Origin of the sequence: Streptomyces sp. NPDC006872, assembly GCF_040635845.1 — a bacterium.
In the GTDB taxonomy this organism is placed as follows: domain Bacteria; phylum Actinomycetota; class Actinomycetes; order Streptomycetales; family Streptomycetaceae; genus Streptomyces.
Genome location: NZ_JBEYIL010000003.1, coordinates 593,930 through 650,177, shown reverse-complemented (window position 1 = coordinate 650,177; position 56,248 = coordinate 593,930). Strand labels below are relative to the sequence as shown.

Here is a 56,248-nt window from a genome sequence, read left to right as displayed (position 1 = left end):
GAACTCGTCACCGTCCGCCGCGACCCCCGCATCCGGCTCGTCACCGGTTCCGGCTCGGGCAACCGGGGCAAGGGCCACGCCCTGCGCCTGGGCGTCGCCGCCAGCCGGGGCCGCCACGTCCTGGTCATGGACGCCGATCTCGCCACCCCCGTCGAGGAGCTGGAGCACCTGGAGAAGGCGCTCGCCGACGGACACACGGCGGCGATCGGATCGCGGGCCGTGCCGGGCGCGACCCTCGGAAGCCGTCAGCACCGGATCCGCGAACTCCTCGGCACCGCAGGCAACTTACTGATACGCCGGACGACCCTGCGCGGGATACGCGACACCCAGTGCGGGTTCAAGCTGTTCGAAGGCGACAAGGCCCGCGCCGCGTTCGCCGCCTCCCGCCTCAACGGCTGGGCCATCGACGTCGAGGTGCTGCGCCACTTCCAGCGCGTCGGCTGGCCGGTCGCCGAGGTGCCCGTGCACTGGTCGCACCAGCCCGGCTCGAAGATCCGCCCGGGGGACTACCCACGGATGCTGCGCGACCTGGTCCGGCTGCGGATACCGGTGCCGAGACCCGCGGACGTCCTCGTCGTCGTCCTCTTCCTCGCGATGGCCGTGACCCTCTACTCCGGCCGCTTCTTCGACCCGGACCACCGCTATCTCACCGACTCCCTCCAGGACCAGAACCAGTGGGAGTGGTTCTTCGCGGTGACCGCCGACAACGTCGCCCATCTGCGCAATCCGCTGTTCACCGACCTCCAGGGCTTCCCCGACGGCGTGAACCTGATGGCCAACACGACGATGCTCGGCCTGTCGGTCCCGCTCACGCCGTTGACCCTGCTCCTCGGCCCGGCCCTCGTGCTCAGCCTGGTGATGACGCTCGGCCTGGCCGCCACGGCGGTCGCCTGGTACCGGCTGATCGTGCGGCGGCTGGTCCGGCAGCGCGGGGCCGCCTTCGCCGGGGCCGCGCTCGCCGCGTTCGCGCCGCCGATGGTCAGCCACGCCAACGCCCACCCGAACTTCGTCGTGCTGTTCATGATCCCGCCGATCATCGAGCGCGCCCTGCGGCTCACGACCGGCGCGCGGGTCACCCGGGACGCGGTCGTCCTCGGCCTGATGGCGGCCTACCAGTTCTTCCTCGGCGAGGAGCCGCTGCTGCTCGCCGCGATGGGCATGGTCCTGTTCGCCGTCGCCTACGCCGCCGTACGCCCCGACGTCGCACGCGCGGCGGCCCGCCCGCTGCTGAACGGATCGGCGATCGCCGCCGCCGTCTGTCTCCCGCTCATCGTCTACCCGCTGGCCTGGCAGTTCTCCGGCCCGCAGAGCTACACCGGCATCGACCACGGGACCGCGCCCGGCGTCGCCAACTCCCTGCGCGCGCTGTTCTCGTTCGCCGAGCGCTCGGCGATCGCGGGCGACGCCGACAGCGCCGACGCCCTCTCCCTCAACCCGACCGAACAGAACGCGTTCTACGGCTGGCCGCTGGCCCTGCTGGCCTTCGCGATCACGGTCCGGCTGTGGCGGCAGCCGGCGGTCAAGGCGCTGGCCTGCACGGTGGCGGCCGCGGCGGTGCTGTCCCTGGGCCCGCGCATCCCGCTGCCCCTCACCGACACGACCTTCCCCGGCCCCTGGTCCCTGCTCGCCGACCTCCCGCTCTTCGAGTCGGTCATCGAGAGCCGGATCGCGCTGGTCTGCGCCCCGCCCCTGGGCATGCTGCTGGCCCTGGCGATCGGCGGGCTGGCGCAGGCCCGCCGGCTCCTGACCCAGTACGCCGGCCTGCTGGCCGTCTGCCTGGGGCTCCTCCCCCTTCTCCCGGCCCCCCTGAAGTCCGAGCCGCGCGCCGCGACGCCCGCCTTCTTCACCGACGACGTCTGGAAGACGTATGTGCGCGACGGCGAGACCCTGGTCCCGGTGCCCCTGGCAGAACCCGAGGACGCCGCGGCCCTGCACTGGCAGACGGCGACCGGCCTCGGCTTCCGGATGCCCGGCGGCTACTTCAACGGCCCCCTGGGCGAGGGCGACCGCACCGGCGTCTACGGCGTCCCGCTGCGCTTCACGGCGAGTCTGCTGCGGGACGTGCGGCAGACGGGCGTCGTCCCGGTGATCGACGCCGCCGCCCGGGCCGAGGCCCGCGAGGACCTCGCGTACTGGCGGGCGGGCGTACTGGTACTGGCCCCGCAGCGGTACGAGGACCGGCTGCGTGAGACCGTGGACAAGCTCGTGGGCCTACCGGGTAGGCGGGTGGCCGGAGTATGGGTATGGGACCTGCACCAGGGAACGCAGGAGGGGAGCTGACGTGAGCCACACCGATTACCCTTCCCCTTACCCTGCCCCACGGGACCGAGCAACGCGCTGAGTGAGGAGCTCTCTTTGGCCTGTGACCTGTGGCTGGTGCCGCTCGTCGACGTGTTGTGCCACACCCCCGACAACCCCTTCGCCGACGAACTCGCCCAGTACAACAAGGTGCTGGCCGAGGCGGGGCTCCCGCCTGTGCCGGTGTACCAGTACATGCCGGGCCTGTCCGGCGAGGTCGCCCCGGTGGCGGGCTTCGACTACGACGCCCTGCACTTCCTGCGCCGCGCCTACCTGCTCCAGGTGTGCCAGCTGCCGGTGACTCCGGTGGACGAACTGGGCGGCGACTACGAGCAGCTCCTGGAGATGTTCGAGGCGACGGCCCAGCAGTCGCACCTGGTCTGGCACTACGACCACGCGGGCGCGTACGTCCCCGTGGACTTCCCGCAGCCGCTCTCCAACGACGATCTGCTGGCGGGCGGCGGACCTCTCGGCTCCTCCCAGTCCCTCCTGCGGGAACTGGAGTTCGTGGCCCCGTCCCTCGGCATCGATCCGGCCAATCCGCCGACGGCTCCGCAACCGCCCGCCGGTCCCACGGAGTTGGAGGAACCGGCCAATCCCGCGCCGTACGATCCCAGCCCCTTCGCACGGGAACGGCACGTCTGGCTCGGTCTGCACGCGGCGGCGACGCGGAGCCTGGCGCAGGGGTCGATGATCGTGTTCAGCTGAGCGGACGACAGGCGATCGACGATCGATAGTCGACGGTCGACGGTCGACGGTCGACGGTCGACGATCAACGGCCCAGCTGGGCGAGCCCCTTCTGTACGTCCTCCATGTTCATCACCGGCGTGTAGGTGATCTCCGCCCCGAGGTTGAGGAAGAACGGCTCGCTCAGCACGGGCATCTGCCAGCTGTCCGTCATGTCGAAGACCACGTAGGCGGTACGCCGACCGTGATCGGTGGTGAAGTAGGCGGCTTCGGGCTTGAACTGCTCCATCGACTCCTGGATCAGCTTCCCGAGCGTCCCGTTCCGGATGGCCTCGTTCGCCTTCTCCGTGTCCATGGACGCCTTCAGCATCATGCGCATCGCGGTCACCTTCTCTGCTTCTCGGGTCGACGCGCGCGGGTGGCGATTTCAGGATATGCCCGGGCGCAGGGGGGCGCCCCTGGTCGGGGGCGCCCCTGGGTCACCTCTGGTGCGGCAACCCGATCCTCCGCGTCTCCGCCGAGTCCTGGGCCGCCTTCGTGGACGAGTACCGCGCTCAGTAGGTGAGGTAGCAGCTCTTGACCGCGCCGTAGAGCGGGTCGACGCCGAACACCGCCGCCTTGCAGGTGGTGCCGCCGGAGAGGGTCTTGTAGACGTACCGGCCCTTCGCGCCGTAGGCGACGGTCCGCTTGCCGGTGAAGGCGCACGTGCCGCCCTGGGAGGCGCAGGCGGTCGCCTTGTAGCCGGCCGGGGCGGCAGGGGCCGTATAGCAGGACTTGGTCTGGTTGCTGATCGGGTCGCCGCCGAAGGACGCGCTGGTGCAGGCAGTGCTGCCGGTGGCGACCGCCGTGTTGAACGCGCCGTACGCGCCGTACATCACGGGCTGTCCGGCGACGGCCGCACAGGTGCCGCCCTCGGCCGCGCACTTGGTCCAGCCGGCCGGGGCGCCATTGGGGGCGATGTAGCAGGACTTGACGACGTTCGCCGCCGGGTCGCCGCCGAACTTGGCGCTGGTGCAGGCGACGCTGCCGCTGGTGACCAGGTGCTTGAAGTTGCCGTTGGTGCCGAAGACGACGTCACGGTTGTAGCCGGGGACCTTGCAGGTGCCGCCCTCGGCCGCGCACTTGGTGTATCCGTAGGGGCCGCCCGCGAGGGCGACGTAGCAGGTCTTGATGGTGTCGGCCGCCGGGTCGCCGCCGAAGGAGGCGCTGGTGCAAGGGGTGCTGCCGGTCGCCGTCTTGTAGGCGTACGCCCCGGAGCCGAAGGCGACCGCGCGGGTGCCGGTGAAGGTGCAGGTGCCGCCCTCGCTGGCGCACCGGGTCCAGCCGGCGGGCAGCGGGCCGCTGGTGCCGATCATGTACTTCACCAGGGACGCCACGGACTTCATACCGGCCTCGTTGGGGTGGTACGTGGCCCGCCCGGAGGCGGGCTTGTACTTCTCCACCCACGGCGTGGACGCGCACGCGTCATGGCCGTGGCTCGCGGCGGCGACATTGACCAGGGTCGCCCCGGTGACGGTCGCCGCGGCGGCGGTCGCGTCGGCCAGCCGGGAGGCGACGGTCCGCTCGTAGGCCAGCTGGCTCGCGGTGAGCGGCACACCGGTGCAGGCGGCGCCGTCGGGCAGGACGGACATGTAGTTCACCAGGAAGACCCGCGCCTGCGGGGAGATCTTGTGGACGGCCTTCACGACGTTCTGGATCCGCCCGCTCACCGCGCCGAGGGCCGTGTCGATCGCGGACGTGCTGACGGTCCCGCAGTTGGCCTCGCCCTTGTTCTGGCAGGAGTACGAGACCACGCTGCCCAGGTAGTTGACGTCGTTGCCGCCGATGGTGACCGTGACCAGCCGGGTCGTGCTCTTCACGGCGTTGGTCTGGGGCGGCTGCCCGGCCTGGCTCGCGGTGAGGATGTTCGCCGTCATGGCGCCGCTGCACGTGACGTCCGTCAGCTTCGCGCCCGTGTCGCGGGCCACGATGCTGGCGTAGTTGTTGTTCGACCGCATGCACGCGGCCGCGACACTGCCCTCCTTCACCGTCGGAATGCTCGGACCGGCTGCGAAGGAACTGCCCATCGCGACGTACTCGAGACCGGCCACCGAGGCGGCGGTGACGGCAGAGGAGAGGGACTCCTTGGCCCCCTTGTCCACGGGCGAGGGGGCCGCGGCGGGGCTCCCCCCGAGGTTCGCGCACCCGGTCGCGAACCCCAGGGACAGGACCAGTCCGAGCATGCCCGTACGCCGGCGATGCCGCAGTCTCATGTTCGCCATGCGTGGCTCCTCCGTGCTGCACTGTCGACACTTGGACCCGTCAATATGACGGGCCGCCTTCTAATACGGAGGAGTTGACCGGTCGGTTGCAGCAATGATCGACAATCTGTCGACAATAATTGGACAATGCGTAGGCATACGCGACCTTGGAATAAGTAGCGCTACTCAGGCGGCCGTTGACCGGTGAACGGCATCGTGGAGATCACACAGAGGCACCCGATCTCCAGGAGGCACCCCTCATGAACGGCTACCGCTCGCTCGTCTCGGCCCTGCGCACCCCCGCCGCCCTCGGCTATCTGCTCCTCGTGGGCGCGCTCGCGGCCTGGGTCGCGGTGGACACGCTGTTCATCTCGCACGCCGACGCCGGCTTCGCCGGGATGTGGCTGTTCTTCGCCACCGCCCCGACCTCGCTGCTGTTCCTGGCGGTGCCCAGCCAGTTCGCGCTGATCGGGGTGCCGATCGGGGCGGTGGTCCAGGCGGCCCTGCTCGGCGCCGCCTACCAGGGACTCACCCGGACCCGCCCCGTGACCGCCGGCTAGAACACGGCCGTACCGGCCTGCGTGAGCCTCCAGTTGGTGACGGCGAAGTCCGCCGGGTTCAGGGTGCCCTTGCCGACGACGTAGTCGATCATCAGCTGACGGATCTCGTTCGTCGAGCTGTACGCGATGTCGGCGGCGGCGATGTGCGGGTAGCCGCTGCCGCCGTTGGCGCGGTAGTTGTTCACCGCGACGACGAAGACCTGGTCGTCCGCCACCGCCGCGCCGCCGTAGGTGAGGTTCCTGATCCGGGACCCTTCCGCCTGCGCGATGTCGATCTCGTAGTCGACGCCCGCCGCCGTGTCGTACATGTAGTCCCAGAAGCTGTTGGCGTTGGTGAGCGTGGCGGTGTCGACGGCCGTCCCGCTCGGCACCTGGTGGTAGTACTTCGCCGCGTACTCCAGGTAGTCCTTGAGCTGGGCCCCGGTGAGCTTCTTGCCGTAGAGGGTGTTGTCGTAGATGTAGAGGCCGGCGATGTCCTTGATGGTGACGCTGCCCGCCGGGATGTCGGCGGTACGGCTGAAGGGCGCGGCGACCGAGATGAGCGGGAGCGCCGCGTCGGACGTCGACAGGCCCGCCTTGACCGTCTGCATCTGTACCTCGTGGATGAAGTCCATGACGGGGACGTCCTTCCAGCAGGACTCCGCCGCCGAGAGGTCGGCCGTGCAGGTGCCGACGGACGTGTTGACGTACTTCACGACGAGTTCGTGATCGGCCTCGAGGAGCTTCCTGATCTCCGGGTCCTCGGCGACGGTGTTGGGGTTGAGGGTCTGCGCGGTCTTGCCGACGACCTTCCAGCGCCCGTGCTCCAGCTCGACCTCGAAGTCGAAGACGCTGAGCCGGTAGCCCCAGCAGTAGGGCTCGGACAGCAGCACCTCCTCCCCCGTCTCGGCGTTCTTCACGGTGTACGACGCCACTTCCACATGCGTGTGGCCGACGAGGATCGCGTCGATGCCGGGGACCTGCTCGGCGACGAGGTTGGACGCGTTCTCGACGTACGGCAGCTCGTCGCCGTACGAGGACGAACCGTCCAGGCCGGAGTGGTCGGTGAGGAAGACGACGTCACAGCCCAGCGCGCGCAGCCGGGGCACGTACTTCTTCGCCTGCTCGACCAGGCCCGGGAAGACCATCTTCCCGCTGACGTTGTCCTTGTCCCAGAGCGCGATGCCGGGGTTGGTGAGGCCGAGGATGCCGACCTTGATGTCCGGGGCGCCGGGAACGCAGATCTTCTTCACGGTGTACGGCGGAAAGGCGGGCTTGAGCGTCTTCGCGTCCAGGGCGTTCGCGCCGAGCAGCGGAAAACGGCACTGCTGCTCGAACTTGCGCAGCACCTCGATGCCGTAGTTGAACTCGTGGTTGCCGAGGGCGGCGGCGTCGTAGCGCAGGTGGTTCATGGCGACGGCCATCGGATGCTTCACGCCGTCGGTGATGGGGTCGACCCGGGCGAAGTAGTAGGCCAGTGACGTGCCCTGGATGATGTCGCCGGCGTCGACGAGCAGGACGCGCTCCTCGCCCTTCGCCGCCCGCTGCTGCTTGATGAGCGTGGCGACCCGGGCGACCCCGACCGAGTTGCCCTTGCTGTCCTTGTAGGCGGCGTCGGTGTAGTAGTCCCAGTCGAAGACATGGCTGTGCAGGTCGGTGGTGCCGAGGATGGAGAACGACCAGGTGCGCGGCGTCTTCGCAGGCCTGCGGCCCGCGGCCTCGGCGGTACCGGAACCGACCGCTCCCGCGACGGCGACGGCCGCCCCGGTGACGGCCGAACGCTGCACGAAGTCACGGCGGTTCATGGGGTTGACGGGCATTCGGAACTCCCGGAACTGAGCGAACTGGCGAGGAAGGGGGAACGGCAACTACCCGCGTAGATGCTTGCCTTCGCCAGTTACGGGCGTAACCGGGAACAGCCCATGGGCCGGTCAAGGATGTCCAAGACCGGCCCAAGCCGACGTGCTGTCGGGCGACTTGCTCTGCCTGTGCGGCTCTGTGTACCTGTGCGGCTTGCTGTGTCCGTGCGACTTGCTGTGCCTGTGCGACTTGCTGTGCCTGTGCGGCTTACAGGAACGAGTTGATCTCGATCGTCTCGTCCCGGCCCGGGCCCACGCCGATCGCGGAGATCGGGGCGCCGGACATGTCCTCCAGGGCCTTCACATACGCCTGGGCGTTCTTCGGGAGGTCGGAGAACGACTTCGCCTTGGTGATGTCCTCGGACCAGCCGGGGAGCGTCTCGTAGATCGGCTTCGCGTGGTGGAAGTCCGACTGCGAGTACGGGAGTTCCTCGACGCGCTTGCCGTCGATCTCGTACGCCACGCAGACCGGGATCTCCTCCCAGCCGGTCAGCACGTCCAGCTTGGTGAGGAAGAAGTCCGTGAGGCCGTTGACCCTGGTCGCGTAGCGCGCGATGACCGCGTCGAACCAGCCGCAGCGACGGTCGCGGCCGGTGGTGACGCCCCGCTCGCCGCCGATGCGGCGCAGCGCCTCGCCGTCCGCGTCGAAGAGCTCGGTCGGGAAGGGGCCCGAGCCGACGCGGGTCGTGTAGGCCTTCAGGATGCCGATGACCCGGCTGATCTTCGTCGGGCCCACGCCCGCGCCCGTGCACGCGCCGCCCGCGGTCGGGTTCGAGGAGGTGACGAAGGGGTACGTGCCGTGGTCGATGTCGAGGAGGGTGCCCTGACCGCCCTCGAAGAGGACGACCTTGTCGTCCTCCAGGGCCTGGTTGAGGACCAGGACGGTGTCGGTGACGTACGGAGCGAGCTTCTCCGCGTAGCCGAGCAGTTCCTCGACGACCTGGTCGACCGCGATCGCGCGGCGGTTGTACAGCTTGGTGAGCAGCTGGTTCTTGGCGTCGAGCGCCGCCTCGACCTTCTGGGTGAGGATCGACTCGTCGTAGAGATCCTGGACGCGGATGCCGACGCGGTTGATCTTGTCCGCATATGTCGGACCGATGCCCCGGCCGGTGGTGCCGATCTTGCGCTTTCCGAGGAAGCGTTCCGTCACCTTGTCGACAGTGACGTTGTAGGGCGTGATGATGTGCGCGTTGCCGCTGATCAGCAGCTTCGACGTATCGACGCCGCGCTCGTTCAGACCGCTCAGCTCGGAGAGCAGGACCGACGGGTCGACGACGACACCGTTACCGATGACCGGCGTACAGCCGGGGGACAGGATTCCGGAAGGGAGCAGGTGGAGTGCGTACTTCTGGTCGCCCACGACGACCGTGTGACCGGCGTTGTTGCCGCCCTGATAGCGCACTACGTAGTCCACCGAGCCACCGAGCAGGTCGGTGGCCTTTCCCTTGCCTTCGTCACCCCACTGAGCACCGAGCAGCACAAGTGCGGGCACGCGCGTACACCCCTTCCGGGTGGGGCATGTCCAAGGTCAGGGGCGTACACGGTGGCTCTTTCCACCGCGTGCACCACCGCACGCACCGCGACCGCCGTTGGTCGCCGCTTGTCGGACCCGGATGCCCCGGAATAGACCAAGCCCCTGGCGCAATAGCGCAAGGGGCTCTTGCACAAAGATGCTACCCGAGGAAGCGAGGCAGGACCGAGGTGGCGACTTCTCCGGCGTCCGATCAGCTGCTGGTGATCATCGATCCGGTCGCCCTGCGCACGGACGGGGAGTCCGTACGAATCGCGAAAGACGTGCTCAGCGCGGGTGCGGCGAGTACCAAGGTGTGTCTGCCGCAGGACCCGGAGGAATTCGCCCGGGTCCTGGCCCGGCGGGGCTCCCGGCGGCCGGTGGTGATCGGCGACGACCGTGCGCTGACCCGGGCGGTGGCCCTGCTGCACCGGCAGCGGGCCCTGGCCGAATGTGTGCTGTCGGTGGTGCCGGTGGGCTCCATGCTGGGCGTCGCACAGACTCTGGGGGTGCCCACGGGGGCCGTGGCGGCGGCCCGTGCGGTCCTGGACGGCGCCGAGCGCCGGCTGGACGTCCTGGTGGACGACAGCGACGGGGTGGTGCTGGGCGCGCTCCGGATCCCGCCCGTGCCGCTCGCCCCGCAGGACGCGCGGGACGAGGCGAACGGGGTGGACGGGGCGGAGGCCGGCGGCCGGCTCTGGCTGCGGACGTGCCAGTCGCTGGTGCGGACCCTGGTGCCCGCACGGCCGTCCCGGATCTCCCCCGTCCCCGCCCCGACCGGGCCCGCCCGGCTGCGGATCGAGGTCGACGAGGTGACGCTGATCGATCTCGACCAGCCGGTGGAGGCGGTGTCGGTGATCCCGGGCACGGGCGCGTCCGGCACCGCGGTCGTCGAGGTGCGGCCGCTGTCCCTGGGCGCGGAGGCGGCTCCCCTTCAGGCCCGGGGGCGGACGGTGACCGTCTCGGGCGCGGACTTCCGCTACCGGTCGGACACGGTGATCGCGGGGCCGGTGCGGCGGCGGACGTGGACGGTGCGGGAGGGGGCGCTGGGGCTGATGCTGCCGGGGCGGTGAGCGGAAATTCCGGCGTGTCAGGGGCACGTCCGGCATAGGCTGCCCGGCCGGTGATCGTCGTTCGGGGAGGGGCCGTCATGAGCCAGTACTACGAGGTGGACGGGGAGTCGGTGTGGAATCCGGCGACGCGGGCGTCCGAGCTGTTCCTGGCGCATGTGCGCGTGTACGAGGAATGGGTGGGCGTTCCGTCGGGCTTCGGGCCGATGCGCAACGACGAGTGCCCGATCGACGTGCCCGCCTTCGAGGCGTTCGCGAACGCTCTGCTGGACCGGCACAACCACACCGGTCACGCGATCGTCGACGCGCTGGCCGACGGCTTCATCGCGACGGTCCTGGCGCTCGCCGCGCGGATCGGTCTCGATGTGCGCCTGCCGGAGCGGCCCGCCACGCTCGACGGGTTCATGGCCGTGCAGGTGCCGTCGTCCGTGGACCCGGGCCGGGCGGCCCGGCTGCGTGCACAGGTCCTGGAGCTGCAGCGCGCCATGCCGCGCTGAGCCGCAGCCGCAGCCGCTTCCGTAGCCATCGCCGTAGCCGTCGCCGCCGCCGTAGCCATCGCCGTCGCCCGGGTGTTCTAAAGGTCTGGTTGACAAATATTTAACCGGTCCGGCCCCTTGAACGACTCATTGGGGCTACAGCATCCTCCTGCATCAGGGCGTCGATCCGGCGCGCGCGGCGGCAACGGAAGGGGCCACCCGATGGCAGTGCAGGAGGACGTCGCCCCCGAGGCGAGGACCGGCGGCGACGAGACCGTTCACCGGCTCAAACCCAACGCCATCGGTTTGCTCGGCGTGGTCTTCATGGCCGTCGCGACGGCCGCGCCGATCACCGCGATGACGGGCAACGTGCCCTTCATGGTGTCGGCGGGCAACGGCATCGGGGCCCCGGCGAGCTACCTCGTCGCAATGGTCGTCCTGGCGATCTTTTCCGTCGGCTTCACCTCGATGGCGAAGCACATCACCTCGACGGGCGCCTTCTACGGCTTCATCTCCTACGGCCTCGGCCGGTCCGTCGGCCTCGCGTCGGGCCTGCTCGCGACCTTCGCGTACGTCGTGTTCGAGCCGGCGCTGATCGGCATCTTCTCGTCGTTCGCCACCACGACCCTCAAGGACCAGACGGGCCTGGACATCCCGTGGTGGGCGTTCGCGGTGCTGATGCTCGCCGTCAACGCGACGGGCACCTGGTTCGGCGTCTCCGTCGCCGAGAAGCTGCTGGTCGTGCTGCTCGCGACCGAGGTGACGGTCCTCGCGGCGATGGCGATCTCGGTCGCCTTCCACGGCGGCGGCCCGGACGGCTTCAGCCTCGACCCGGTCAACCCGGTCAACGCGTTCAAGGGGACCAGCGCCGGACTCGGGCTGTTCTTCGCCTTCTGGTCGTGGGTCGGCTTCGAGTCGACGGCGATGTACGGCGAGGAGTCCCGCAACCCCAAGAAGATCATCCCCAAGGCGACGATGATCTCGGTGCTGGGCGTCGGCGTCTTCTACGTGTTCGTCTCCTGGATGGCCATCTCGGGCACCGGCCAGTCGGACGCCGTGAAGGTCGCCACCGACAACCCGCTGGGCCTGTTCTTCGGCCCCACCGAGCGGTACGTCGGCCACTGGGCGGTCGACGTCATGCAGTGGCTGATGATCACCGGGTCGCTGGCCTGCGGCATGGCCTTCCACAACTGCGCCGCCCGCTACATGTACGCCCTGGGCCGCGAGGGCGTCCTGCCGTCCCTGAAGACCACCATCGGCCGCACCCACGCCCGGCACGGCTCCCCGCACATCGCGGGCCTGGTCCAGACGGTCGTCTCGGCCGTCCTGATCGGCGCGTTCTGGGCGGCCGGCAAGGACCCGTACACCGGGACCTACGTACTGCTGGCGATCCTCGGCACGATGGCGATCCTGGTCGTGCAGGCGGTGTGCTCGTTCGCGGTGCTGGTGTACTTCCGCTCCCACCACCCCGAGAGCCGGCACTGGTTCCGGACCTTCACCGCGCCGCTCCTGGGCGGGGTCGCGATGCTCGCCGTGGTGGCGCTGCTGGTGTCCAACATGGCCGTCGCGGCGGGTCCGGAGTCGGGCTCGCTGGTCCTGAAGGCCACACCGTGGCTCGTCGCACTGATCGCGGCGGCCGGCCTGGGCTACGCCCAGTACCTCAAGCGACGGTCTCCGCAGCGGTATCTGCTGCTGGGGCGGACCGTGCTGGAGGAGACGAAGGAGCGCTGACCGCGTCAGGGGCCGAAGGTCTTGTCGCGGTGCTCCCGCCAGCGTTCCATCAGCCGGGTCAGCTCGCCCTCGAGGTACTCGAAGAAGGCGAGCGTCTCGGCGATCCGTCGGCCGCCGGGAGTCTCCGTGCCAAGGCTTTCGACGCCCTCGCGCAGGGTCAGTCCCCACCGCTTCAGGATGGCGTCCCGGTTGGTCAGCGTCTCGTACCACTGATCGCTGTGCACCCGGTAGCGCTCGCGCCGCGAGCCGGGTTCACGCTCGCGCGAGACCATGTGCACCTGCGAGAGATAGCGCACCGCCCCGGAGACCGCGGCCGGGCTGACCCGGAGTTGTTCGCCGAGTTCGGCGGAGGTCATGGCCCCGGAGTCGGACGCGAGCAGCGCGGCGAACACCCGGGCCGCCATCCGCTGCATCCCTGCCTCGACGAGCTGCGCCGCGAACGCCTCGACAAACCTCGACAGGGCCTCGGCGTCCCGCCCTGCCTCCTCGGCGCCCTGGCCGACCTCGGGTGATTCCGTCATGCGTCCATCCTATCTGAGCTTCATACGCTTCCTTAACTTCACAATTTCCTGAAAGAAGCGTACGTTCTGAAACATGACGAAGGCCATCACGGTGTCCGGACTGCACAAGTCCTTCGGCCGCACCCAAGCACTCGACGGCCTCGACCTGGAGGTCGAGACCGGTGAGGTACACGGATTCCTCGGCCCCAACGGCGCCGGCAAGTCCACGACCATCCGCATCCTGCTCGGCCTGCAGCGCGCCGACTCGGGCGCCGCCCAGATCCTCGGCCGCGACCCGTGGACCGAAGCGGTCGAGGCCCACCGCCGCATCGCGTACGTACCGGGCGACGTGACCCTCTGGCGCAACCTCTCCGGCGGCGAGGTCATCGACCTGTACGGGCGACTGCGCGGCGGTCTGGACAAGGCCCGCCGCGCCGCGCTCATCGACCGCTTCGAGCTGGACCCGACGAAAAAGGGCCGCACCTACTCCAAGGGCAACCGGCAGAAGGTCGCCCTGGTCGCCGCGTTCGCCTCCGACGTCGACCTCCTCATCCTCGACGAGCCGACCTCGGGCCTGGACCCCCTGATGGAGGAGGTCTTCCAGACCTGCGTGGCGGAGGAACGCGACAGGGGCCGGACGATCCTGCTGTCCTCCCACATCCTCAGCGAGGTCGAGGAGCTGTGCGACCGCGTCAGCATCGTCCGCAACGGCCGCACCGTGGAGACGGGCTCGCTGGCCGACCTGCGCCATCTGACCCGGACCAGCGTCACGGCCGAACTGGCGAGCGCCCCCAACGGGTTGGCGCAGCTGCCGGGCGTCCACGACCTCGACGTACGGGGCCGGCGCGTCCGGCTCCAGGTCGACACGGACAAACTCGACGCCGTGCTGCGGTCGTTGACCGGGTCGGGGGTGCGGTCGCTGACCTCGACGCCGCCGACGCTGGAGGAGCTGTTCCTGCGCCACTACCAGGAGGCGTGATGACGTCCCTCGTGGGCACGGGAGTGCTGCTGCGCTTCAACCTCCGCCGCGACCGGATCGCGACCCCGGTGTGGGTGGCGGTCACCGCCCTCATGGTGATCTCCATGCCGGGCACCCTCAAAGGCCTGTACAGCACCGAGGCCGAGCGCGCCGACCTGCTGCACCAGGTCGCTGCCAACTCCTCCTTCCGCGCCCTGATCGGGCCCGTCTTCGACGATTCCCTCGGCGCCCTCACCGCCTGGCGCGTCGGCGTCTACGCGGGCCTCCTCGCCGCGATCACCGGCCTCCTGGTCGTCGTACGGCACACCCGGGACGAGGAGGAGAGCGGCCGTCACGAGCTGATCGTGTCCGGCACGGTCGGGCGCCGCGCCTCCCTGACGGCGGCCCTGCTCGCGGCCGGGGTCGCGAGCGGCGTGCTGGCACTGCTGGTCACGGCGGGCCTGGCGGGACAGGGGACGGCCGGGGCGCTGGCCCTGGGCCTCGGCCTCGCCGGGGTGGGGATGCTGTTCGCGACCACGGCGGCGGTCGTCGCGCAGCTCACGGAGAGCGCGCGGCTGGCCCGGGGTCTGACGGCCGCCGCGCTGGGAGCCGCGTTCGTGCTCCGGGCGGCGGGCGACTCGTCGAGCGACGGGGGCTCCTCCGTGCTGACCTGGCTGTCCCCGCTCGGCTGGCTGGAGAACCTGCGGCCGTACGCGGACGAACGATGGTGGGTGCTGCTGCTGTTCGCGGCGGCGATCGTGGCGCAGGGCGCGCTGGCCTACGCGCTGACCGACCGCCGGGATCTGGGGCTGAGCTTCCTGCCGACCCGGCCGGGACCGCCGACCGGACGGCTGGGCGGCGCCTTCGCACTGGCCTGGCGGCTGCAGCGGGGCAGCGTGCTGGGCTGGAGCATCGGCTTCTTCCTCGCGGGTGTCGTCTACGGCGGCCTCACGGAGGGCGCGGCCGACCTGGTCGGCGACAACGACAGGGCCCGCGAGATCTTCGAGCGGATGGGCGGCCAGGCGGGTCTGACGGACGCGTTCCTCGCCTCGATGATCGGCATGCTCGGCCTGATCGCCGCGCTCTACGTCGTCGCCTCCGTCCTGCGGCTGCGCGGCGAGGAGACCTCCGGGGGCGCGGAACCGGTGCTGGCGAACGCCGTGGGCCGACTGCGCTGGGCCGCCGGGCATCTGACGATCGCCTTCGGCGGATCCGTGCTGATCATGCTGCTCGCCGGGCTGGGCTTCGCCGTCGGCTACGGCCGGGAGGTCGGCCCGATCCTGGGCTCCTGTCTGGTGCAGGTGGCCGGCGTCTGGGTCGTCGGCGGGCTGACGGTGCTGCTGCACGGGCTCGTCCCCCGGGCGTCGACGGCGGCCTGGGCGGTGGCCGGGGCCGTGCTGCTGATCGGCTGGATCGGCCCCGCGCTGGACGCTCCGCAGGCGGTCCTGGACCTCTCTCCCTTCGGCCACCTCCCGAAGCTGCCCGGCGGCGGGATGGAGTGGGGACCTGTGCTGGTCCTTCTGCTCGTGGCCATGGGGCTGGTGGGGGCGGGGCTGGCCGGGTTGCGCCGGCGTGACGTGCTGACGTGACGTGCTGACGTGACGAGGGGTGCGGGCGAACCGGGTGCGGGCGGGACCCGTCTCTCCTGGCATGAACGGGAATCGAAGTCGGAATCGGAATGCGGTGGCGTGCGGTGGCTGTGTGCTGTCGATGGCGGGCGCGTTGACGGCCACGTCCGTGTGGCTCGCCTGGACGCCCACTCGGATCCGACTGGGCCACGGCTTCGAGAACGAGGGCATGGACCTCACCGTCCTGTTCACCGAACTGCCGCTGGTGTTCCTCGCGGGAGCCGCCGTCCCGGCCCTCGCCTACGCGTCCCTCGCCCGCCTGCTGGGCGGCAGACGGACGAGGGACGACACATGACGCTTCAGACGGTGACGCTCAGGCCCTCCAGCCCCCGGATCACGAAGTTCGGCTTCCGCCGGGGCTCCGCCGCCAGAGCCAGGGTCGGGGCCTTCTCCAGCAGCGCCGTCATGGAGGCCGCCAGCTCGATCCGGGCCAGGGGCGCGCCGATGCAGTAGTGGATGCCCGCGCTGAAGGAGATGTGCGGATTGTCCTGACGGGTCAGGTCGAGCCGCTCGGGGTCCCGGAAGACCTCCCCGTCATGGTTGGCCGACCCGAAGAGCAGCGCGATCTCCGCGCCTCTCGGGATCGTCGTCCCGGCGATCTCGATCTCGTCCAGCACCCACCGCTCGAAGAGCTGGAGCGGGGTGTCGTAGCGCATCAGCTCCTCCACGGCGGACGGCACCAGCGTGTGGTCGGCGCGCAGCGCCGCCAGCTGGTCCGGGTTGCGGAACAGCGCCTGCCAGCCGTTGACCGTGGCGTTCACCGTCGCCTCGTGGCCCGCGTTCAGCAGCAGCACGCAGGTCGAGATCATCTCCTGCTCGGTGAGCCGGTCGCCCTCGTCGTGCGCGGCGATCAGACCCGAGATCAGGTCCTCCCCGGGCTCCTTGCGCCGCGCGGCGATCAGCTCCCGCAGATACTCCGAGAACTCCACCGACGCCCGCACCGCCCGCGCCGCCACCTCCTCGGCGGGGTTCAGCTCGTACATCCCGCAGATGTCCGCGGACCAGGGCCGCAGCGGCGCCCGGTCCGACTCCGGGATCCCGAGCATCTCCGCGATGACGGCGACGGGCAGCGGCTCGGCGACGTCACTCAGCAGATCGCCTCCGCCCGCCGCCACCAGCCCGTCCACCAGCTCCCCGGCCAGCCGCCGCACATACGGCTTCAGCTGCTCCACCGTGCGCGGGGTGAACGCCTTCGACACCAGCCGCCGGATCCGGGTGTGGTCCGGGGGCTCCAGGTCGAGCATCCCGTGATCGTTGAGCGTGTGGAACGGCTCCTGCTCGGCCGGCGGCGCCGTACGCCCGAAGTCCTCGTGCGTGAACCGGTGCTGATACGTCCGCCCCAGCCGCCGCTCCCGCAACAGCGCCGAGACATCCGCATGCCGGGGAACGAGCCACTGGTCGGTCGGCTCGTAGTAGATCACCCGCCCCCGAGCCCGAAGCTCGGCGTACGCCGGGTACGGGTCCGACACGAACGCGGGATCCCAAGGATCGAAGGAGAGGTCGTCAGCTACTGCCATGAACGGACGCTAGCCCGTGGCCCGGGGTGCTGACCAGGGGGGACCCGCGCGGCTGCTCTCGCTCCGTATGGGAGTACGTACGGCCGTACCACGTCGTCGTCTGCTTCCCAGGACGGTTCGGAGGCGTCCGGGAGCTTGCCGTGGAGCGTCCCGAGCCGGTGGATCCGCCGGATGACCACTCCACCTGAGGCGGGGCTCAGAGGGTCGGGAAGAGCAGCACGAAGAACAGCCACAGCAGTACGGCCCAGAAGGCCGCCGCCGCGAGCGACACCAACAGGGAGCTGCGCCACTTCAGCACCAGGAACGGGAAGAGCGCCAGAACCGCCCAGTGACCGGCCACATCGATCGTCATGCCGGCAGCCTCGGTGAGGGTTCCCGCGCGCCCTGTGGCGATGCGCCGCAGCAGCCGCTGGGAGACGAATCCGTACAGGCCGAAGACGATCGGGAAGAACCACACCGGTGTGATCGTGACCAGCTCGGACTCCGAGAACTCGTCGAACATCACCAGATAGACGAGCGCGGCACCCATGAGACCGCCGACCAGCGCGATCACATAGAGGGCGGTCAGAGCAACCGGATCCGCCGCACCGGCCGGCACGGGGACGGGCGAGGCGTACGGAACGTCGGGCGGCGGGACCCGGACCACCTGGTGGCAGTGCGGGCAGCGGACGTCCTGACCGGCACGGTCTGCCGAAGCTGATATCAAGTGCCCGCACGAGGCGTGGAATTCCATCTGCTGAACCGGGTTCATGCCCTGCTCCTCCCTGTTCCGAGCCGGCGCCGCCCGACACTGACGGCACGTCGGCGGCCCGAATCGGATCCGATCAGAGACAAGGACGTGGCTGGAGAGCAGCCGGTTTCCGCCTTTCCGTCTTTCCGTCTTTCCGCCGACGGGACACGCCGTAGGTCGGCCTGGCCGCGCTCGGACTGGCAGTCGGGCGGCCGGACGTCGGGCGGCCGGACGTCGGTATCAGCCCGGGGTCACCAGTCGTGCCTCGTAGGCGAATACCGCTGCCTGGGTGCGGTCTCGGAGGCCCAGTTTCACCAGGATCCGGCTCACATGGGTCTTGATGGTCGACTCCGCCACCACCAGCCGCTCGGCTATCTCCGCGTTCGACAGGCCGTGGGCGATCAGGACCAGTACCTCCGTCTCCCGTTCGGTCAGGTCGCCGTAGGACGCCTGGGCGGCCGTGCGGGACAGGCTCGGGGTGTCCGTGAGCTTGGAGAACTCCGTGATCAGGCGCTTTGTGACGGAGGGCGCCAACAGGGCCTCGCCCGCCGCCACCACGCGTACCCCGTCAGCCAGTTGTCGGGCCGAGGCGTCCTTCAGCAGGAAGCCCGAGGCTCCCGCGCGCAGCGCCTGGTAGACGTATTCGTCCAGGTCGAACGTGGTGAGCACCAGCACCTTCGCCGTGCCGTCCGCCGCCACGATCTCCCTGGTGGCCTCGATGCCGTTCAGCTCCGGCATGCGGATGTCCATCAGGACGACATCGGGAGCCAGTTCGCGGACCCGGTCCACCGCCTCCCGGCCGTTGACCGCCTCGCCCACGACCTCGATGTCCGGCATCGCGTTCAGCAGGACCGAGAAGCCCTCACGCACCATCATCTGGTCGTCGGCGATCAGTACCTTGATCGTCATGCCCCACCCTCATCGGCAGCACGGACGGGAGCGGACGGGCTCGTCGAGGGCTCGGCGGCCATCGGGACCGGCAGGAACACCGTCACCTCGTAGCCTCCCTCCCGCGTCGGTTCCGCCGTCATCTCGCCGTTCAGCATCGTGACCCGCTCCCGCATTCCGGTGATGCCGTGGCCGGCGCCGGGTGAGGGCTTGATCAGGGTCGGGTTGGGCGGGGCGCCGTTGACTATGCGCAGGCCCAGGCCGCCGAGGACGTACCCGACCTCCACTCGCGCGCTCGCCCCGGGCGCATGGCGGAGCGTGTTGCTCAGCGCCTCCTGGACTATTCGGTAGGCCGACAGCTCCACGCCCTGCGGCAGTTCGCGCACCGCGCCGGTGACCCCCTTCTCCACGTCCAGGCCGGCCTCCCGCACGTTGGCGAGCAACCCGTCCAGCTCGGCGAGCGTGGGCTGCGGGGCGTCCGGGACCTCGTAGTCCTCGGCGCGGACCACGCCCAGGACCCGGCGCAGCTCCGTGAGAGCCGCCACCGCGTTCTCCCGGATGGTCGCGAAGGCCTTCTCCAGCTCCGGCGGCGGGTTCTCCACCCGGTAGGGGGCGGCCTCCGCCTGGATGGCGACCACCGACATATGGTGCGCGACCACGTCGTGCAGCTCGCGGGCGATCGTGGTGCGCTCCTCCAGCAGGGTGCGTCGGGACCGCTCGTGCGCCGTCACCGTCTCCTGGGCCGTCACCTTCTCCTCGGCCTGCCGGCGGATGTGCCAGACCGTGATGGTGAGGAGGATGATCGCGGAGAAGACGAGCATGGGCGCGGTGTTCGTGGCGTAGTGGCCCCACCCGAAGGCCGTCTCGGCGACGAAGCCGTAGGCCGCCGTCATCAGCCACATCCACGCCGCCGTGCGGGGACGGGTGCGTATCGCCACGACCGTCAGGACCATCAGGTGGGAGGCGAAACTGCCGGGGAGCCAGGGCCAGTCGTCGTAGCTCGAGCCGAGCAGGGCCACCGCCGTGGTCGAGGCGAGCGACAGCCAGAACGCGCCGATCGGCCGCACCAGCGTCATCAGCACCGGCACCAGGGCCAGCAGGCCGAGCACGGCGCCCAGACTCCCTCCGCCGTTGTCGGCCGAGGCGATCAGCAGCGCCAGGACGCCGCCCGCCCCGACCACCGCGTGTCGGTACCAGGTCGCGTACTCCCGCCTGCGGCCCTTCAGCCGGCCCAGGACGGCGCCGGTGGGCTCCTTGCGGGGCAGCGGGCGGTAGGCGAAGGCATCGTGGATCAGGTCCTGTCGCAGGCCTCGCAGGGCTTCCACGGCCGCCCGGAACTCCGGGCTGCGCGGCCGATAGGCCTCGAAGGAGTCGTCCGGGTCATCCGGGTGCGCGGTGTGCGTCTGCGTCGTCTCGGTCACGTTCAAAACGGTAGGCGTAGCCGGGGGTCGCGGTCGTCACCAGTGAGAGGGGTTCCTGTGCGTCCCTCTCAAGTACTACGGGTTCGACGGGGGACCGCCGGAGCGATGCCGCCCGGTACCCCGGCCCTCGGTACCGCGGCCCTCGGTACCCCGACGCTCAGTACCCGGCCGGTCTCACCAGCCCCGACTCGTACGCGAACACCGCCGCCTGGGTGCGGTCCCGCAGGCCCAGTTTCACCAGGATGCGGCCCACATGCGTCTTCACGGTCTGCTCGGCGACGAAGAGGTGGCTCGCGATCTCCGTGTTGGACAGGCCCTGGGCGATGAGGGTGAGCACCTCCGTCTCGCGTTCCGTGAGGTCGCCGACCCGTTCCTTCAGCGGAGCCCTGGGCTTGCCGTCGAGACGGGAGAACTCGGCGATGAGCTTGCGGGTGATGCCGGGGGCGAGCAGGGCGTCCCCGGCCGCCACCACCCGGACCGCCTCGGCCAGCTGGTCCGCGGAGGCGTCCTTCAGCAGGAACCCGGACGCGCCGGCCCGCAGCGCCTCGTACACGTACTCGTCGAGGTCGAAGGTGGTGAGCACCAGCACCTTGATGTGGGGGTGGTCGAGGGTGATGCGCTGCGTGGCGTCGATGCCGCCGAGCTCGGGCATGCGGATGTCCATCAGGACGACGTCCGGGGTGAGTTCGGCGACCTTCGCGATCGCGTCCAGGCCGTCCACCGCATCCCCGATCACCTCTATGCCGGGGTGGGCGTTGAGGAGCACGGTGAAGCCCTGCCGGACCATCTGCTGGTCGTCGGCGATCAGTACGCGGATGGTGCCGCCGGTCGTCATCGGTTTCCTTCGCGTGTCGGGGACGGACGGTTCGGGTCGTCAGGGTCGTCGGGGTCGTCGGGGTCGTCGGGGTCGTCGGGGTCGTCGGGGTCGTCGGGGAAGAGGAGTTCCAGGCCCTCCGGCGTTCCGGGAGCGTCGGAGTCGTCGGAGTCGTCGGGAGGCGGGGTCGTGCCGTCCCTCGGCAGGAACGCAGTGACCGCGAAGCCGCCGTGCAGGGTCGGGTACGCGTTGACGTGGCCGCCCAGCATCGCCGCCCGCTCCCGCATGCCGAGCAGTCCGTGTCCCGCTCCCGGGGAGGGCCGTACGGGCACGCTCGGGCGGGAGTTGATGACCTCCAGGTGCAGGCCCCGAGGGTGATGGGTGACCTCGACGCGCACCCGGGAACCCGGCGCGTGGCGCAGGGCGTTGCTCAGCGCCTCCTGGACTATCCGGTACGCCGACAGCTGCACGCCCGGCGGATACACGGGCGCCTCGCCCTCGATGGCGGCGACCACGTCCAGTCCCGCGGCGCGGGTGTTCTCCATCAGGGCGTCGAGTCGGTCGAGCGTGGGCTGCGGGGCGTCCGGGGCGGTTCCGGCGCCGGCCGCGCCGAGGCCGTAGGGGTCGTCGGGGTTCTCCGAGCGCAGCACACCGAGCACCCGGCGCAGTTCGGCGAGCGCCTCCAGGGCGTTCTGCCGGATGCCGGCGAGGTTCTCCTTGAGTTCCTCGGACGGGTTCTCCACCAGGTGCGGGGCGACCTGCGCCTGGATGGAGATCACCGACATGTGGTGGGCGACCACGTCGTGCAGCTCGCGGGCGATCCGGTTGCGCTCCTCCAGCAGGGTGCGGCGGGCGCGTTCCTCCGCGGTGATCGTCTCCTGTTCGACGAGCTGGGTGCGGGCCTCGCCGAGGCCGCGGAAGGCGGTGCCCACGAGGACGGCGACCCCGCAGACGGCGACGGCCGTGACGCCCGTCGAGTTGTACGTCGCCCCGCCGATGACGCCCTGGACCAACCAGGTCACCAGGCCGGTGGCCGTCAGAGCCGCGACGGACACACTGCTGCGGACGCGGAGCGCCAGGATCAGGAACACGACGGCGTGCGCCACGATCTGGGGGGCGCTCCAGGGCCAGTCCGGTCCCGGGAGCGGGTGACCGCGCAGGGCCGGGCGGGCGGACATCGCGGCGACGACGGTGACGGCCAGCGACAGCGCCCACGCGGGGAGCGGACGCCACAGGGCGAGCACGACTGCCACGCCCTGCGTGAGTCCGGTCAGCGCGGACAGTTCCGCGCCCGGGTGGTAGTCCCGGCTCATCTGGTCGGTGCCGGCCAGCCCCGTCCCGAGAGCGATCAGACACACCACCACGTACGCCGGGAACCGCAGCCAGCGGTAAGCGCGCCCACGCGGCGAGGTCCGGGAACGGGGCGCACCGCGGGCGATCCGGAACCGGCGACGGCGGACGGGAGGCGGCGGTGCGAGGGTGGCACGGTCGGGTGGGGTGATGCTCTCCTCGCCGGTCACGGGCTCAACCCTAGGCACTGCGGGCCGCCTTCGTCTCCGGCCGGCCGGAACGGCGGTGGACGCGGATCACCCGCGACCCCCGGCCGTCGGCACGGCGTGCCCCTCGTTCCTGCCCCCGCTCGTAGGAGTGGAACGCCGCCCAGCACACCCCCAGCACCAGTGCGAAGACCGGCAGCCACAGCAGCCTGACCGCCACCCAGTCCAGCCCGTCGGGGACGGTGTGCAGGCCGGGCAGCCGGCCGGCGAGGAGGCCCGTCGCGGTGGTCGCCATCATCGCCGTCTGGTGCCAGAGGAACAGGGTCATCGCGGAGAGGTTGACCAGCGCCACTCCCGCCCAGAGCACAGGGCGGGTCATGGCCCGGCGCAGTCGGTCGCGCAGCAGCAGGGCCAGTCCGCACTGGGCGAGTCCGAAGGTGATGGCGGCCAGGGTCGGCGGGTTCAGGTTGGACACCGCCGCGCCGGGCACGCCCACCATCGACGCCGGGTAGCCGGCGAAGCCGACCAGCAGGGCCGTCATCGCCGCGCCGCCGACCAGCAGCGTCCAGCCCGCCCGGGGGCGCTCCAGCTCGCCGCGGGTCCAGGCCGCGCCCAAGGTGTACGGCACCAGCCAGCCGGCCGCCAGGTTCACCCAGCCGAGCCGGTCGGGGCCGCCAAGGCCGAAGCGCACCACGTCCACGTGCAGGACGACGGCCAATGGCCACAGCGGGTTGAGCCGGGCCAGCAGCGGGGTGGCCGCCGTCAACGCGGCGAAGACCAGCAGGAACCACAGCGGTGACAGCGCCAGCTTGACCACGGTGTGCAGGGTGACGAAGGACGCGCCGCCGAGCAGCAGCCCCAGCGCGACTGCCGTCCACACCGTCAGGACGGCCATGACCGGCTTGAACAGCCGGGCCAGGCGCGCCCGTAGCCAGGCCCGGTAGGTCCCGCCCCGCGCGCGGGTCGAGGCGAGGCTCCGGGTCGCCACATGGCCGCCCACCATGAAGAACACGGCGAGCGTCTGGAACATCCAGGAGACCGGCGCCAGCCAGGGCATCGGACCGAGCGGGCTCGCGGCGCGCAGGGTGCCGCCGTCGGCGACCAGGGCGGTCACCAGCCAGTGGCCCAGCACCACGCCGAGGATCGCGAAGGCGCGCAGGGCGTCGACGGCGCGGTCGCGCTGCGGGGGCGTCGCGGCGTCGATGCGGGCCGCCGCCCGCCGGGTCCCGGGCAGTCGGCGTACCTGATGTGTCTCACGCATCGGTGACCTCCGAGGTCTCGCCGAGGACGATCCGGGCGATGTTGGCCAGCGCGGCCGAGCCCGGCCGGAAGTAGTCGCTGTGGCCGCCGGCGCCCGCCGCGAAGACATGGGCGCCGAACGACGCGGACATCGGGTCGGCGCCGAGGCCGACCGTCGTGCCGAACAGGTCGACGCTGACGTGCGGGACGTCCGCCACCCAGTCGTCGGCGCCCCGGGCCGCCCAGACCCGCGCGCGGGTGCGCAGGCCTGCCACCGTGTCCACGCCCGTGCCGGGGCTGCCCAGCAGCACGAGGTCGGACACGTCCAGGCCAGGGGCCGCCCGGCCGCACACGACCGTGCCGTACGAGTGGCAGAGGAGGGAGACGTGGGTGTCCGGGCCGGTGAGGGTGCGCAGCCCGCGCAGGAACTCCCGCAGCTCCGGGGCCGCTTCGTCGGCGCGGGCCGGCGTGATCACCGTCGCGCTGACCGTGCCCGGTGTGGTGTAGCCGAGCCACGCGACGACGGCCGTGCGCGCACCCGACGTCCGGCCCGTGCCCGCCTCCTGGCCCGTGCCCGACTCCCGGCCCGGACCTGACGCCCGGCCCATGCCCGACTCCCGGCCCGTGCCCGACTCCCCCGGTGCGCCCGACTCCCCCTCAAGTCGCTCGTACAGCGCGGCCGCTCCCGCTCTGAAGCGGGCGTACGTGTCCAGTGAGGTGTCGGAGCCCGGTATCAGGATCGCGACGCGGTCGGCGTGGGCGAGGTCCCCGAACACCTCGGTCGCACGCCCTTGGCCACGCCCGTCGAAGGCGAGCAGGGTGCGGGACGGGGACGCGAACCCCTCGTCGGCGGCGGCGCGGTGGCGGTCGCCGTGGGCGGCGGCCATCCGGGCGGCCAGTGCGGCGTTGGCCCGGTTGGCGGCGTACGCCTTCTCCAGCGTCGCAGCCGTGACCGGGGCGAGGTCGGCGGGAGCCGGGGCCGGGATCTGCGGACTGGCCGCGGCAGCCGTGAGAGGGCCGACGACTGCGGCGGTGATGAGGACGGCCAGCAGAGCGCGGAACCAGCGCCGCGCCCGAGGCGTTCCCCCTTCGCTGCGCCACCGTCCGCCAAAGCGCAGCGCCCGGAGCGTTCCCCTTTCGGTACCCCACCGCCCGCGAAAGCGCAGCGCCCGCGGCGTTACCCCTTCGCCACCCCACCGCCCGCGAAAACGACGCTCCGCCATCCCGCCACTCCCCCGCCCGTTCGCCCGGCCATCGGGCGTTTCTGGCTTGGAAGTTACGGATCGGCGCTCGTCGTTCGCGTCCCACCTGGGAGCTCTTCTGCGACGTAGCTCTCAGGTACTACGGGTACGACAGGTCCGCACACCTACGGGAGGCACGGGCCCCCAGCAGGGGGCTACCCAAGGACCGGCATCACCACGCCAGTTGCGCGATCTCCTCGGCCACCACCGCGCACGCGTCCGCAGCCGGGTCGATCAGCGGGAAGTGGCCGACGTCCTCCAGGAGGGTCAGGCCCACCACCTCGCCCGCCTTGGCCGCCGCGTCCGCGTACGCCTCGGCGACGGCCTGCGGGACGACCAGGTCGCTGCGGCCCTGGACCAGCGTCGTCGCGATGCCGGTCGGCAGCAGGAGCGCGGGGTCGGCGTACGGCCGACGCTCGTCGAACTGCGCTTCCCCGCCCAGGAGTTGACGGGATGCCCCGCCGCACACGTCCAGCTTCTCGGCGACCGCGAAGTCGGCGATCGGGGCGAGCGCGACGACGCCCCGCAGCGGGACGGGACCGCCGGTGCGCCAGGGCGCGTCGGCGGGCAGTACATGCCGGGCCGCCGCCCACAGGGCCAGGTGGCCGCCGGCCGAGTGGCCGACGAGCACCATGCGGCGCGCGTCGGCCTGCGGCACGGCCTCCCGGACGAGGGCGGGAAGCGCGTCGAGGGCCGCGGCCACATCGTCGAAGGTGTCGGGCCAGCGGCCCGCGATCGGGGATGTCCCCTCCGGGGCCGGGCTCTCGGCGCCGCGCCGGTACTCCACGTTGGCCACGGCGAACCCCCGCCCCGCCAGGTACTCCGCGAACGGCGTGACGTGCCGCCGGTCGTACGGCGCCCGCCAGGCCCCGCCGTGCAGCACGACCACGAGCGGGACGGGACCGCCCGGACCCACCTCCACTCGCGGAACATAGAAGTCGATCACCTGGTCGGGGTGGTCTCCGTACGCCGCGGTGACGTCGGGGTCGACGGGCGGATGCCCGAAGGCCGACTCCTCCTCGGCGACGGCCCGGGCTGCGACAACGTCGTCCGGCATGCTCCAACCTCTCAGCGGTGATGGGGTACCTCCCAGGCTTTCGGCACTGGGGGAGGATTTGGCGGACCAGGAGAGAATCAGGCCGTTGGCCGGGACGGTATCAGGCCCGTGACGTGCGCGGACACGCGGATATCACGCTCGGTGAGGGGAAAAACGGTTCTGCCGGGTAACTACCGGGCGAACCCGGCAGTCCCGCACCTGCCTGCGACAGCCTTGCGACCGCCCTGCGACGGCCCTGCGAGAATCCGGCACCACACCCTGAACCAGGCCCGCACCGGGCCCCGAACCAGGCCCGGTGCCAGACCCGCACCAGGCCCTACGCCAGTACTTCCGCCAGCACCTCCGCCAGTACCCGGGCCGCCCGCTCCACCTCCGCGAACCCGACGTACAGCGGGGTGAAGCCGAAGCGCAGGACGTCCGGGTGGCGGAAGTCGCCGACGATCCCGCGCTCGATCAGCCGCTTCATGACGTCGCCGGCGTCCGCGCAGCGCAGCGCCACCTGGCTGCCGCGCTCCTCGTGACGCACCGGAGTCAGCGACTCGACCCGTCCCTCGGGGACGTACGCGCCCACGCACTCCAGGAAGAAGTCCGTAAGGGCCAACGACTTCGCCCGGACCGCCTCGACCGGGACGCCGTCCCAGACCTCGAGCGCCGCCTCCAGGGCGAGCATCGACAGGATGTCCGGGGTGCCGACCCGACCGCGCAGCGCGCCCCGCGCCGGCTCGTACACCTCCCGCATGCCGAAGGGCTCGGCGTGCGAGTTCCAGCCGGGCAGCGGGGAGTCGAAGCGGTCCTGCAGCCCCTTGCGCACATACAGATACGCCGGTGAGCCCGGGCCGCCGTTCAGGTACTTGTAGGTGCAGCCGACCGCGAGGTCGACGCCGTGCTCGTCGAGGCCCACCGGCAGGGCGCCCGCGCTGTGGCACAGGTCCCAGACGGCGACCGCGCCCGCCGCGTGCACGGCGGCGGTGAGCGACGGCAGGTCGTGCAGCCGCCCGGTGCGGTAGTCGACGTGGTTGAGCAGCACGGCGGCCGTCCGTTCCGACAGCGCGGCCGGCACCTCGCCGGGCGCCACCGGGCGCAGCGTGCGGCCGGTCAGCCGGGCTGCGGACCCGGCGATGTAGCCGTCCGTGGGGAAGGTCGTCGCGTCGACGAGGATCTCGTCCCGGCCGCCGCCGCCGTCGCCGCCCTCCGCGATCCGCACCGCGCCCACGAGGGCCTTGAAGACGTTGACGCTGGTCGAGTCGCCGACCACGATCTGGCCGGCCGCCGCGCCCACCAGCGGGGCGATCCGGTCGCCGATCCGCTCGGGGGCGGTCCACCAGCCGCTCTCGTCCCAGGAGCGGATGCGCAGCTCGCCCCACTGGCGGCGGACGACGTCCGCCACCCGGTCGGGCACGGCGGCGGGCAGCGCGCCCAGCGAGTTGCCGTCGAGGTAGACGCCGTCGTCGAGCACGAACCGGGCCCGCAGGCCGGCCAGTTCGTCGGCGGCGTCCAGCTCCTTCGCGGCGGTGGCCTTGTCTGTGAGGCCGAGGTCAGACATGGGACCTCGCCGTCCACAGCTCGGGGAACACGTTCTTCTGCGCGCGCTTCTCCAGCCAGGCCACCCCGGCCGAGCCGCCCGTGCCCGCCTTGGCGCCCATCGCGCGGCGGGTGGCCACGAGGTGGTCGTTGCGCCAGCGCCACACCAGTTCGGCGACGTCCGTCAACGCCTCGCCGAGGCGCGCGATGTCGTCGGAGGCGTCCGCCGAGTACACGGCCGTCCACACCGACTCGACGTCCGCCGAGGGCTCGTAGCGCTGCGAGACGTCACGTTCCAGGACGGCGGCGGGGATCGGATGGCCGCGGCGGGCCAGCAGCCCCAGCACCTCGTCGTACAGGCTCGGCTCGTGCAGCGCCTTCTCCAGCTCCGCGTGGACGCGGGGCGCGCCGCGGTGCGGGACCAGCATGGACGCGGACTTCTCGCCGAGCAGGAACTCCATGCGCCGGTACATCGCCGACTGGAAGCCGGAGCCCTCGCCGAGCGCGGAGCGGTAGGAGTTGAACTGGCCCGGGGTCAGCTGCCCGAGCGGCTTCCAGGAGGCGTTGAGCGCCTCCAGTTCGCGGACGGAACGCTTCAGCGCGTCGATCGCCACCGGGACCCGGTCCTCGCGCAGGGCCTGCGCGGCGGTCTCCCATTCGTGCACGATGACGGTGAACCACAGCTCCATGACCTGGGTCGTGACCAGGAAGACCATCTCTCCGGGGTCGTCGGAGAGGGTGTGCTGGAGGTGGGTGAGCACGTCTGCCTTGACGTAGTCCTCGTAGGGCGTCGTGCCGGCGAAGTCGAGATGCGGAGTCTCGGGCTCCGAAGCCTCGTGAGGCTGAGCCTGCTGGGACATCGCTGTCTCCTGTTATGTACTCCGGGTAGCGGTCCGCCCCTGCCGTTACCGACACGGGGGCCCCGGTCCCCACTGGCATCCTGCGCAATCGGACACCGAAAACGCAAGGCCCGTCCGGTCACACCAGGACCGGACGGGCCATCCGCACCACCCCTAGGGGGTCAGCCCAGGGTCTGGGCGGCCGTGGGCGAGGAGTCCTTCAGGAACTGCGTGCAGCGCTCGTACTCCGCCTGCTCGCCGATCGCCTGCGCGGCGCGGGCGAGGCCGTGCAGGGCGCGCAGGAAGCCGCGGTTCGGCTCGTGCTCCCAGGGCACCGGGCCGTGGCCCTTCCAGCCGCCCCGGCGCAGGCTGTCCAGGCCGCGGTGGTAGCCCGTACGGGCGTAGGCGTACGACTCCACCACACTGCCCCGCTCGAACGCGTCGTCGGCGAGCTGGGCCCAGGCCAGGGAGGACGTCGGGTACTTCGCGGCGACGTCGGCGGGCGCGGTGCCGCTCGCCAGGAGCTCGCGCGGCTCGGGGTCGTCGGGGAGGTGGGTCGGGGGCGGGCCCCCGAGAAGGTTTTCGTGAATGGACATGGGTCCAGTCTGCGCCACCGCCCGCCCCCCGTTCCACGCGCGCCGGCCGACCGCCGGCAGCCCGGCGCACCCCACCCCGTCGCCCGCCGTTCCACGCGCGCTAGCCGAGGCGCTTGTGCGCCTGTTCGCCCTCCAGCGGGGGCGCCAGCACACTCCCGTGCCTCAGACACTCCGGGTGGGTGCAGTCCGGCGCCGGACGACGGACCGTCGCGAAAGCCACCACGGCACCGACCGCCAGCAGCCCGGCGCACCACCCCATCGCCTGCTGGAACGCGTCGTTGAAGGCGGTCGCCGAGCGGTACGCCTCCGGGCCCATGCCGGTGAGCAGGGGGAGCGCGGCCACCGCGACCAGGCCGGCCGCGCGCGCCGCCGCGTTGTTGATGCCGCTGGCCAGCCCGGCCCGGCCGACGTCCACCGAGGCCAGGACGGTCGCGGTCAGCGGGGCGACCAGGGTGACCAGGCCGAAGCCGAGGACCAGCACGGCGGGCAGCACGTCGGCGAAGTAGGAGGCGTCGGGACCGACCCGCAGCATCAGCAGCATGCCGACGGCGCACAGCAGCGGTCCGACGGTCAGCGGGATGCGCGGGCCGATGTGCTCCGCGAGCTCGCCCGAGCGGGCCGACAGCAGCAGCATGAGGACGGTCGTCGGCAGCAGCGCCGTGCCGGCGGCCAGCGCCGACCAGCCGGACACCACCTGGAGCTGGAGCGCCGCGAGGAAGAAGAACCCGCCGAGGGCCGCGTACACGCACAGCGTGACCAGGTTGACGGCCGTGAACTGGCGGGAGGCGAAGATGTCCGGCGGCATCATGGGGTCCGGCCGCCGCCGCTCCACCATCACGAAGGCCACCCCGGCGACGATTCCCGCGACGGCCGCAGGCGCCACCAGGACGGACCCTCCCGGGGCCTCGATCAGCGCGTAGGTGACGAGCGCGAGCGCCAGCGCGCCCAGCGCCGCGCCCAGGACGTCGAAGCGGCCGTGCTTCAGCTTGTCCCGCGACTCCGGGACGTGCCGCAGCGCCACCGGCACGCACACCGCCGCCAGCGGCACGTTCAGCAGGAACACCCACCGCCAGCCCGGCCCGTCCACCAGCCAGCCGCCGAGGAAGGGGCCGACCGCGGCTCCGATGCCGCCGAAACCCGACCACAGGCCGACGGCCCGGGACCGGTCGTCGGGGTGGAAGGAGGCCTGGATCAGCGCCAGCGAGCCGGGGGTCAGCAGAGCGCCCCCGATGCCCTGGAGGGCGCGGGCCGCGATCAGCACCCCGGCGTTCGGCGCGAGCCCGCACAGCAGGGAGGCGGTGGCGAACCACACCACGCCGATCACGAAGACCTTGCGGCGCCCGTAGCGGTCGCCGAGGGAGCCGCCCAGCAGGATCAGACCGGCCAGCGTCAGCATGTACGCGTTGACCGTCCACTGGAGCACGGCGAGGTCCGCGTCCAGGTCACGGCCGATGCGCGGCAGCGCCACGTTGACGACGGTCGAGTCGAGCAGAACCATGCTGGAGCCGAGCACGGTGGTGAGCAGGATCCATCTGCCCTGGGCCGAGGCCATCCGGATGTCCGCCATGTCCCCAGGTATACAGCGAGCCCGGCGCCGTCGACAGACGGACGCCGGGCTCTCCGCACAGCGACTACGGCACGGCTACGGCACGGCTATGGCACGGCCAAAGGGCTACTTGATCTTCTGGCCCGCCGAGCGCAGGTGCTGGGTGGCCTCGACGACGCGCGCGGCCATGCCCGCCTCGGCCAGCTTGCCCCAGGTCCGCGGGTCGTAGGTCTTCTTGGAGCCGACCTCGCCGTCGACCTTCAGGACGCCGTCGTAGTTCTTGAACATGTGGTCGGCGACGGGACGCGTGAACGCGTACTGGGTGTCCGTGTCGAGGTTCATCTTGACGACGCCGTTGTCCAGCGCGGTCGCGATCTCCTCGGCCGTGGAGCCGGAGCCGCCGTGGAAGACGAAGTCGAACGGCTGCGAGCCGGCCGGCTTGCCGTACTTGGCGGCGATGCCCTCGTTGAGCTCCTTGAGCAGGTCGGGGCGCAGGACGACGTTGCCCGGCTTGTAGACGCCGTGGACGTTGCCGAAGGACGCGGCCAGCAGGTAGCGGCCCTTCTCGCCGAGGCCGAGCGCCTCGACCGTGCGGATCGCGTCGTCGACCGTGGTGTAGAGGGAGTCGTTGATCTCGTGCGAGACGCCGTCCTCCTCGCCGCCGGTCGGGGTGATCTCCACCTCGAGGATGATCTTCGCGGCGACCGCGCGGGCGAGCAGCTCCTGCCCGATCGCGAGGTTGTCGGCGAGGGTCTCGGCGGAGCCGTCCCACATGTGCGACTGGAACAGCGGGTTGCGGCCGGCCTTCACGCGCTCCTCGGAGACCGCGAGCAGCGGACGCACATACCCGTCGAGCTTGTCCTTCGGGCAGTGGTCGGTGTGCAGGGCGACGGTCACCGGGTACTTCTCGGCGACGATGTGCGCGAACTCGGCGAGGGCCACGGAGCCCGTCACCATGTCCTTGCTGTACTGGCCGCCCAGGAACTCGGCGCCACCCGTGGAGATCTGGACGATGCCGTCGCTCTCCGCCTCGGCGAAGCCGCGCAGAGCCGCGTGCAGGGTCTGGGTCGAGGTGACGTTGATGGCCGGGTAGGCGAACTTGCCTGCCTTCGCCCGGTCGAGCATCTCGTTGTAGACCTCGGGGGTTGCGATGGGCATCTGTCCGCTCCTTGTGTATCTGCGGGTTGGCGATCTGGCGCGTGCTACGGCCCTGACCTAGACCTTGGGGTGCGACGTCATCGTCGTCCCCATCTTTCCAGACATGCGCCGTTACTCCACGCGCTGCCCAAGTCCAGGTCAAAGCGGCCGGTCAGTCCAGTCCCAGTTCATCCTTCGAGAAGGCGAACAGGTAGGGCACCCCCGCGCCCTCGGAGATCTTCTGGTCGGCGCCGGTGGCCCGGTCCACGATGGTCGCCACGGCCACCACCTCGGCGCCCGCCTCGCGCACCGCCTCCACGGCGGCCAGCGGCGAGCCGCCGGTGGTGGAGGTGTCCTCGACGACCAGCACGCGCCGGCCGGCGATCTCCGGACCCTCGACCCGGCGCTGCAGCCCGTGCGCCTTCGCCGCCTTCCGCACGACGAAGGCGTCCAGCCTGCGCCCGCGCGCGGCGGCCGCGTGCAGCATGCTCGCGGCGACCGGGTCGGCGCCCATGGTCAGCCCGCCGACGGCGTCGAACTCCAGGCCGTCGGTCAGGTCGAGCAGCACCTGCCCGACCAGCGGAGCGGCCTCCCCGTCGAGGGTGACGCGGCGGAGGTCGACGTAGTAGTCCGCCTCCAGACCCGACGACAGGGTCACCTTGCCGTGCACCACGGCCTTGTCCTTGATCTGCTGCAGCAGCGCGCCGCGTACATCCACGTCCGTCATGCCCCTCAGCTTAGAGGCGGGTCCAGGACCAGGTGGTGGTGGCCTCCAGCGGCTCCAGCATCGTGACCAGGCGCGGGAGGGTGTTCAGACCGTCGGGCGGGCCGGTCTGCGGCTCCACGCACACGGCCGCCTCCTGCTCGTCGTAGACGACGACCCACTCCTCGGGGCTGGTCACCTTCAGCGCGAGCTGCCCGGGCCAGGTGAGGGTGACGTCGACGCCGCCGGGCATGCCGAAGCAGTCGTCCCAGGGGCCGGGCTTCGGCCCGATGCGGTTGCCGGTCGGCAGATGGTCGTCGCCGCGCTCCTCCTGCCAGGCGGGGTCGAAGGCGACCCGCACGTCCTGGCCGTCCTGGCCGCCCAGGTTGCGGTTGAACCAGGGGTGCCAGCCGAGCTGCGCCGGGAAGGACGAGTCCCAGGTCTCGACGGCCAGCTGGATCGTCAGCGTGTCCTCGGTCAGCGCGATCTCCTGGGTGACGCGGCCGGCGTAGGGCCAGGGCTCCACCAGTTCGTACGTCAGCACGACGCCGTCCGCCGTGCGCCGCGCGACCTTCCAGGCGCCGTCGCGGGCGGTGCCGTGGATGGCGTTCGGCGCGGCGTTGAGCGGCATCTGGTGGACGGCCCCGCCGTCCCGGAACCGGCCGTCGCGGATCCGCCCGCACCAGGGGACCATCGGGAAACAGCCGAACCGCTCGCCCTGGCGCAGCAGTTCGAGGCCGCCGACGCGCAGCCCACCCACCCGGCCGCCGTTGCCCGGCTGCACGGTCACCTCCGCGTCACCCGCGGTCAGCGTGATGTCTTCGTCACTCACGGGACGACCCTACTGGGGCGATCGGGGCGAGGCCGCCACCAGCTGCGTGCGGGGCCGGCCTAGCCGCGTCGGCGCAGTGCCCTGCCCACCACGATCGCCGACGCCACGACCAGCGCGGCCGCCGGAGCCGCCCAGCGCAGCGCGCTGTTGGGGACGACGGTCTGCGGGGCGGGGACCGGTGCGTAGCGTCCGCGCGGCGGGGCGTGGTCCACCTCCTCCGCGCTGCGCCCGATCATCGTGCGGCGCGCGTGCGCGGCCTCGGCGGGCGGCTCCGAGGGGCCGGTGAGGTCCTCGAACACGGTCTCGGGGACGGCGGGCACATCGACGCCGTCGACCTCGTCGGCGTCATCGGCGCCGTCGACGTCATCGACCGCGTCCTCCTCGGACTGGGATGCGGACTCGGATGCGGACTCGGGCTCCTCGGCCGCCGCTCCCGTTCCCAGGTTGTCCGCGAAGCGGTTCAGCAGCCGGGCGATCGCCGAGCCGACCGCCTCGGGCGGCAGCTCCGCGACCCGGCCGTCCGCCGTCGCCGTCCCCTCGAAGCCGAGGGTCGTGCCGGCGTCGGCCTCGCGCAGCCGCAGGGTGAGGGCCAGTTTCACCGAGCCGCTGCCGCGGGCCTCGGTCGCGTCACCCGTCACGGCGTACGTGCCGTCCTCGCGCGGCGAGACGCGTACCGCGCCCCGGTAGGTGATGGTGTGGCCGCCGATGCGCACCTTCAGCCGCCCGGCGACGGGCTCGGTGCCGACGTCCTGCTGGAGCCCGGGGACCGCCCGGGCCACCTGCGCGGGGTCGGCGAGGGCCGCCCTCAGCCGCTCGGCCGGAACCGGAACGAACACCTCTTGCTCCATGAGTGCGGAGCCTACCCAGCGAGTACGGGAAAGCACCTGCCGAAACCGGGATTCGGGTCCCCCGGCCGCCGCCCGGTGGTACGGGTCGTCACCGCGTCATCCAGGCGTCATCACGGCGTCGGTACCGCCTCGAACCGCCTCGGTACCGCCTCAGTACCGCGGATGCACCAGGGTGGAGGGCCGGACTCCGGTCACCCGGGTCTCCTCCGCCGCTCGGGCGTCCGCCGCCAGGGCCGCCTGGGTCAGGGTGTGCAGCGGGTGTGCACGGCGGTCGAGGCTCAGGAGGGGGCGGGTGTCGGCGGTGGCCAGGACGAAGCCCCAGTCGCGGGGCGCCCGGGCGGCGTCGGCGGTGCGGTCGGGGCCCGCGGTGAAGCCGGTCTCGCGGCCGCCCACGCGGTAGGGGGCGGTGTGCAGGCCCGCCGCGCGCATCGTCGCCTCGACCGTCCAGAACACGCGCGGCCGGGTCGCGACCGGGCCGGCGTGCACGACGAGGCGGCCGCGGGGGGCGAGGGCGCGCCGGGCGAGGCCGTAGAACTCCTCGGAGTAGAGCTTCGTGCTCGCCGTGATGCCCGGGTCCGGCAGGTCGGCGACGACCACGTCGTACGTCGCCGCACGCGCCCCGCGCAGCCAGTGGAAGGCGTCCTCCGTGGTGACGTGGACGCTTCGGTCGCCGTAGGCGTGCTCGTTCAGGCGGGACAGGGCCGGGTCGGTGCGGGCCAGCCGGACCAGGCCGGGGTCGAGTTCGACGATGTCGACGCGGCGGACGTCGGGGTGGGTGAGGACCTCGCGGGCGGCCAGGCCGTCGCCGCCGCCGAGGATCAGCACGCGCGTGTGCGGGCCGTTCATCGCGGGGTGGACGAGGGCCTCGTGATAGCGCCGTTCGTCGCGGCCGCCGACGCGGAGGCGGCCGTCGAGGTAGAGGTCGAGGGGGCGGCCGTCGCCGCCGCCGGTGAGGACGATCTCCTGTACGCCGGTCTTCACCGCCACCCGTACGTCGTCGCCGTACACCGCCTGGCGCGCCGCCCGTTCGAAGTCGTCGACGAGGACGGCGGCGGAGGCGAGGACGCCGAGGACGGTGACGTTGGCGACGAGCAGCAGGCAGCGGGCCCGGCAGGTGAGGTCGCGGCGGAAGAGGCCCAGCACCAGGGCGGCCCCGGCCACCACGTTGACCGCGCCGGTCAGCAGGGAGCTGGTGAGCTGGCCCAGGAACGGCAGCAGCAGGAAGGGGAAGGCGAGGCCGCCCACCAGTGCGCCCACGTAGTCCGCGGCGAAGAGGTCGGCCACCGCGCCGCCCGCGTCCTGGCGGCGGATGCGCTGGATGAGTTCCATGAGGAGGGGGACCTCGGCGCCGATGAGCAGGCCGATGGCGAGCGAGAACCCGACGAGCAGGACGCGGGAGCCGCCCGCCCACAGGCCGCCCCAGTCACCCGTCCAGGCGAACATCGCGTAGAGCGCCATGGCGCTGCAGCCGCCGACCAGGGCGAGGGTCGCCTCCAGGGCGCCGAAGCCGGCCGCGGCGAACCGGCGCAGCCGTTTGGCGGCGAGGGAGCCGATGCCCATCGCGAAGACCATGACGGACAGCACGACGGAGGCCTGGGTGACGGAGTCGCCCATCAAGTAGGAGGCGAGGGCGACGAGTTCCAGTTCGTAGACGAGACCGCAGGCCGCGCAGACGAACACGCACGCGAGGACCAGGAGCCGCCCGGTGTCCGGCCGGACGGGCAGCCGCGCGGGCCCGCGCCAGGGCGGCTGCCCGTCCGGCCGGACACCGGGCGGGGCTGGCGCGTGCGGTTCGATCACGACTGCGACGTTACGTCACGTCCCTCGCACGCTTCGTCACCCACACGTGTGGAACCTGAGCGTCAAACCCTTGACTCCGCGCCGGTTCGCGCGCGAACGCCGACCCGGGTTCTGGTCGCCACCAACTGGCCGTCCTGTGGGTAGGCGTGCCAGGTGCGCCAGTGCACCTGGCCCTCGTGGTGGTGGGCGAGGAGGGCGGTGAAGGCGTGCGGGCTGCCGGGGAAGACGCCGGCGAGGCCGTGCGGATGCTCGGAGACGAGGGCCAGGAGTTCCTGGGCGCGGCCCGCGAACTGGCCCGGCGAGAGCACCTCGACGCGCGCCGCGAACTCGTACTCCCAGTCGCCGACCCGCTTGGCGACGCCCAGCGGGAGGGGGGTGCTGCTGCCGGGGATGCAGGCCACCGTCTCCGAACAGCAGCCCTGCTCCTCCTCCAGCAGCACCTGGTGCGATGCGCCGAGCAGTCTCAACTGCAGTTTGGCACCGGACAGTTCGAGGTCGAGGGTGGCGAGGGCGGGCAGCGGTTCGCGCCCCAGTGCCCAGGCGAGATCGGCCGCGCGCGTATCGGTGTAGGAGGTGTTCAGGGTCGTGAGCATGGGTCGGCTCCGCGGAGACGCAAAGAAAAGAGGGTAGGTACGGCGCACCCCGGTCGACACCGGGGAAACGGCCCCGGTCAGCCCGGTCTGGGGAGGTCGTCCGCTCGGGACGTCCGAAGGGGTCCGAGGGGCTGCGTTGATGTTTTAGAGGGAATCATGAACTGTGGTGCCGCCACAGCGTTTTTACCCAACTTCGTGGGGTTTCCATCCCTCGGGGGGCTCCACAGCTCAACTGTTCAACCACGGCGTGCGCCGGGCGGGCCGGCACGCCCCCTTCGCGCCCGCCACGTGCACATGCCACGCGCATGGTGCGACCGCGGAGCCCGTGGTCGATCGGGCCCCGCGGTCCGGATACGGCTCCCCCCACGGGAGCTCAGCTGCCCCGTGTCAGCTGCCTCCGCCGCATCCGCCGCCTCCGCCGCAGGAAGACCCACCGCCGCAGGAGTGGCCTCCGCCGTGCCCGCCGCCGGAGTCGCCGGAGCCGCCGTCGCCCCCGCCGGCCCACCAGCTGCCGCCGTCGCTGCCGGTCGCGCCCGCACCGGCCCCGCCGGAGCTGCCGGAGCGGCCGCGCGAGCGGCCGCCGCGGTAGGAGCTCGTGGCGCTGTGCCTGCGGGCGTTCGTGAACAAGGCCGCCACGAGCAGGATTCCGATCACCGCCAGGATGATGCCGAAGACCATGGCGTCACCCTCCTTCCATGTCCCCCGAAGCGACCCCCCGTGGGCGCCTCGCGTGGTGCGTCGGCGCCCACGTGAACGGGGGATGCCCGCCCGTCTCGACTGCCAAAGCAGAGTTGAGGAAGTCCAGAGCTTCGGCGCAGGATGGCGGGCATGACCTCCACCGCACGCCCCTTCCTCAACCGCCGTCTCGCCGAGTTCGGGACGACGATCTTCGCCGAGATGTCCGCCCTCGCGCTGACGACCGGCTCGATCAACCTGGGCCAGGGCTTCCCCGACACGGACGGCCCCGAGGAGATCCGTGAGGCGGCCGTGCGGGCGCTGCGCGACGGCCGCGGCAATCAGTACCCGCCGGGCCCGGGCGTGCCCGAGCTGCGCACGGCGATCGCCGACCACCAGCGCCGCCGCTACGGCCTCTCCTTCGACCCGGACACGGAGGTCCTGGTCACCGCGGGCGCCACGGAGGCCATCGCGGCCACCCTGCTGGCCCTGCTGGAGCCCGGTGACGAGGTCGTCGCCCTGGAGCCCTACTACGACTCCTACGCGGCCTGCATCGCGATGGCGGGCGCCACGCGCGTGCCGGTCACCCTGCGCCCGGACCCCGAGCACGCCCGGTTCCGCCTCGACCTGGACGAGCTGCGCGACGCGGTCACCGACCGCACCCGGCTGCTGCTCGTCAACACCCCGCACAACCCGACCGGGACGGTCCTCACCCGGGCGGAGCTGACGGCGATCGCCGAGCTGGCGGTGGAGCGGGACCTGCTGGTCGTCACGGACGAGGTGTACGAGCACCTGGTCTTCGACGAGGCCGAGCACGTGCCGCTGGCGACGCTGCCCGGCATGCGGGAGCGCACGATCACGATCGGCTCGGCCGGCAAGACGTTCTCGTTCACCGGCTGGAAGGTCGGCTGGGTCACGGCGACGCCCGGTCTGGTCACGGCGGTGCGCTCGGCGAAGCAGTTTCTGACGTATGTGTCGTCCGGCCCGTTCCAGTACGCGGTCGCCGAGGCGCTCGCCCTGCCCGACAGCTACTTCGACGCCTTCCGCGCGGACATGCTGGCCAAGCGCGATCTGCTGGCCACGGGGCTCACGGAGGCCGGCTTCGCGGTCTTCCGGCCGGCCGGCACCTACTTCATCACCACCGACATCCGCCCCCTCGGCGAGAGCGACGGCTTCGCGTTCTGCCGCTCGCTGCCCGAGCGGGCGGGCGTGGTCGCCATCCCCAACGCCGTCTTCTACGACCACCGCGAGGCGGGCGCGCCGTTCGTGCGGTTCGCGTTCTGCAAGAAGGCGAGCGTGCTGGAGGAGGCGGCGACCCGGCTGAAGGCGCTGGCGAGCTGAGCCCCGGCGGCAGAAAGCGGGCGCCCGTCCACAGGCTGTGGACGGACGCCCGCTCTTTCGGCTCTCGGGCCGGGTCGTGCGACCTACTCGTCGCCGTCCTCCGGCTGCTCGTCGGACTTCGCCTCGGCGTCGTCGACGTCCTTCTCCAGGCCCAGCTGCTCCACCAGCCACTTGTCGAACTCGATGGCCGCCCGCACCCAGCTCACCGTCGAGGAGACGAACAGCTCGATGTTGACACCGGCGCCGATCAGCAGCTGCGCCTCGCCGATGAGGCGGACGGTGCCGTCGTCGTGGGTGTGGGTGTAGACCTTGGGCCACAGGGTGCGCCGGTTCCAGTCGTCGATCGACTCGAGGAGCTGCGCCTTGTCGTCGATCTGGTGGGGCCGGTCGTAGAACGTCCGCACCGAGTAGACCGACTGGTCACCCTCGCCGCGGAACATGAAGTACGTACGGAACTCCTCCCACGGCGCCGCGAGGTCACCCTCGTCGTCGACGACGTATTTCAGCTCCATCTGGTCGAGGAGCTGCTTCACGAGATCCTGATCCGGGACGACGGGGCCCGCCGGTCCACCCTGGGGCTGCGGCTCGGGCTGGCCCCCGAAGTTCGGAATCGAGGACGGGTCGATGCTCACCGTGTTTTTCCCTTCGTACGGATCCCGCCATCCTCCCCCATGCGGGGAGGGGGGTGGCAAGCCCGGCCGGGACCTGTCAGCCGTGAGCTGACATGATCCGGCCTGTTGCGCGAAGCTGCGGTGACAGGGGGAGGGGATTCACATGGCGAACGAGCGAAGCGGGGCCGGTGTGCCGCCGGAGCCGGAGCCGGGGCCCGAGCCGCGGGGGCGGACCAGGTGGGGCGTGGTGGCGGCGATCCTGGCCCTGCCGGTGCTGCTGGTGGTCGGCCTGGTGGTGCTGTTCGCCGTCTGGGTGCTGACCGACGACGAGGAGCTGGACGGGGCCCGGATCGAGAAGGTGCCCTGCGCCGAGGCGCTGGCGTTCGGCGGGGCGCAGCTGCCGGCCGGCGCCCAGGACGCCGAGTGCACGAGGGAGTCCTGGCTGGACACGAACTACCAGGCGGACTTCCGGATGCCGCGCGCGGGCGTCGACGCCTGGCTGACGGACGCCTATCCGGAGGCCCCCGAGCCGGGCGGCCCGGGGACCGAGGCCTGCGCGCACGGCACGGACTACTGCTTCCAGCTCGACGTCACCGAGCACCCCGGGGCGGACGCCTACTACGTCAACGTGAACGTGACGTACGTGAACGCCGAGACCGCGCGGGTGCGGTACTCGGCGTTCACGACGTGACGTGACGGGACGGGGCAGGGGCAGGGGCAGGGGCAGGGGCAGGGGCGCTACAGCGTCTTGCCGGTCGCCGGGCCCACGATCAGGCCCTCCCCGAAGGCGTCCACGCGGACCGTGTCGCCGTCCTTCACCTCGCCCGCCAGGATCTCCTTGGCCAGCCGGTCGCCGATGGCCGTCTGGACCAGGCGGCGCAGCGGTCGGGCGCCGTACGCCGGGTCGTTGCCCTCTTCGGCGAGCCAGGCCAGGGCCGCGTCGGTGACCTCCAGGGTGAGGCGGCGCTCGGCGAGCCGCTTGGCGAGGCGGTCGATCTGGAGGCGGGCGATCCGGCCGAGCTCCTCCTTGTTCAGGGCCGAGAAGACGACCAGGTCGTCGAGCCGGTTGAGGAACTCCGGCTTGAAGGACGCCCTCACCACCTCCAGGACCCGCTGCTTCTTCTCCGCCTCGGTGGGCACCGGGTCGACCAGGTACTGGCTGCCCAGGTTGGAGGTCAGCACCAGGATCGCGTTGCGGAAGTCGACCGTGCGACCCTGGCCGTCGGTGAGCCGGCCGTCGTCCAGGACCTGGAGCAGGACGTCGAAGACCTCCGGGTGCGCCTTCTCCACCTCGTCCAGCAGGACCACGGAGTACGGGCGCCTGCGGACCGCCTCGGTGAGCTGGCCGCCCTCCTCGTAGCCGATGTAGCCGGGGGGCGCGCCGACCAGGCGGGCGACGCTGTGCTTCTCGCCGTACTCCGACATGTCGATGCGGATCATGGCCCGCTCGTCGTCGAAGAGGAAGTCGGCGAGGGCCTTGGCCAGCTCGGTCTTGCCCACGCCCGTCGGGCCGAGGAAGAGGAAGGAGCCGGTGGGGCGGTCGGGGTCGGAGATGCCGGCGCGGGAGCGGCGCACGGCGTCCGAGACGGCCCGGACGGCTTCGCTCTGGCCGATCAGCCGGCGGCCCAGTTCGTCCTCCATGCGCAGCAGCTTCTGCGTCTCGCCCTCCAGCAGGCGGCCGGCCGGGATGCCGGTCCAGGAGGCGACGACGTCGGCGATGTCGTCCGAGCCGACCTCCTCCTTGACCATGGTGTCGCCGGCGGCCTCCTCCTCGGCCTCGGAGGCCTCCTCCAGGTCGCGTTCCACGGCCGGGATCTCGCCGTAGAGCAGCTTGCTGGCGCTGTCGAAGTCGCCGTCGCGCTGGGCGCGCTCGGCCTGGCCGCGCAGTTCGTCGAGCTTCTCCTTGAGCTCGCCGACCCGGTTGAGGGACTGCTTCTCCTTCTCCCAGCGGGCGTTGAGGCCGCGCAGCTCCTCCTCCTTGTCGGCGAGGTCGCGGCGCAGCTTCTCCAGGCGCTCGCGGGAGGCGGCGTCGGTCTCCTTGCTGAGGGCCAGCTCCTCCATCTTCAGCCGGTCGACGGACCGCTGGAGCTCGTCGATCTCGACCGGGGACGAGTCGATCTCCATGCGGAGGCGGGAGGCCGCCTCGTCGACGAGGTCGATGGCCTTGTCGGGCAGGAAGCGGGAGGTGATGTACCGGTCGGAGAGGGTCGCGGCGGCGACCAGGGCCGCGTCGGCGATCTGGACCTTGTGGTGGGCCTCGTAGCGGCCCTTCAGACCGCGCAGGATCGCGATGGAGTCCTCGACCGTCGGCTCGGCCACCAGCACCTGCTGGAAGCGGCGCTCCAGCGCCGGGTCCTTCTCGATCCGCTCCCGGTACTCGTCGAGCGTGGTCGCGCCGACCATGCGCAGCTCGCCGCGCGCGAGCATCGGCTTGAGCATGTTGCCGGCGTCCATCGCGGAGTCGCCGCCGGCGCCCGCGCCGACGACCGTGTGCAGCTCGTCGATGAAGGTGATGATCTGCCCGTCGGAGTCCTTGATCTCGGCCAGGACGGTCTTCAGCCGCTCCTCGAACTCACCGCGGTACTTGGCGCCGGCGACCATCGCGCCCAGGTCGAGCGCGACGAGCCGCTTGTTCTTGAGGGACTCGGGCACATCGCCCTTGACGATCCGCTGCGCGAGCCCCTCGACGACGGCGGTCTTGCCGACGCCGGGCTCGCCGATGAGGACGGGGTTGTTCTTCGTACGGCGGGAGAGGACCTGCACGACCCGCCGGATCTCCTGGTCCCGCCCGATGACCGGGTCGAGCTTGCCCTCGCGGGCGGCGGCGGTGAAGTCGGTGCCGAACTTCTCCAGGGCCTTGTACTGCCCCTCGGGGTCGGCGCTGGTCACCCGGCGCGCGCCGCGGGCCTTCTGAAAGGCCTCCTGGAGCTTCCTGGCGGTGGCCCCCTGCTGGGTGAGCACCTCACCGGCGGGTCCCCCCTTGGCGGCGATGCCGAGGAGCAGATGCTCGGTCGACAGGTATTCGTCCCCCAGCTCGCGGGCGCGGCTCTGCGCGTCGGCGACGACGGCCAGCAGCTCGCGGTTGGGCTGCGGGGGCGCGACGGTGGACCCGGTCACGCTGGGCAGCGAGCCGAGCACCTTCTCGGCCCCGGCCCGCACGGCGGCCTGGTCGGCGTCGACGGCGGCCAGAAGGTCGACGATGTTCTCGTTGTCCTGTCCCTGGAGCAGCGCGAGCAGCAGGTGGGCAGGGGTGAGGTCGGCGTGTCCCTGGGACACGGCTCTGCTGCTGGCCGCGTTGATCGCGTCCCGGCTCCGGTTGGTCAGCTCGGCGTCCACGTTCGCTGTTCTCCTCCTTGCGTCAGCGCTCTCCCGTACTGCTTCAGTACTGACTCAGTCAGCGTACACAAAGTTGAGTCTATTCCGCTCAAGGTTCGCGAAGATCGTTCAGCGACGTGCGCCGGGCGTCCGGGAAGGGCTAGGTTCCGAAGCATGGCCGCACACCCGCAGGACCCGGGCGCCCCGGACGATCCGTATCTCAGCTTCTGGCGCGAACGACATCTGTGCACGCTGACCACACCACGCCCGGACGGCAGTCCGCACGTGGTTCCGGTCGGAGTGACATACGACCCCGAGAGCCGCCTCGCTCGGGTCATCGCCCTCAAGACCAGCACGAAGGTCGGCAACGTCCTGGCGGCGGGCCCGGCCGGCGCGCGGGTCGCGGTGTGCCAGGTGGACGGGGGGCGCTGGGCGACGCTGGAGGGCCGGGCACGCGTGCGTACGGAACCGGACCGGGTCGCGGACGCGGAGCGCCGGTACGCGCAGCGCTACGGGCGCACCCCGAGCCCCAACCCCGCGCGCGTGGTGATCGAGATCGAACTGACGCGGGCGATGGGGCGCGGGTGACGCGGGCGGTGGGAGGCGGGTGACGCGGGCGGTGGGAGGCGGGCGAGAAGGGCGGCGTGACCGGATCCGTCCCCGTCGTTTTCCGGCCAAGGCTCAACCGGGCGCATAGCGGGAAATGTCCCCGGAAACTGCAGCGGCGTCACCGTGTTCAGGTCACGGTGACGCCGCTGCGGGGGGAAGTACCTGAGCGATCTGTTACGACGGGGGAATCGCGTCAGGCACTGCGGGGGGTGGCTGAGATGGTCTTCAGGGGCGGGGCCTCGGGCTCGACGAGCCTGTGGTCCCGCTGGTCCAGGTTCACAAAGATCATTCCGTATCGAATGGCACACCGCACGGGCTGCGGCGCTCCCCGGGGCTTGCGCAGGCACCGGTACGCCCGTACGTCCTCGTCCTCGTCGCGCGTCACGACCACCGGCTCGCCGAACACGGTCACCATCAACGAGTCACCACTGTGGGGGATGGCGGTGACCAGGTCGATGAAGTGCCAGCCGGAGCGGTAGGCCGTGGCCATTTCGCGGCGGAAGGAGCGGTCGTCGGGTGGCGTGGTCATGACTCGGCGGCCCACGTACTGTCGCCGTCGCCCACGGGAGCGACCCAGGTGCTGTCGCCCAGCGCGTCGGACGCCGTCACGACCCACGTGCTGTCCGTGGGAGTGGACCACGTGCTGTCGAGCGCCGAGACGGTCCCGGTACCCGGGCTCCACGTACTGTCTCGCGCCGTGTCACCCGTCGTCCCCGTCAGGCCGCTCAGCGCCGCGAAGGCCAGGGCGGCGGAGAAGGCGGCGGCAAGCGCCGAGCGAAGCATTCTCTTATGCATAGTCGGCTTCGTCCTCATTTGAAGGTCACCTCTCCCCCGTCGACTACGACGATGGCCCATTCGGGCACGTCATGGCCACACAATCGATGCATCATGTTCCTGCACGTTCAGGACCCTGGGGGGTGGAGATTTGACGAAAAATGAGACAAAGCAGACACATCCTCATGCGTCGACTGAGCTGTGCGAGGAAGGTCGCCGTCTCTATGGGAACGCTCTTCGGACGGGACGCATCGCCCGTGCGGACGTGGAGCCTGCTCCGTGTTTGATGGAGTTCGCCCTGCTTCATGCCGACCCGGACGACGCGAACTGGCTGCGCCCGGTGCCCCCGTCGATCGCGCTGTCCCAGCTGCTCAACCCGATCGAACGCGAGATAACCCAGCGCAGACGGCTGTCGGTGGAGCTCGCCGACGCTTTCGAGCCGTTCATGACCCTCAGCGCCCAGCCGACGCCGACGACCCACTCGATCACGGTGCTGGAGGGCATCGACCGGATCAACGCGGCGCTCGATCTGGCCACGTCCCAGTGCCAGACCGAGATGCTCACCGTCCAGCCGAGCCGCCGCCGCCTGGAGCACACCCTCGTCCAAGGGCTCGAACGCGACCGGCCGCTGATCGAACGCGGCTGCCGCATCCGGACCCTCTACCAGCACACGGCCCGCTACAGCCCCGAGACCATCGCCTACGTCTCCCAGTTCACCGACGGCAAGGTGGAGTACCGCACCATCGACGAACTCGTGGAGCGGCTGATCATCTGCGACGAGACCGTGGCCTTCATCCCCACCCGCGACGACGGCCAGGTCGCCCTCGAACTCCGGCACCCGGGGCTCGTCCGCTACCTCATCAAGGTCTTCGAGTTCATGTGGGGCCGCGCGGTCCCGCTCGCCACCGGCGCCCCCTACGAGACCGCGCCCGACGGCATCACGGACATCCAGCACTCCATCGCCAAGCTCCTCGTCGAGGGGCACGTCGACGAGGCGATAGCCCGCCGGCTGGGCATGAACGTACGCACCTGCAGAGCCCACATCGCCAAACTCGCCACCGCCCTGGGCAGTGGCAGCCGCGCCCAACTCGGCTTCCTGATAGCCCAGTCGGGGATCCTCAAACAGGAGCCCTGAGCGCGGCCTTCCGCACGTCCTCGAAGATCCGCACATCGCGAAGGGGAGGGAGAACCGCAGTGAACGCGCCGCCGCACCCCCACCACGGCGTGGAGAACCTCTGCCCCGCGGGCACGAGACTCTATGAGCAGGCCCTGCGCTTCGGACGCGTCAAGACCGAGGAAGCCGAGGCGACGGCCCCGTGCCTGCTCGCCCTGGGCCTCGTGCACCCGGCGGTGGACGACGCGGCCCAGCTCGAACCCGTCGCCCCGGCCCTCGCCCTGCACCGGCTGCTGCGCGCCTCGGGCACCCGCATCGCCGAGGAACGGCGGCGCGAGGAGCGACTGACGACGCTGTTCGAACCCCTCATGCGGATCACCGGCGGCCGCACCGCCCCCACGGACCCCGCCTCCCTGCGGCTCCTCAGCGGCACCGACCGGATCAACGAGGCCATCACCGAGGCGACGGCCGAGGCGACGAGCGAAGTCCTCTGCGTCCAGCCCCACATGCACTACAACGGGCCGCGCGGCGAGACGGCCCAGGGCGTCGCCATGGCCCGCGACCAGGCCCTGCTCGACCGGGGCTGCCGCATCCGCACCCTCTACCAGCACACCCAGCGCCATATGCCGCTAGTCCTGGCCCGCTACGAGCAGCTCCGGGGCGACGCGGAGGCTCGCACCCTGGACGAGGTCACCGACCGCCTCATCGTCATCGACGGCACGGTCGCCTTCATCCCCGCCGGCGAGGACGGCCGGCTCGCCCTGGAGGTGCGCCACCCCGCCCTGCTGACCTACTTCACGACCACCTTCGACCGGCTCTGGCGGCTGGCCACGCCGATGTACCCGCAAGCGGTCCAGCGGCTGTCCCGGGACGGCGTCACGCCCCGCCAGCAGGCCATCGCCGCCCTGCTCGTCGAGGGCTGCACCGACGCCGTCATCGCCGACCGCCTCGGCATGAACATCCGCACCGCGCGCGTGCACATCGCCAAACTCGCCACCACCCTCGGCAGCGAGAGCCGCGCCCAACTCGGCTACCTCATCGGGCAGTCGGGGATCCTTGACCGGGAACAGCACCAGGGACAGCACCGGGAACAGCGCCGGGCGCGGGGTCAGGAGCCTGAGCAGGGGCCGGGTCCGGGGTCAGGTCCGGGTCCGGGGCCGGAGCCGGCACGCTGACGGGCGCGGCCGCCGGGTCCGCCGTCTGCGCCTCCGCCTCCCCCGACGGGCGGTCGAGGCCGACCTGGGCTATCCGCACCCCCAGCTGGGTCCGGCTGGCCGCGCCCAGGGTCTCCGAGAGGCGGGCGATGTGCGCCCGGCAGGTGCGGACGCTGATGCCCAGGCGCTCGGCGATCACCGCGTCCTGGTGGCCCTCCGCCAGCAGGGCGGCGATGGACTGCTCGCGGTGCGAGATGCCCTCGATCCGGGTGTCGGGGAGCGGCGCGGTGAGCGGGACCGCCAGCCGCCACAGCCGTTCGAAGACCGTCACCAGATAGGAGACCAGGGCCGGGTGGCGCAGCTCCAAAGCCATCGTGCGGTCCGCGTTCGCCGGGATGAAGGCGACCGTGCGGTCGAAGAGGATCAGCCGGTCGATGACCTCGTCCAGGGTGCGGGCCTCCACCGCGTCGCCCATCAGCTCCAGATAGTTGAGCAGCCCCTGGCCGTGCCGGGCGACATGGTTGTAGAGGTCCCGCATGCGCACGCCCCGGCCGCGCAGCTCGAGCGCGCGGTGCAGGCCCTCCGACAGCTCGTGCTCACGCCGGATGCCGCCTGGCTGCACGGTGAGGACCTCGGTCATACACGCCTCGGTCGCCGCGTCCAGGGCGGCCTGGATGCGGGAGGGGCCGTCCAGGACCCGGATCGCCGCGCCCTCACCGGCGGTCGCGGCCCGGGCCGGACCGCCCAGTCCCGCGTACCACTCGAAGGCGGCGACCGCCGAGCCCATCCGCCGCCGGCTCGCGCTCACCTCGTCGTAGAGGCCGCGCAGCAGCCGGGTCATGACCTCCTGCGGGGAGGTCGGCACCAGCCAGTCCATGTCGTCGGGGTCAGGGTGCAGCAGCGCCAGTTCCAGCAGGCACGGGACCGGCTCGGCGTCGGTCCGCGCCACCCGACCGCGCCGCACGGCCCGGGAATACACGCGATCCCCGGCCTCGCACAGTCGGTCGGCACCGTGTGGATGGTCCTCCGTCCCGTGCCCGGCCATCGTCCATCCCACCCCCGCCGTACGCCTGTTCCGGAGCGCAACTATGCGCGGCCGAGAGCGGCTCCGCAACACGGCTCCTCCGGCCAACGCCGAAGAAAACCACCCGTCTGGGTGAGTTTCTACCGGCCTCCTCCCCTCGCACTGCAACAAGCTGACGGTGGTGCAGGGCGTGCACGGCGGTGCATCGTTGAGTCCGGGGCTTCCCCCCGGGTGCTCCCCACTCGGGGGAAAGCAGAACCAACCCGGCCGGACCACGGGGGAGTCCGGCCGGGCCAGGGGTTTCTCCGGCGCACACCCCGTGCACCGTCCCACGCGTGCACCATCCCGCCCGGCCGCGCAGCCGCACCGGGCCCACATACCCGCACCCCCTCACACCCCCTCGCACACGCGTGCACTTCCGGAAATGCCCGAGTGATCGCCGCGTTACCTGCCGCACTTACCGTCGGGCCATGGCGGACATATTTGACGCGTACGCGTTGGCCGACGCGTGGGACGAGATGTTCGAGCGGCCGGGTGAGGTCAGGACCGCCTACGAGCCGGTGCTGGCGGCACTTCAGCCGATCGAACCAGGTGAACTGCGCTTCAGGGCCGATCAGATGGCCCGCGCCTTCACCGACCGTGGCGTGACCTACGCCTTCGCGGGCGAGGAGCGGCCCTGGCCGCTGGACCTCGTGCCCAGGATCCTCGACGCACTGGAATGGGATTTCATACAACGCGGCGTCGGTCAGCGGGTCAGGGCCCTGGAGGCCTACCTCGCCGACGCCTACGGGCCCTGCCGCGCCTTCGAGGACGGGGTCGTCCCCTGGCGGCTGCTGCTGGGCTCCCCGCACTTCCACCGCGCGGCCCACGGGGTCGAACCGCCCGGCGGGGTGCGCATCCACGTCGCCGGCATCGACCTCGTCCGGGACGAGGCCGGGGACTTCCGGGTGCTGGAGGACAACGTGCGGGTACCCAGCGGGGTGTCGTACGTCATCGAGAACAGACGGGCCATGACCCGGGTGTTCCCCTCCCTCTTCGACGGACAGCACGTCGTCCCGGTGGACGGCTACCCGGCGCGGCTGCTGGCCGCCCTGCGCGCCGCCGCGCCCGCGGGGACCGCCGACCCCCGGGTGGTCGTCCTCACCCCCGGACCCAGCAACGCCGCGTACTTCGAGCACGCCCTGCTGGCCCGGCTGATGGGCGTGCAGCTGGTCGAGGGGCACGACCTCGTGGTCCGCAACCACCGGGTGTGGATGCGGACCACCAAGGGCGAGGTGCCGGTCCATGTCGTCTACCGGCGGCTCGACGACGACTTCCTCGATCCGCTCCACTTCCGGCCCGACTCGGTGATCGGCTGCCCGGGGATCATGACCGCGGCCGTGGCCGGAAAGGTCACCCTCGCCAACGCCGTCGGCAACGGCATCGCCGACGACAAGCTCCTCTACACGTACGTCCCGGACCTGATCCGGTACTACCTCGGCGAAGAACCGATTCTCCCCAACGTCGAGTCGTACCGCCCGGACGAGCCCGGACAACTCGACGCCGTCCTCGACCAGCTGGACCGGCTGGTCATCAAGCCCGTCGACGGCGCGGGCGGACAGGGCATCGTGATCGGCCCGAAGGCCGACGCCAAGACCCTGGAGAAGACGCGCAAGGCCGTCGCCGCCGACCCGCGCGGGTTCATCGCCCAGCGGCCCGTCGCCCTGTCCACCTCGCCCACCCTCACCGGCGAACGCATGGCGCCGCGCCACATAGACCTGCGGCCGTTCGCCGTGAACGACGGCAACGAGGTCTGGGTGCTGCCCGGCGGACTGACGCGCGTGGCGCTCCAGGAGGGCAACCTGATCGTCAACTCCAGCCAGGGCGGCGGCTCCAAGGACACCTGGGTGCTCGCCGAGGGCCCGGTCGAGGGCCCCTCCCGCACCGCCGACGACGGCCCGCTGCCGTCCGTCGTCCCCCGCCAGCTCGGCCCCGACCAGACCCCCGTCGGAGCACAGGAAGGGGCGCAGCAGCAGTGAACGACGTGATCCTCTCCCGCATCGCCGAGGCACTGACCTGGACCGGCCGCTACGTCGAACGGGCCGACGCCACCGCGCGCATCCTCGACGCCTACCTCCACCGCATGCTGGAGGACCCCTGGCGCGACGAGGACGTGGCCTGCCGGTCGCTGTACGCGATCCTCGGCGTCGACGCGGGCGGCCCCGCCGTGGACATGCAGCAGGTCCTCGACCAGCTCGCCTTCGACGCCCGCTCCACCTGTTCCATCGAGGGCGCGCTCGGCGCGGCCCGGCTCAACGCCCGCAGCGCCCGGGAGGCCGTCTCCTCCGCGATGTGGGAGTGCCTCAACGCCACCTGGCACGCCCTCGCCGACCAGCGGCGCGCGGCCCGCCGTACCGGCCCCTACGGCTATCTGGAGCTCGTGCGCAGCCGCGCGGCCCTGTTCTTCGGCCTCGCCGACTCCACCATGAGCCGCGACGACAGCTGGCGGTTCGTCGTGCTGGGCCGCAGCCTGGAGCGCGTGGACATGACCGTACGGCTGCTGTCGGTGCGGGTGCTGGACGCCGCGCACGCGCCCGACTGGCCGACCCTGCTGAGCGCGTCCGGCGCCGACGAGGCGTACGCGCGCGTGTACGGCGGTTTCGGCGACACTCCGCGGGTGGCCGAATTCCTCCTCCTGGACCGGGACTTCCCGCGCTCCGCCCTGCACGCCCTGACGACGGCCGAGGAGTGCCTGACCGCGCTCGGCCGGCCCCGTCACGACCCGGCGCGCCGCCCCATCGGCCGGCTGCGCACCCGCCTCGAATACCTCGACTCGCACGCCCTGGAAGAACAACTCCCCCTGCTGCTCCGTGACCTGCAGACGGCCTGCATGGCCTCGGCGGAGGCGGTCGCGGAACGGTTCTTCCCGTACCAGGGGCCCGTCGTGTGGGCCCAGGAAGGAGCGTGAGCACGATGACCACCGCGGCTGCCACCCGCCGGCTGCGCATCCGGCACACGACCCGTGTCGCCTACGCGCAGGCCGCCGTCCTCTCGCACAACGAGGTCCGGATGACCCCGCTCACCCTGCCGGGCCAGACGACGCTGGACTCCCGGGTCACCATCCGCCCGGCGGCCTCCACCTGGTCGTACTGGGACTACTGGGGAACCCAGGTCACGGCCTTCGAGCTGATGGACCCGCACGCGGACCTCACCATCACGGCGTCCAGCCTGGTGGAGACGGCCCCGCCGGACACCCTGCCGCCGGCCCCCGCCTGGGCCGAGATCGCCGAACGCGTCGCCGGCTCCCGCCTGTTGGAGTTCGCGGGCCCCACGGTCCGTACGACGGTCCCGCCGAAGCTGGTGAAGAAGGCGCGGAAGGCGGCCGCGGGCCTGGACCCGCACGGGACGGCCGTGGCCGTGTCCGCGCTGGTCGCCGACCGGGTGACCTACCTCCCCGGCGCCACCGGCGTGAACACCTCGGCCGCCGAGGCCTGGGAGCAGGGCGCCGGCGTCTGCCAGGACATCGCCCACCTCACGATCGCCCTGCTGCGCGGCCTGGGCCTGCCCACGCGCTACGTCTCCGGGTATCTCCACCCCGAGCGCGACGCGGAACTGCACCGCCCGGTGGCCGGACAGAGCCACGCCTGGGTCGAGTACTGGGCGGGCGACTGGCACGGCTACGACCCCACGAACCGGACCCGGGCCGACGAGTCCCACGTCGTGGTCGGCCGGGGCCGCGACTACGACGACGTCACGCCGCACAAGGGGATCTACCGGGGCGTCGCCGGCGGACCGCCGGAGGTGACCGTGGAGTTCACCAGAGTGGGCTGACCGGGAGCCCGCACCAGGGACTGTCCGTGATGCAAAAGCCCCGCTCGGCGCAGTGCGCGCCGGGCGGGGCTTTCGCATCGGTTTCGACTACTTCAGGTCCATGGCGTCGCAGAGGGACTTGTACTTGGCGGTGCAGATGTCGGCGACGGTGTAGATGCCGTCGGCGACGACGGTCTGCTTGATGTTCTTCTTCGTCAGCGCGACCACGGTCACCAGCTTGGCCGGAATGTCCTTGTTGGTCGGGCTGTCGACCCGGTCACGGGTGAGGGCGTCGAACTGGATGTTGCGGCCCTGGACCTTGGCGACGGCCGCCTCGGCGGCGGCCTCGGCCTCGCCCGGGTACGGCTTGTAGACGCTCATGTACTGCTCGCCGCTGATGATCCGCTGCACGGCCGGCAGCTCCGCGTCCTGACCGGTGATCGGGGGCAGGTCGCTGTCGCTGACGCCCGCCGCCTTCAGGGCCTTGATGATGCCGCCGGCCATGGCGTCGTTGGCGGAGTAGACGCCGGCGATGTTGCTCTTGCCGATCGCGTCGATCGCCTTCGTCATGCTGGCCTCGGCGATCTCCGGGCTCCACTTGTCGGTGTCGTACGTCTTCGCGATCGTGACCCGGCCGTTGAGCTCGTTGAGCGCGCCCTCCTTGAACTGCCCGGCGTTCGGGTCGGTGGGCGAGCCGTTCACCATGACGATCTTGTCGCTGAGCTGGGCGTTGCCGATGGCCTCCACCAGCGTGCGGCCCTGCACCTCGCCGACCAGCTCGTTGTCGAAGGAGACGTACGCGTCGATCGGGCCCTCGGCGAGACGGTCGTAGGCGATGACCGGAATGCCCGCTTCCTTCGCCTTCTTCACCATGGCGGCGATGTTGTGCGAGTCGACGGCGTCCAGCAGGATGACGTCGACCTTCTTGTCGATCATCTGCTGCATCTGGTTGTTCTGCGTCTTGGCGGACGCGGCGGCGTTCGCGTACTCCGTCTTGCCCTTGTTCTGCGTGAGCTCGGCGACCTTCTTCTTGATGATGGGGTAGTCGAACTCCGCGTACCGGGTGTTCGTCTCCTCCGGCATCAGGACGCCCACGGTGATGTCGTTGCTCCGGGTCGGTGTCGCACTGCTGGCGTTCTCCGAGGCCCCCAGCCCGCATCCGGCGAGCGAGAGGGACATCGTGGAGGCGATGACCACAGCTATGGCGATACGACGCATTCGGGGGCTCACTTCAGGTGCGTTCGGGGCGGTGCGGACATGGGTGCGACATGGTGACCCACGTGTCTGAAAGACAACGCGGCGCTTACCGCCGGCGTCAAGCAAAACCACTTAACGAAGTAGCAACATCACACTCCGCTTAGCGGGCGTGGGATGCGTGAAGACCAGGCGGAGACGGCGCGGAGGCGACGCACAGACACTGAAAAGACCGTACAACCAACGCCGTTATTCGCGAGTCATGATCACGCCAGGCTTCTTCCGACCAGAGGAACCCATGAACTCGGCCAGAATCGCGACAGCCGTCGCCCTCGCCACGACCGGCGGCCTCCTCACCGCCGTCGCCGCGCCTGCCGCCTCGGCCGCGACGACCTGCGCCTCCCCGGTCTACAAACGCCAGATCTTCGCCAACACCGCCTTGTCCGGCACCGCGAAGCAGACCGGCTGCGACGCGGCGATCGCCGAGAACTGGGGCGCCGGCTCCCCCGCCTCCGGCGTCCCGTCGAACAACTTCTCCGTCCGCTGGACGGTGACGAGGGACTTCGGCTCGGGCGGCCCCTTCGCGTTCTCGGCGTCGGCCCAGGACGGGCTGCGGGTGTACGTCGACGGCGTCCGCAAGGTGAACCTCTGGAAGAACGTCTCGACGACGCTGAGCAGGACCGTCGACCTGACCGTCCCGGCCGGCAGGCACACCCTGCGGATCGACTACGCGAACTGGACGGGGAAGGCCAACGTCAAGTTCACGTACGCGCCGAGGACTTCGGCGAGCGTGGACACGGTGAAGCCGCTGGCGCCGACGGGGTTCGCGGTCGCCTACGACAAGGCGTCCGGCAAAGCCAGGCTCACCTGGGCGAAGAACAAGGAGATGGACCTCGCCGGATACCGGGTCTACCGCAACAACGACCTCGGGGGCTTCACAGCCCGGTCCTCGACCGCCTCCACCTCCTATGTCGACACCCCGCCGACCGATGGCGACACCGTCGTCTACGAGATCCGGGCCTACGACAAGGCAGGCCGCGAGTCGAAGGGCAGCGCCCTGAGATTCGTCACCACCGTCGACAGAGTCGCGCCGGCCGTACCCACCGGGGTCCTGGGCACCTACCACCAGCAGGGTGCGTTCATCGACTGGCCGCACGTCGTGGGCGCGGCTTCGTACCGGGTGTACCGAGCCACGGAGCCGAACGGAGTCTTCACCTTCGTGGGCCCCGGCTACGGGTCGCAGTACACGGACACGACGATCGCCGAGCGGGCCGTCTTCTACTACCGCGTGTCGGCGGTGGACGCGGCGGGCAACGAGTCCAAGCAGTCCGTCGCGGTCAAGGCCTGGCGCGGGGACAGCACCCCGCCGCCCGCCCTGACCGGACTGACCGCCACCCCCACCGCGTACGGCTTCCGGCTCACCTGGGACCGCAGCACGGCGACCGACGTCAAGTACTACAGGGTCTACCAGGGCGAACTGCAGGGCGACGGGGAGAACGGGGTCTGCTCCTCCTCCTACCAGGGGATCGCCTTCGTGGACGACCCCGACGCCACCTCCTACGTGCATGTCACCGTCCCGGACGGCGGGCAGACCTGCCTGTTCGTGTCCGCCGTGGACGACTACGGCAACTCCGTCGTCACCTCGACCGGGAAGGCCGACTTCCTGCGGGCGACCGAACTCGACATGACGCCGAGCGTCCCGACGCCCGAGGGCTCCCCGCTGAAGCTGGAAGCGGCGTGGGCGCCTTACGGCGTCGTCCTGCTGGACTGGACCGGCCTCGACGAGTCCGCACCCGAGGCTGCGGGCGGCTACCGCGTCTACCGCTGGAACCCGGCGACGTCCCACTACGAGAAGCTCGCCGACCGCGCGAGCGACGACCCCTGGTTCGACGACGTGGACGCACCGCGCGGCACCGCCCTCCACTACTGGGTGACCGCCGTGGCCGCGGACGGCTCCGAGTCGCTCCCGGCGGGCGGGACCACGGTCACCGAGCCGTAGGCACAGGGATGGCGCAGGTACGCGAACGGGCCCGGAGGCGACTGCCTCCGGGCCCCTTCCCGTTCGTCGGGTCTCAACGCGCCCCGGGGTCGTACTTCTTCAGCGAGGCCTGCACCTCGGCCGCGTACGCGCCCTCCCACCACGGGACCGTCTCGACCAGCACCGGCTTGGTGCCGGAGGCGAGGACGAGGGCCCGGCCGGGGGGCATCGCGCCGAGGTCGGAGACCTGGAGCACCCGCTCGCGGCGCGTGGACTCGCTGATCGCGCGGTTGCCGGACCAGCCGCCGAACTCCGACTCACGGCTCGTCTGGTACTCACGCAGCTCGAACTCGCCGGCGAGCTCGCTCAGGTCGCCCAGGAAGCGGGTGTCGGAGACGCCGCCGCCGTAGACGCGGACGTTCGCCGCGGACCACAGCTTCTCCATGCCGCGCTCGCCCCACACCTCGATGCCCTGCGCCCAGGACTGCAGGATCGTCATCAGGATGATGCCGCGCGAGCCGTAGTGGGAGTACAGGTCGGGAAGGTTGCGCCAGCGGCACACGTTGGCCGCCTCGTCGAGCACACCGACCAGCGGCAGCGGCAGCCGTCCGCCGCGCTGTGTGGTGGCGAACTCCTCGGCGGCCTCGACGACGGCGACGGTGAGCGCGGTCACCAGCGGCCCGGCGGAGTCGCGCCCTTCCCGGCTCAGGGAGTAGAGCGTTCCGCCGCCGCGCACGAACTCGTGCGGGTTGAACTCGCCCGCGTACTCGTCGGCGGGCGGCGTCACCCACCGGTTGACCTCGGGGTTGACCAGGCAGGACGCCATCTGCTGGGCGACGCCGTAGATGCCGCTGCGCTGCTTGTCGGGGGCGTTGATCACGCCGGCCAGACCGTCCGCGGACATGGCGTGCCCCGCGCCGCGCAGGATCCGCTCCGGGGCGTCGTCCTTGGGGTTGGAGAGCCAGGTGTAGATCTGCGTGATGGGCGCCCTGGCACAGGCGGCGGCGAGCAGCAGGTTGGCGAGCAGGTCCTGACCGGCCGGGTCGAAGAAGGCGTCGGTGGAGGCGTTGGCGTCCCGCGAGCCGCTGGCGAAGTGGTCGGCCATCTTGCGGGCCTTGGCGACGTCGGTGACGTACGACAGCGGGTTCCACCACCAGGTCGGCTCCTCCTGGGCGACCTGCTGCGGGTCGAACACCCACACCGGCCCGCGCGCGGTCCGCGGCCCCCGGGTGGCGTCCACGATGTCCCGCTTGTTGGAGGTGACGAGGACGGCGCCGGGCCCGTCGAGGATGGCCGGAATGGCCCGCCGGGTCGTCTTGCCGGTCCGCGGCCCCCAGATGTCCACATGCATGTCCTCATACGACCCGTACAGCGGCTGGCGCCCCTTGACGGACCGTCCGATGAACACGCCGGGCGTGGAGGACTGCACGCCGAGCCGCTCGGCGGTGGCGGCGGCGCCCTTCATCGTCAGCTTGCCGAGCTCCTCGCCCTTCGCGAGGTGCTTGGCGGCGCCGTCCACCTTGGGCTTCTTCCTGAACCGCTCGCGCACCCGGTAGGCGGCCAGGCCGAGCAGCCCGACCACGACCGCCTCCCCGGCCGCGACGGCACTGGCCGGCGAACCGGGCCAGCTGTAGTCGCCCTTGATCACCTCGACGAGGAACGTCAACGGATTGGACGCCGGCGCGGGCTTGTCGGCATACCCGGCCCCGACCTTCGCCGCGAGCCAGGCGCCGGCGCCGACGAGGAGCACGACCGCGACGGCGATGACGATCTCAAAGGTCCAGTCGTCCTCGGCGCGGGGCTTCTTCTGCTGTTCTGCGGTCACCCGCGGGTCCGTCCTTTCTGGACTGTTTGGACTGTCTGGACTGTATGGATTCCTTGGACTGTCTGGATTCCTTGGGCTGTCCGGACTCTTTGGACTGTCCGGGGGCTTGGAGGCCTCGGTCAGGCACCCTTCGCCTTGCCCGTGCCGTCGCCCTCGACCGCGTTCGTGCCCTGCGGGATCGGCACGCGGTAGACGCCGGTGATCTCGTCCTGGTAGTCCCACTTGCTGAACTCGACCGACTTGCCCGGACGCGGAGCATGGATGATCTTGTGGCCCTTGGGGTCCCAGACCAGGCCGACGTGGCCCGAGTGGTTGCCCTCCGGCCTGAAGAAGATGACGTCGCCGGGCTGGGCCTCGGACAGCGGCACCTCGTACTTCTTGAGGTAGGGCTCCTGGGTGTACGTCGTCGTGCCGATGTCGATCTTCCCGTCGCTGGCCATGTAGTAGGCCCACTGCGTGAAGCTGGAGCAGTCGAAGCTGGTCGGGTTCTCGCCCTGCAGCCGGGGCGCGCCGAACACGTACGGGGTGCCG

Annotated in this window: 50 protein-coding genes and 1 pseudogene (2 of these 51 cut by a window edge); 18 read left to right on the top strand and 33 right to left on the bottom strand. The window is 71.3% G+C overall.

What is annotated here, in order from left to right; all coding sequences use genetic code 11:
* Positions 1-2,280: the 3' portion of a dolichyl-phosphate beta-glucosyltransferase gene (locus tag ABZ725_RS11940; protein ID WP_358802534.1), read on the top strand. 180 nt of this gene lie to the left of the window's left edge; only the last 2,280 of its 2,460 coding nucleotides appear in the window; its start codon lies off the left edge, out of view; it ends in the stop codon at positions 2,278-2,280.
* Positions 2,281-2,355: 75 nt separating this feature from the next.
* Entirely contained in the window at positions 2,356-3,006 is a 651-nt protein-coding gene (locus ABZ725_RS11935; protein WP_351910298.1) for a hypothetical protein, read from the top strand.
* Between the two features lie 64 nt (positions 3,007-3,070).
* Here ABZ725_RS11935 and ABZ725_RS11930 read toward each other — a convergent pair whose 3' ends face one another.
* Complete coding sequence (locus ABZ725_RS11930) at positions 3,071-3,364, bottom strand: hypothetical protein (protein WP_358802533.1); 294 nt, start codon at positions 3,362-3,364, stop codon at positions 3,071-3,073.
* A gap of 175 nt (positions 3,365-3,539) precedes the next feature.
* Complete coding sequence (locus ABZ725_RS11925) at positions 3,540-5,246, bottom strand: SGNH/GDSL hydrolase family protein (RefSeq protein ID WP_358802532.1); 1,707 nt, start codon at positions 5,244-5,246, stop codon at positions 3,540-3,542.
* 239 nt (positions 5,247-5,485) lie between these two features.
* Between ABZ725_RS11925 and ABZ725_RS11920 the strand changes: the two genes are divergently transcribed.
* Positions 5,486-5,785 (top strand): hypothetical protein, encoded by a 300-nt coding sequence (locus ABZ725_RS11920; RefSeq protein ID WP_358802531.1) that lies wholly within the window; start codon positions 5,486-5,488, stop codon positions 5,783-5,785.
* Here the strand turns inward: ABZ725_RS11920 and ABZ725_RS11915 are convergent.
* Positions 5,782-7,584, bottom strand: a complete 1,803-nt coding sequence (locus ABZ725_RS11915) for a 5'-nucleotidase C-terminal domain-containing protein (RefSeq protein ID WP_358802530.1) — start codon at positions 7,582-7,584, stop codon at positions 5,782-5,784. The two genes, ABZ725_RS11920 and ABZ725_RS11915, sit on opposite strands and share 4 nt — an antisense overlap.
* A gap of 247 nt (positions 7,585-7,831) precedes the next feature.
* Complete coding sequence (locus ABZ725_RS11910; RefSeq protein ID WP_358802529.1) at positions 7,832-9,115, bottom strand: adenylosuccinate synthase; 1,284 nt, start codon at positions 9,113-9,115, stop codon at positions 7,832-7,834.
* 209 nt (positions 9,116-9,324) lie between these two features.
* Here ABZ725_RS11910 and ABZ725_RS11905 point away from each other — a divergent pair, with 209 nt between their 5' ends.
* The 3 genes from ABZ725_RS11905 to ABZ725_RS11895 all read left to right on the top strand — a co-directional run bounded on the left by ABZ725_RS11905 (position 9,325) and on the right by ABZ725_RS11895 (position 12,410).
* On the top strand, positions 9,325-10,206 hold the full coding sequence (locus ABZ725_RS11905) for a diacylglycerol kinase family protein (RefSeq protein ID WP_358802528.1): 882 nt from the start codon (positions 9,325-9,327) through the stop codon (positions 10,204-10,206).
* A 77-nt stretch (positions 10,207-10,283) separates the two neighbouring features.
* Positions 10,284-10,700, top strand: a complete 417-nt coding sequence (locus ABZ725_RS11900; protein WP_358802527.1) for a DUF6086 family protein — start codon at positions 10,284-10,286, stop codon at positions 10,698-10,700.
* 201 nt (positions 10,701-10,901) lie between these two features.
* Complete coding sequence (locus ABZ725_RS11895; protein WP_351910278.1) at positions 10,902-12,410, top strand: APC family permease; 1,509 nt, start codon at positions 10,902-10,904, stop codon at positions 12,408-12,410.
* 5 nt (positions 12,411-12,415) lie between these two features.
* Here ABZ725_RS11895 and ABZ725_RS11890 read toward each other — a convergent pair whose 3' ends face one another.
* Positions 12,416-12,931, bottom strand: coding sequence for a MarR family transcriptional regulator (locus tag ABZ725_RS11890; RefSeq protein ID WP_358802526.1), 516 nt, complete (start codon positions 12,929-12,931; stop codon positions 12,416-12,418).
* A 73-nt stretch (positions 12,932-13,004) separates the two neighbouring features.
* Here ABZ725_RS11890 and ABZ725_RS11885 point away from each other — a divergent pair, with 73 nt between their 5' ends.
* The 3 genes from ABZ725_RS11885 to ABZ725_RS11875 all read left to right on the top strand — a co-directional run bounded on the left by ABZ725_RS11885 (position 13,005) and on the right by ABZ725_RS11875 (position 15,791).
* The gene (locus ABZ725_RS11885) at positions 13,005-13,889 is read left to right on the top strand and encodes an ABC transporter ATP-binding protein (protein WP_358802525.1); all 885 of its coding nucleotides are present in this window, start codon (positions 13,005-13,007) and stop codon (positions 13,887-13,889) included.
* On the top strand, positions 13,889-15,457 hold the full coding sequence (locus ABZ725_RS11880) for an ABC transporter permease (RefSeq protein ID WP_358802524.1): 1,569 nt from the start codon (positions 13,889-13,891) through the stop codon (positions 15,455-15,457). Before ABZ725_RS11885 ends, ABZ725_RS11880 begins: the two co-directional genes overlap by 1 nt.
* Before the next feature lie 121 nt (positions 15,458-15,578).
* Complete coding sequence (locus ABZ725_RS11875) at positions 15,579-15,791, top strand: hypothetical protein (RefSeq protein ID WP_358802763.1); 213 nt, start codon at positions 15,579-15,581, stop codon at positions 15,789-15,791.
* A gap of 4 nt (positions 15,792-15,795) precedes the next feature.
* On the opposite strand, the gene ABZ725_RS11870 is transcribed toward ABZ725_RS11875, so the two are convergent.
* The 20 genes from ABZ725_RS11870 to ABZ725_RS11775 form a co-directional block, all read right to left on the bottom strand.
* Positions 15,796-17,013 (bottom strand): cytochrome P450, encoded by a 1,218-nt coding sequence (locus tag ABZ725_RS11870; protein WP_358802523.1) that lies wholly within the window; start codon positions 17,011-17,013, stop codon positions 15,796-15,798.
* A 196-nt stretch (positions 17,014-17,209) separates the two neighbouring features.
* Positions 17,210-17,764 carry a hypothetical protein gene (locus ABZ725_RS11865; protein WP_358802522.1) on the bottom strand — a complete coding sequence of 185 codons (555 nt, stop codon included), beginning with the start codon at positions 17,762-17,764 and terminating at the stop codon, positions 17,210-17,212.
* A gap of 219 nt (positions 17,765-17,983) precedes the next feature.
* Positions 17,984-18,652 (bottom strand): response regulator transcription factor, encoded by a 669-nt coding sequence (locus tag ABZ725_RS11860; RefSeq protein ID WP_358802521.1) that lies wholly within the window; start codon positions 18,650-18,652, stop codon positions 17,984-17,986.
* Positions 18,649-20,052 carry a histidine kinase gene (locus tag ABZ725_RS11855; RefSeq protein ID WP_358802520.1) on the bottom strand — a complete coding sequence of 468 codons (1,404 nt, stop codon included), beginning with the start codon at positions 20,050-20,052 and terminating at the stop codon, positions 18,649-18,651. Before ABZ725_RS11855 ends, ABZ725_RS11860 begins: the two co-directional genes overlap by 4 nt.
* Before the next feature lie 157 nt (positions 20,053-20,209).
* The gene (locus tag ABZ725_RS11850) at positions 20,210-20,887 is read right to left on the bottom strand and encodes a response regulator transcription factor (protein WP_358802519.1); all 678 of its coding nucleotides are present in this window, start codon (positions 20,885-20,887) and stop codon (positions 20,210-20,212) included.
* Positions 20,884-22,386: a sensor histidine kinase gene (locus ABZ725_RS11845; protein WP_358802518.1), complete on the bottom strand. Its 1,503-nt coding sequence runs from the start codon at positions 22,384-22,386 to the stop codon at positions 20,884-20,886. Before ABZ725_RS11845 ends, ABZ725_RS11850 begins: the two co-directional genes overlap by 4 nt.
* Before the next feature lie 10 nt (positions 22,387-22,396).
* On the bottom strand, positions 22,397-23,623 hold the full coding sequence (locus tag ABZ725_RS11840) for an acyltransferase (RefSeq protein ID WP_358802517.1): 1,227 nt from the start codon (positions 23,621-23,623) through the stop codon (positions 22,397-22,399).
* Positions 23,616-24,824, bottom strand: coding sequence for an alpha/beta hydrolase (locus tag ABZ725_RS11835; RefSeq protein ID WP_358802516.1), 1,209 nt, complete (start codon positions 24,822-24,824; stop codon positions 23,616-23,618). Before ABZ725_RS11835 ends, ABZ725_RS11840 begins: the two co-directional genes overlap by 8 nt.
* Positions 24,825-25,014: 190 nt before the next feature.
* Positions 25,015-25,899 carry an alpha/beta hydrolase gene (locus tag ABZ725_RS11830; protein ID WP_358802515.1) on the bottom strand — a complete coding sequence of 295 codons (885 nt, stop codon included), beginning with the start codon at positions 25,897-25,899 and terminating at the stop codon, positions 25,015-25,017.
* Positions 25,900-26,215: 316 nt separating this feature from the next.
* Entirely contained in the window at positions 26,216-27,442 is a 1,227-nt protein-coding gene (gene kynU, locus ABZ725_RS11825; RefSeq protein ID WP_358802514.1) for a kynureninase, read from the bottom strand.
* Positions 27,435-28,280: a tryptophan 2,3-dioxygenase family protein gene (locus ABZ725_RS11820; RefSeq protein WP_351910247.1), complete on the bottom strand. Its 846-nt coding sequence runs from the start codon at positions 28,278-28,280 to the stop codon at positions 27,435-27,437. The genes kynU and ABZ725_RS11820 overlap by 8 nt, the downstream gene beginning before the upstream one ends.
* A gap of 161 nt (positions 28,281-28,441) precedes the next feature.
* On the bottom strand, positions 28,442-28,855 hold the full coding sequence (locus ABZ725_RS11815) for a DUF3151 domain-containing protein (protein ID WP_351910245.1): 414 nt from the start codon (positions 28,853-28,855) through the stop codon (positions 28,442-28,444).
* 100 nt (positions 28,856-28,955) lie between these two features.
* On the bottom strand, positions 28,956-30,422 hold the full coding sequence (locus ABZ725_RS11810; RefSeq protein WP_358802513.1) for an MFS transporter: 1,467 nt from the start codon (positions 30,420-30,422) through the stop codon (positions 28,956-28,958).
* A 105-nt stretch (positions 30,423-30,527) separates the two neighbouring features.
* Positions 30,528-31,559, bottom strand: a complete 1,032-nt coding sequence (gene fbaA, locus ABZ725_RS11805) for a class II fructose-bisphosphate aldolase (RefSeq protein ID WP_351910239.1) — start codon at positions 31,557-31,559, stop codon at positions 30,528-30,530.
* Positions 31,560-31,710: 151 nt separating this feature from the next.
* Positions 31,711-32,265 carry an orotate phosphoribosyltransferase gene (gene pyrE, locus ABZ725_RS11800; protein ID WP_358802512.1) on the bottom strand — a complete coding sequence of 185 codons (555 nt, stop codon included), beginning with the start codon at positions 32,263-32,265 and terminating at the stop codon, positions 31,711-31,713.
* A 10-nt stretch (positions 32,266-32,275) separates the two neighbouring features.
* Positions 32,276-33,073 (bottom strand): aldose 1-epimerase, encoded by a 798-nt coding sequence (locus ABZ725_RS11795; RefSeq protein WP_358802511.1) that lies wholly within the window; start codon positions 33,071-33,073, stop codon positions 32,276-32,278.
* A 59-nt stretch (positions 33,074-33,132) separates the two neighbouring features.
* On the bottom strand, positions 33,133-33,921 hold the full coding sequence (locus ABZ725_RS11790) for an SRPBCC domain-containing protein (protein WP_358802510.1): 789 nt from the start codon (positions 33,919-33,921) through the stop codon (positions 33,133-33,135).
* 150 nt (positions 33,922-34,071) lie between these two features.
* Positions 34,072-35,721 (bottom strand): polyamine aminopropyltransferase, encoded by a 1,650-nt coding sequence (locus tag ABZ725_RS11785; RefSeq protein WP_358802509.1) that lies wholly within the window; start codon positions 35,719-35,721, stop codon positions 34,072-34,074.
* Between the two features lie 62 nt (positions 35,722-35,783).
* Positions 35,784-36,314 (bottom strand): DUF2617 family protein, encoded by a 531-nt coding sequence (locus tag ABZ725_RS11780; protein WP_358802508.1) that lies wholly within the window; start codon positions 36,312-36,314, stop codon positions 35,784-35,786.
* A 387-nt stretch (positions 36,315-36,701) separates the two neighbouring features.
* Complete coding sequence (locus ABZ725_RS11775) at positions 36,702-36,992, bottom strand: hypothetical protein (protein ID WP_358802507.1); 291 nt, start codon at positions 36,990-36,992, stop codon at positions 36,702-36,704.
* Positions 36,993-37,133: 141 nt separating this feature from the next.
* On the opposite strand from ABZ725_RS11775, the gene ABZ725_RS11770 reads away from it, so the two are divergent.
* The gene (locus tag ABZ725_RS11770) at positions 37,134-38,330 is read left to right on the top strand and encodes a pyridoxal phosphate-dependent aminotransferase (RefSeq protein ID WP_358802506.1); all 1,197 of its coding nucleotides are present in this window, start codon (positions 37,134-37,136) and stop codon (positions 38,328-38,330) included.
* Positions 38,331-38,413: 83 nt separating this feature from the next.
* Here the strand turns inward: ABZ725_RS11770 and ABZ725_RS11765 are convergent, their stop codons facing one another.
* Positions 38,414-38,962, bottom strand: a complete 549-nt coding sequence (locus ABZ725_RS11765; RefSeq protein WP_351919058.1) for a YbjN domain-containing protein — start codon at positions 38,960-38,962, stop codon at positions 38,414-38,416.
* A 142-nt stretch (positions 38,963-39,104) separates the two neighbouring features.
* Between ABZ725_RS11765 and ABZ725_RS11760 the strand changes: the two genes are divergently transcribed.
* Positions 39,105-39,632 carry a hypothetical protein gene (locus ABZ725_RS11760; protein ID WP_358802505.1) on the top strand — a complete coding sequence of 176 codons (528 nt, stop codon included), beginning with the start codon at positions 39,105-39,107 and terminating at the stop codon, positions 39,630-39,632.
* A gap of 47 nt (positions 39,633-39,679) precedes the next feature.
* Here the strand turns inward: ABZ725_RS11760 and clpB are convergent, their stop codons facing one another.
* On the bottom strand, positions 39,680-42,277 hold the full coding sequence (gene clpB / locus ABZ725_RS11755; protein ID WP_358802504.1) for an ATP-dependent chaperone ClpB: 2,598 nt from the start codon (positions 42,275-42,277) through the stop codon (positions 39,680-39,682).
* 153 nt (positions 42,278-42,430) lie between these two features.
* Here clpB and ABZ725_RS11750 point away from each other — a divergent pair, with 153 nt between their 5' ends.
* A complete protein-coding gene (locus tag ABZ725_RS11750; RefSeq protein WP_358802503.1) occupies positions 42,431-42,844 on the top strand; it encodes a TIGR03618 family F420-dependent PPOX class oxidoreductase in 414 nt (137 codons plus the stop codon).
* Between the two features lie 214 nt (positions 42,845-43,058).
* Here ABZ725_RS11750 and ABZ725_RS11745 read toward each other — a convergent pair whose 3' ends face one another.
* Positions 43,059-43,394, bottom strand: coding sequence for a hypothetical protein (locus ABZ725_RS11745; protein WP_069768324.1), 336 nt, complete (start codon positions 43,392-43,394; stop codon positions 43,059-43,061).
* Positions 43,391-43,648 (bottom strand): hypothetical protein, encoded by a 258-nt coding sequence (locus tag ABZ725_RS11740; RefSeq protein WP_358802502.1) that lies wholly within the window; start codon positions 43,646-43,648, stop codon positions 43,391-43,393. Before ABZ725_RS11740 ends, ABZ725_RS11745 begins: the two co-directional genes overlap by 4 nt.
* Positions 43,649-43,790: 142 nt before the next feature.
* On the opposite strand from ABZ725_RS11740, the gene ABZ725_RS11735 reads away from it, so the two are divergent.
* Complete coding sequence (locus tag ABZ725_RS11735) at positions 43,791-44,774, top strand: helix-turn-helix transcriptional regulator (protein ID WP_358802501.1); 984 nt, start codon at positions 43,791-43,793, stop codon at positions 44,772-44,774.
* A 59-nt stretch (positions 44,775-44,833) separates the two neighbouring features.
* Positions 44,834-45,820 (top strand): annotated as a pseudogene (locus tag ABZ725_RS11730) (helix-turn-helix transcriptional regulator); the annotation flags it as partial.
* On the opposite strand, the gene ABZ725_RS11725 reads toward ABZ725_RS11730, so the two are convergent.
* Complete coding sequence (locus ABZ725_RS11725) at positions 45,789-46,952, bottom strand: LuxR C-terminal-related transcriptional regulator (RefSeq protein ID WP_358802500.1); 1,164 nt, start codon at positions 46,950-46,952, stop codon at positions 45,789-45,791. The pseudogene ABZ725_RS11730 and the gene ABZ725_RS11725 overlap by 32 nt on opposite strands.
* Before the next feature lie 449 nt (positions 46,953-47,401).
* Between ABZ725_RS11725 and ABZ725_RS11720 the strand changes: the two genes are divergently transcribed.
* The 3 genes from ABZ725_RS11720 to ABZ725_RS11710 are packed head-to-tail and all read left to right on the top strand — an operon-like array spanning position 47,402 to position 50,741.
* Complete coding sequence (locus ABZ725_RS11720) at positions 47,402-48,949, top strand: circularly permuted type 2 ATP-grasp protein (protein ID WP_358802499.1); 1,548 nt, start codon at positions 47,402-47,404, stop codon at positions 48,947-48,949.
* Complete coding sequence (locus ABZ725_RS11715; protein ID WP_351919046.1) at positions 48,946-49,878, top strand: alpha-E domain-containing protein; 933 nt, start codon at positions 48,946-48,948, stop codon at positions 49,876-49,878. Before ABZ725_RS11720 ends, ABZ725_RS11715 begins: the two co-directional genes overlap by 4 nt.
* A 5-nt stretch (positions 49,879-49,883) precedes the next feature.
* The gene (locus ABZ725_RS11710) at positions 49,884-50,741 is read left to right on the top strand and encodes a transglutaminase family protein (protein ID WP_351919044.1); all 858 of its coding nucleotides are present in this window, start codon (positions 49,884-49,886) and stop codon (positions 50,739-50,741) included.
* 87 nt (positions 50,742-50,828) lie between these two features.
* Here ABZ725_RS11710 and ABZ725_RS11705 read toward each other — a convergent pair whose 3' ends face one another.
* Positions 50,829-51,938, bottom strand: coding sequence for a substrate-binding domain-containing protein (locus ABZ725_RS11705; protein ID WP_358802498.1), 1,110 nt, complete (start codon positions 51,936-51,938; stop codon positions 50,829-50,831).
* Positions 51,939-52,212: 274 nt separating this feature from the next.
* On the opposite strand from ABZ725_RS11705, the gene ABZ725_RS11700 reads away from it, so the two are divergent.
* Positions 52,213-53,913 (top strand): PA14 domain-containing protein, encoded by a 1,701-nt coding sequence (locus ABZ725_RS11700; protein ID WP_358802497.1) that lies wholly within the window; start codon positions 52,213-52,215, stop codon positions 53,911-53,913.
* A gap of 73 nt (positions 53,914-53,986) precedes the next feature.
* Here ABZ725_RS11700 and ABZ725_RS11695 read toward each other — a convergent pair whose 3' ends face one another.
* A complete protein-coding gene (locus tag ABZ725_RS11695; protein ID WP_358802496.1) occupies positions 53,987-55,717 on the bottom strand; it encodes a TraM recognition domain-containing protein in 1,731 nt (576 codons plus the stop codon).
* Positions 55,718-55,836: 119 nt separating this feature from the next.
* Positions 55,837-56,248: the final stretch of a peptidoglycan DD-metalloendopeptidase family protein gene (locus tag ABZ725_RS11690; RefSeq protein ID WP_358802495.1), read on the bottom strand. Its footprint extends 1,697 nt past the window's final position; only the last 412 of its 2,109 coding nucleotides appear in the window; its start codon lies beyond the right edge, outside the window; it ends in the stop codon at positions 55,837-55,839.

Excerpts from the sequence above, each read along its gene's own strand:
- ABZ725_RS11930 (WP_358802533.1), bottom strand. The coding sequence starts at position 3,364 with ATGCGCATGATGCTGAAGGCGTCCATGGACACGGAGAAGGCGAACGAG.
- ABZ725_RS11925 (WP_358802532.1), bottom strand. The coding sequence starts at position 5,246 with ATGGCGAACATGAGACTGCGGCATCGCCGGCGTACGGGCATGCTCGGA.
- ABZ725_RS11920 (WP_358802531.1), top strand. The coding sequence starts at position 5,486 with ATGAACGGCTACCGCTCGCTCGTCTCGGCCCTGCGCACCCCCGCCGCC.
- ABZ725_RS11915 (WP_358802530.1), bottom strand. The coding sequence starts at position 7,584 with ATGCCCGTCAACCCCATGAACCGCCGTGACTTCGTGCAGCGTTCGGCC.
- ABZ725_RS11900 (WP_358802527.1), top strand. The coding sequence starts at position 10,284 with ATGAGCCAGTACTACGAGGTGGACGGGGAGTCGGTGTGGAATCCGGCG.
- ABZ725_RS11895 (WP_351910278.1), top strand. The coding sequence starts at position 10,902 with ATGGCAGTGCAGGAGGACGTCGCCCCCGAGGCGAGGACCGGCGGCGAC.
- ABZ725_RS11890 (WP_358802526.1), bottom strand. The coding sequence starts at position 12,931 with ATGACGGAATCACCCGAGGTCGGCCAGGGCGCCGAGGAGGCAGGGCGG.
- ABZ725_RS11885 (WP_358802525.1), top strand. The coding sequence starts at position 13,005 with ATGACGAAGGCCATCACGGTGTCCGGACTGCACAAGTCCTTCGGCCGC.
- ABZ725_RS11880 (WP_358802524.1), top strand. The coding sequence starts at position 13,889 with ATGACGTCCCTCGTGGGCACGGGAGTGCTGCTGCGCTTCAACCTCCGC.
- ABZ725_RS11875 (WP_358802763.1), top strand. The coding sequence starts at position 15,579 with ATGGCGGGCGCGTTGACGGCCACGTCCGTGTGGCTCGCCTGGACGCCC.
- ABZ725_RS11870 (WP_358802523.1), bottom strand. The coding sequence starts at position 17,013 with ATGGCAGTAGCTGACGACCTCTCCTTCGATCCTTGGGATCCCGCGTTC.
- ABZ725_RS11865 (WP_358802522.1), bottom strand. The coding sequence starts at position 17,764 with ATGAACCCGGTTCAGCAGATGGAATTCCACGCCTCGTGCGGGCACTTG.
- ABZ725_RS11860 (WP_358802521.1), bottom strand. The coding sequence starts at position 18,652 with ATGACGATCAAGGTACTGATCGCCGACGACCAGATGATGGTGCGTGAG.
- ABZ725_RS11850 (WP_358802519.1), bottom strand. The coding sequence starts at position 20,887 with ATGACGACCGGCGGCACCATCCGCGTACTGATCGCCGACGACCAGCAG.
- ABZ725_RS11840 (WP_358802517.1), bottom strand. The coding sequence starts at position 23,623 with ATGCGTGAGACACATCAGGTACGCCGACTGCCCGGGACCCGGCGGGCG.
- ABZ725_RS11835 (WP_358802516.1), bottom strand. The coding sequence starts at position 24,824 with ATGGCGGAGCGTCGTTTTCGCGGGCGGTGGGGTGGCGAAGGGGTAACG.
- ABZ725_RS11830 (WP_358802515.1), bottom strand. The coding sequence starts at position 25,899 with ATGCCGGACGACGTTGTCGCAGCCCGGGCCGTCGCCGAGGAGGAGTCG.
- kynU (WP_358802514.1), bottom strand. The coding sequence starts at position 27,442 with ATGTCTGACCTCGGCCTCACAGACAAGGCCACCGCCGCGAAGGAGCTG.
- ABZ725_RS11820 (WP_351910247.1), bottom strand. The coding sequence starts at position 28,280 with ATGTCCCAGCAGGCTCAGCCTCACGAGGCTTCGGAGCCCGAGACTCCG.
- ABZ725_RS11815 (WP_351910245.1), bottom strand. The coding sequence starts at position 28,855 with ATGTCCATTCACGAAAACCTTCTCGGGGGCCCGCCCCCGACCCACCTC.
- ABZ725_RS11810 (WP_358802513.1), bottom strand. The coding sequence starts at position 30,422 with ATGGCGGACATCCGGATGGCCTCGGCCCAGGGCAGATGGATCCTGCTC.
- fbaA (WP_351910239.1), bottom strand. The coding sequence starts at position 31,559 with ATGCCCATCGCAACCCCCGAGGTCTACAACGAGATGCTCGACCGGGCG.
- pyrE (WP_358802512.1), bottom strand. The coding sequence starts at position 32,265 with ATGACGGACGTGGATGTACGCGGCGCGCTGCTGCAGCAGATCAAGGAC.
- ABZ725_RS11790 (WP_358802510.1), bottom strand. The coding sequence starts at position 33,921 with ATGGAGCAAGAGGTGTTCGTTCCGGTTCCGGCCGAGCGGCTGAGGGCG.
- ABZ725_RS11780 (WP_358802508.1), bottom strand. The coding sequence starts at position 36,314 with ATGCTCACGACCCTGAACACCTCCTACACCGATACGCGCGCGGCCGAT.
- ABZ725_RS11775 (WP_358802507.1), bottom strand. The coding sequence starts at position 36,992 with ATGGTCTTCGGCATCATCCTGGCGGTGATCGGAATCCTGCTCGTGGCG.
- ABZ725_RS11770 (WP_358802506.1), top strand. The coding sequence starts at position 37,134 with ATGGCGGGCATGACCTCCACCGCACGCCCCTTCCTCAACCGCCGTCTC.
- ABZ725_RS11760 (WP_358802505.1), top strand. The coding sequence starts at position 39,105 with ATGGCGAACGAGCGAAGCGGGGCCGGTGTGCCGCCGGAGCCGGAGCCG.
- ABZ725_RS11750 (WP_358802503.1), top strand. The coding sequence starts at position 42,431 with ATGGCCGCACACCCGCAGGACCCGGGCGCCCCGGACGATCCGTATCTC.
- ABZ725_RS11745 (WP_069768324.1), bottom strand. The coding sequence starts at position 43,394 with ATGACCACGCCACCCGACGACCGCTCCTTCCGCCGCGAAATGGCCACG.
- ABZ725_RS11740 (WP_358802502.1), bottom strand. The coding sequence starts at position 43,648 with ATGCTTCGCTCGGCGCTTGCCGCCGCCTTCTCCGCCGCCCTGGCCTTC.
- ABZ725_RS11725 (WP_358802500.1), bottom strand. The coding sequence starts at position 46,952 with ATGGCCGGGCACGGGACGGAGGACCATCCACACGGTGCCGACCGACTG.
- ABZ725_RS11720 (WP_358802499.1), top strand. The coding sequence starts at position 47,402 with ATGGCGGACATATTTGACGCGTACGCGTTGGCCGACGCGTGGGACGAG.
- ABZ725_RS11710 (WP_351919044.1), top strand. The coding sequence starts at position 49,884 with ATGACCACCGCGGCTGCCACCCGCCGGCTGCGCATCCGGCACACGACC.
- ABZ725_RS11705 (WP_358802498.1), bottom strand. The coding sequence starts at position 51,938 with ATGCGTCGTATCGCCATAGCTGTGGTCATCGCCTCCACGATGTCCCTC.
- ABZ725_RS11700 (WP_358802497.1), top strand. The coding sequence starts at position 52,213 with ATGAACTCGGCCAGAATCGCGACAGCCGTCGCCCTCGCCACGACCGGC.